The 57,080-nt window shown below is 60.7% G+C and carries 54 protein-coding genes and 1 tRNA gene (1 of these 55 running past the window's edge); 20 read left to right on the top strand and 35 right to left on the bottom strand.

From position 1 onward, the window contains the following. Together BLW69_RS21390 and BLW69_RS21385 are read right to left on the bottom strand one after the other, a co-directional pair. Positions 1-171 carry the 5' end (the start) of a thermonuclease family protein gene (locus BLW69_RS21390; RefSeq protein WP_092665147.1) on the bottom strand. The gene continues 273 nt to the left of window position 1, outside the view, so only the first 171 of its 444 coding nucleotides appear in the window; its start codon is at positions 169-171; the stop codon falls past the left edge of the window. 63 nt (positions 172-234) lie between these two features. Continuing rightward, the gene (locus BLW69_RS21385; protein ID WP_092665144.1) at positions 235-453 is read right to left on the bottom strand and encodes a DUF1674 domain-containing protein; all 219 of its coding nucleotides are present in this window, start codon (positions 451-453) and stop codon (positions 235-237) included. A 112-nt stretch (positions 454-565) separates the two neighbouring features. On the opposite strand from BLW69_RS21385, the gene htpX reads away from it, so the two are divergent. The 4 genes from htpX to purH all read left to right on the top strand — a co-directional run bounded on the left by htpX (position 566) and on the right by purH (position 6,449). Continuing rightward, the gene (htpX, locus tag BLW69_RS21380) at positions 566-1,555 is read left to right on the top strand and encodes a zinc metalloprotease HtpX (RefSeq protein WP_062463049.1); all 990 of its coding nucleotides are present in this window, start codon (positions 566-568) and stop codon (positions 1,553-1,555) included. Next, the gene (locus BLW69_RS21375) at positions 1,546-2,961 is read left to right on the top strand and encodes an RsmB/NOP family class I SAM-dependent RNA methyltransferase (protein WP_092665141.1); all 1,416 of its coding nucleotides are present in this window, start codon (positions 1,546-1,548) and stop codon (positions 2,959-2,961) included. Before htpX ends, BLW69_RS21375 begins: the two co-directional genes overlap by 10 nt. Before the next feature lie 101 nt (positions 2,962-3,062). After that, a complete protein-coding gene (locus BLW69_RS21370) occupies positions 3,063-4,736 on the top strand; it encodes a heparinase II/III family protein (protein WP_092665139.1) in 1,674 nt (557 codons plus the stop codon). Positions 4,737-4,832: 96 nt separating this feature from the next. Beyond that, on the top strand, positions 4,833-6,449 hold the full coding sequence (gene purH, locus BLW69_RS21365) for a bifunctional phosphoribosylaminoimidazolecarboxamide formyltransferase/IMP cyclohydrolase (protein WP_092665136.1): 1,617 nt from the start codon (positions 4,833-4,835) through the stop codon (positions 6,447-6,449). A gap of 17 nt (positions 6,450-6,466) precedes the next feature. On the opposite strand, the gene BLW69_RS21360 is transcribed toward purH, so the two are convergent. Together BLW69_RS21360 and BLW69_RS21355 are read right to left on the bottom strand one after the other, a co-directional pair. Continuing rightward, the gene (locus BLW69_RS21360; protein WP_092665133.1) at positions 6,467-7,855 is read right to left on the bottom strand and encodes an MFS transporter; all 1,389 of its coding nucleotides are present in this window, start codon (positions 7,853-7,855) and stop codon (positions 6,467-6,469) included. Positions 7,856-7,880: 25 nt separating this feature from the next. After that, a complete protein-coding gene (locus BLW69_RS21355) occupies positions 7,881-12,644 on the bottom strand; it encodes an NAD-glutamate dehydrogenase (protein ID WP_092665130.1) in 4,764 nt (1,587 codons plus the stop codon). Between the two features lie 173 nt (positions 12,645-12,817). On the opposite strand from BLW69_RS21355, the gene pdxY reads away from it, so the two are divergent. Together pdxY and BLW69_RS21345 are read left to right on the top strand one after the other, a co-directional pair. Then, positions 12,818-13,693, top strand: coding sequence for a pyridoxal kinase PdxY (gene pdxY, locus BLW69_RS21350; protein WP_092665260.1), 876 nt, complete (start codon positions 12,818-12,820; stop codon positions 13,691-13,693). A gap of 68 nt (positions 13,694-13,761) precedes the next feature. After that, positions 13,762-14,436, top strand: coding sequence for a carbonic anhydrase (locus BLW69_RS21345; RefSeq protein ID WP_062462828.1), 675 nt, complete (start codon positions 13,762-13,764; stop codon positions 14,434-14,436). 21 nt (positions 14,437-14,457) lie between these two features. Here the strand turns inward: BLW69_RS21345 and BLW69_RS21340 are convergent, their stop codons facing one another. From BLW69_RS21340 to BLW69_RS23205, 3 genes are all read right to left on the bottom strand, one after another. Further along, a complete protein-coding gene (locus BLW69_RS21340) occupies positions 14,458-15,270 on the bottom strand; it encodes a lytic murein transglycosylase (RefSeq protein ID WP_062462825.1) in 813 nt (270 codons plus the stop codon). A 202-nt stretch (positions 15,271-15,472) separates the two neighbouring features. Continuing rightward, positions 15,473-16,507 carry an aspartate-semialdehyde dehydrogenase gene (locus tag BLW69_RS21335; RefSeq protein ID WP_062577062.1) on the bottom strand — a complete coding sequence of 345 codons (1,035 nt, stop codon included), beginning with the start codon at positions 16,505-16,507 and terminating at the stop codon, positions 15,473-15,475. A 114-nt stretch (positions 16,508-16,621) separates the two neighbouring features. Continuing rightward, a complete protein-coding gene (locus BLW69_RS23205; protein WP_274604908.1) occupies positions 16,622-16,747 on the bottom strand; it encodes a hypothetical protein in 126 nt (41 codons plus the stop codon). 157 nt (positions 16,748-16,904) lie between these two features. Between BLW69_RS23205 and BLW69_RS21325 the strand changes: the two genes are divergently transcribed. The 5 genes from BLW69_RS21325 (at position 16,905) to BLW69_RS21305 (ending at position 23,117) form a co-directional block, all read left to right on the top strand. Next, positions 16,905-18,668, top strand: a complete 1,764-nt coding sequence (locus tag BLW69_RS21325; protein ID WP_092665127.1) for an alkaline phosphatase — start codon at positions 16,905-16,907, stop codon at positions 18,666-18,668. A gap of 174 nt (positions 18,669-18,842) precedes the next feature. Further along, on the top strand, positions 18,843-19,280 hold the full coding sequence (locus BLW69_RS21320) for a hypothetical protein (RefSeq protein ID WP_244508928.1): 438 nt from the start codon (positions 18,843-18,845) through the stop codon (positions 19,278-19,280). A 4-nt stretch (positions 19,281-19,284) separates the two neighbouring features. Beyond that, positions 19,285-19,974, top strand: a complete 690-nt coding sequence (locus BLW69_RS21315; RefSeq protein WP_092665124.1) for an ABC transporter ATP-binding protein — start codon at positions 19,285-19,287, stop codon at positions 19,972-19,974. Continuing rightward, a complete protein-coding gene (locus tag BLW69_RS21310) occupies positions 19,971-21,239 on the top strand; it encodes an FtsX-like permease family protein (protein WP_092665121.1) in 1,269 nt (422 codons plus the stop codon). Before BLW69_RS21315 ends, BLW69_RS21310 begins: the two co-directional genes overlap by 4 nt. 162 nt (positions 21,240-21,401) lie before the next feature. Next, positions 21,402-23,117, top strand: a complete 1,716-nt coding sequence (locus BLW69_RS21305) for an MFS transporter (protein ID WP_062462807.1) — start codon at positions 21,402-21,404, stop codon at positions 23,115-23,117. 79 nt (positions 23,118-23,196) lie between these two features. Here the strand turns inward: BLW69_RS21305 and leuB are convergent, their stop codons facing one another. From leuB to BLW69_RS21285, 4 genes are all read right to left on the bottom strand, one after another. Further along, complete coding sequence (leuB, locus tag BLW69_RS21300; RefSeq protein ID WP_092665118.1) at positions 23,197-24,306, bottom strand: 3-isopropylmalate dehydrogenase; 1,110 nt, start codon at positions 24,304-24,306, stop codon at positions 23,197-23,199. A gap of 45 nt (positions 24,307-24,351) precedes the next feature. Further along, complete coding sequence (locus BLW69_RS21295; RefSeq protein ID WP_092665115.1) at positions 24,352-24,741, bottom strand: RidA family protein; 390 nt, start codon at positions 24,739-24,741, stop codon at positions 24,352-24,354. Between the two features lie 10 nt (positions 24,742-24,751). Next, positions 24,752-25,357, bottom strand: a complete 606-nt coding sequence (gene leuD, locus BLW69_RS21290) for a 3-isopropylmalate dehydratase small subunit (protein ID WP_092665112.1) — start codon at positions 25,355-25,357, stop codon at positions 24,752-24,754. A 126-nt stretch (positions 25,358-25,483) separates the two neighbouring features. After that, entirely contained in the window at positions 25,484-25,726 is a 243-nt protein-coding gene (locus tag BLW69_RS21285) for a hypothetical protein (RefSeq protein WP_062462792.1), read from the bottom strand. A 143-nt stretch (positions 25,727-25,869) separates the two neighbouring features. Between BLW69_RS21285 and BLW69_RS21280 the strand changes: the two genes are divergently transcribed. Together BLW69_RS21280 and BLW69_RS21275 are read left to right on the top strand one after the other, a co-directional pair. Further along, positions 25,870-26,745 carry an HpcH/HpaI aldolase/citrate lyase family protein gene (locus BLW69_RS21280; protein WP_092665109.1) on the top strand — a complete coding sequence of 292 codons (876 nt, stop codon included), beginning with the start codon at positions 25,870-25,872 and terminating at the stop codon, positions 26,743-26,745. Beyond that, the gene (locus BLW69_RS21275; protein WP_062462785.1) at positions 26,742-26,948 is read left to right on the top strand and encodes a DUF1737 domain-containing protein; all 207 of its coding nucleotides are present in this window, start codon (positions 26,742-26,744) and stop codon (positions 26,946-26,948) included. The genes BLW69_RS21280 and BLW69_RS21275 overlap by 4 nt, the downstream gene beginning before the upstream one ends. Positions 26,949-26,982: 34 nt before the next feature. Here the strand turns inward: BLW69_RS21275 and BLW69_RS21270 are convergent, their stop codons facing one another. Then, entirely contained in the window at positions 26,983-27,420 is a 438-nt protein-coding gene (locus BLW69_RS21270) for a metallopeptidase family protein (RefSeq protein WP_062462782.1), read from the bottom strand. A gap of 476 nt (positions 27,421-27,896) precedes the next feature. On the opposite strand from BLW69_RS21270, the gene BLW69_RS21265 reads away from it, so the two are divergent. The 3 genes from BLW69_RS21265 (at position 27,897) to bfr (ending at position 29,222) form a co-directional block, all read left to right on the top strand. Further along, positions 27,897-28,364 carry a DNA polymerase Y subunit UmuC family protein gene (locus tag BLW69_RS21265; protein WP_139283918.1) on the top strand — a complete coding sequence of 156 codons (468 nt, stop codon included), beginning with the start codon at positions 27,897-27,899 and terminating at the stop codon, positions 28,362-28,364. A gap of 95 nt (positions 28,365-28,459) precedes the next feature. Next, the gene (locus BLW69_RS23050; protein WP_062462776.1) at positions 28,460-28,771 is read left to right on the top strand and encodes a (2Fe-2S)-binding protein; all 312 of its coding nucleotides are present in this window, start codon (positions 28,460-28,462) and stop codon (positions 28,769-28,771) included. Then, a complete protein-coding gene (gene bfr / locus BLW69_RS21255) occupies positions 28,737-29,222 on the top strand; it encodes a bacterioferritin (RefSeq protein ID WP_062462773.1) in 486 nt (161 codons plus the stop codon). Before BLW69_RS23050 ends, bfr begins: the two co-directional genes overlap by 35 nt. Positions 29,223-29,315: 93 nt before the next feature. On the opposite strand, the gene BLW69_RS21250 is transcribed toward bfr, so the two are convergent. From BLW69_RS21250 to rplU, 14 genes are all read right to left on the bottom strand, one after another. After that, positions 29,316-29,849, bottom strand: coding sequence for an RNA pyrophosphohydrolase (locus BLW69_RS21250; RefSeq protein WP_092665103.1), 534 nt, complete (start codon positions 29,847-29,849; stop codon positions 29,316-29,318). Positions 29,850-29,864: 15 nt separating this feature from the next. Beyond that, complete coding sequence (locus BLW69_RS21245) at positions 29,865-31,064, bottom strand: divergent polysaccharide deacetylase family protein (RefSeq protein ID WP_244508922.1); 1,200 nt, start codon at positions 31,062-31,064, stop codon at positions 29,865-29,867. Positions 31,065-31,145: 81 nt separating this feature from the next. Then, positions 31,146-32,477, bottom strand: a complete 1,332-nt coding sequence (locus BLW69_RS21240) for a S41 family peptidase (protein WP_092665100.1) — start codon at positions 32,475-32,477, stop codon at positions 31,146-31,148. Then, a complete protein-coding gene (locus tag BLW69_RS21235; protein WP_244508926.1) occupies positions 32,467-33,846 on the bottom strand; it encodes a murein hydrolase activator EnvC family protein in 1,380 nt (459 codons plus the stop codon). The genes BLW69_RS21240 and BLW69_RS21235 overlap by 11 nt, the downstream gene beginning before the upstream one ends. Positions 33,847-33,997: 151 nt before the next feature. Then, positions 33,998-34,480: a 23S rRNA (pseudouridine(1915)-N(3))-methyltransferase RlmH gene (gene rlmH, locus BLW69_RS21230; RefSeq protein WP_062463039.1), complete on the bottom strand. Its 483-nt coding sequence runs from the start codon at positions 34,478-34,480 to the stop codon at positions 33,998-34,000. A gap of 114 nt (positions 34,481-34,594) precedes the next feature. Further along, positions 34,595-35,011: a ribosome silencing factor gene (gene rsfS / locus BLW69_RS21225; RefSeq protein WP_062577032.1), complete on the bottom strand. Its 417-nt coding sequence runs from the start codon at positions 35,009-35,011 to the stop codon at positions 34,595-34,597. A gap of 120 nt (positions 35,012-35,131) precedes the next feature. Beyond that, positions 35,132-35,791, bottom strand: coding sequence for a nicotinate-nucleotide adenylyltransferase (locus BLW69_RS21220; RefSeq protein WP_092665094.1), 660 nt, complete (start codon positions 35,789-35,791; stop codon positions 35,132-35,134). After that, positions 35,766-37,046 (bottom strand): glutamate-5-semialdehyde dehydrogenase, encoded by a 1,281-nt coding sequence (locus BLW69_RS21215; RefSeq protein WP_092665091.1) that lies wholly within the window; start codon positions 37,044-37,046, stop codon positions 35,766-35,768. Before BLW69_RS21215 ends, BLW69_RS21220 begins: the two co-directional genes overlap by 26 nt. After that, positions 37,036-38,253: a glutamate 5-kinase gene (gene proB, locus BLW69_RS21210; protein WP_092665088.1), complete on the bottom strand. Its 1,218-nt coding sequence runs from the start codon at positions 38,251-38,253 to the stop codon at positions 37,036-37,038. The genes BLW69_RS21215 and proB overlap by 11 nt, the downstream gene beginning before the upstream one ends. Then, positions 38,250-39,311, bottom strand: a complete 1,062-nt coding sequence (gene obgE / locus BLW69_RS21205; protein ID WP_062577023.1) for a GTPase ObgE — start codon at positions 39,309-39,311, stop codon at positions 38,250-38,252. Before obgE ends, proB begins: the two co-directional genes overlap by 4 nt. Before the next feature lie 165 nt (positions 39,312-39,476). Then, positions 39,477-40,082, bottom strand: coding sequence for a GNAT family N-acetyltransferase (locus BLW69_RS21200; RefSeq protein WP_162759451.1), 606 nt, complete (start codon positions 40,080-40,082; stop codon positions 39,477-39,479). Then, on the bottom strand, positions 40,079-40,726 hold the full coding sequence (locus BLW69_RS21195; RefSeq protein WP_062462738.1) for a GNAT family N-acetyltransferase: 648 nt from the start codon (positions 40,724-40,726) through the stop codon (positions 40,079-40,081). The genes BLW69_RS21200 and BLW69_RS21195 overlap by 4 nt, the downstream gene beginning before the upstream one ends. A 130-nt stretch (positions 40,727-40,856) precedes the next feature. Further along, positions 40,857-41,126, bottom strand: a complete 270-nt coding sequence (gene rpmA, locus BLW69_RS21190) for a 50S ribosomal protein L27 (RefSeq protein ID WP_062462735.1) — start codon at positions 41,124-41,126, stop codon at positions 40,857-40,859. 32 nt (positions 41,127-41,158) lie between these two features. After that, the gene (gene rplU / locus BLW69_RS21185) at positions 41,159-41,470 is read right to left on the bottom strand and encodes a 50S ribosomal protein L21 (protein WP_092665082.1); all 312 of its coding nucleotides are present in this window, start codon (positions 41,468-41,470) and stop codon (positions 41,159-41,161) included. Between the two features lie 304 nt (positions 41,471-41,774). Between rplU and BLW69_RS21180 the strand changes: the two genes are divergently transcribed. Then, positions 41,775-41,864: transfer RNA gene (locus BLW69_RS21180), tRNA-Ser, on the top strand. 122 nt (positions 41,865-41,986) lie between these two features. Here the strand turns inward: BLW69_RS21180 and rtcR are convergent. Then, positions 41,987-43,594, bottom strand: coding sequence for an RNA repair transcriptional activator RtcR (rtcR, locus tag BLW69_RS21175; RefSeq protein ID WP_092665079.1), 1,608 nt, complete (start codon positions 43,592-43,594; stop codon positions 41,987-41,989). A 208-nt stretch (positions 43,595-43,802) separates the two neighbouring features. On the opposite strand from rtcR, the gene BLW69_RS21170 reads away from it, so the two are divergent. Further along, on the top strand, positions 43,803-45,359 hold the full coding sequence (locus BLW69_RS21170; protein WP_092665076.1) for an RNA-binding protein: 1,557 nt from the start codon (positions 43,803-43,805) through the stop codon (positions 45,357-45,359). A 1,032-nt stretch (positions 45,360-46,391) separates the two neighbouring features. Beyond that, a complete protein-coding gene (locus tag BLW69_RS21165; protein ID WP_092665073.1) occupies positions 46,392-47,795 on the top strand; it encodes an RtcB family protein in 1,404 nt (467 codons plus the stop codon). Between the two features lie 75 nt (positions 47,796-47,870). On the opposite strand, the gene BLW69_RS21160 is transcribed toward BLW69_RS21165, so the two are convergent. From BLW69_RS21160 to BLW69_RS21125, 8 genes are read right to left on the bottom strand one after another with little or no spacing between them, the layout of a single operon-like run. Beyond that, positions 47,871-48,548, bottom strand: coding sequence for an RraA family protein (locus BLW69_RS21160; protein WP_092665070.1), 678 nt, complete (start codon positions 48,546-48,548; stop codon positions 47,871-47,873). Positions 48,549-48,555: 7 nt separating this feature from the next. Further along, positions 48,556-49,572 carry a hydroxyacid dehydrogenase gene (locus tag BLW69_RS21155; RefSeq protein WP_244508920.1) on the bottom strand — a complete coding sequence of 339 codons (1,017 nt, stop codon included), beginning with the start codon at positions 49,570-49,572 and terminating at the stop codon, positions 48,556-48,558. Beyond that, on the bottom strand, positions 49,572-50,417 hold the full coding sequence (locus BLW69_RS21150) for an HpcH/HpaI aldolase/citrate lyase family protein (RefSeq protein ID WP_092665067.1): 846 nt from the start codon (positions 50,415-50,417) through the stop codon (positions 49,572-49,574). The genes BLW69_RS21155 and BLW69_RS21150 overlap by 1 nt, the downstream gene beginning before the upstream one ends. Next, complete coding sequence (locus BLW69_RS21145) at positions 50,414-51,619, bottom strand: CaiB/BaiF CoA transferase family protein (protein WP_092665064.1); 1,206 nt, start codon at positions 51,617-51,619, stop codon at positions 50,414-50,416. Before BLW69_RS21145 ends, BLW69_RS21150 begins: the two co-directional genes overlap by 4 nt. Positions 51,620-51,626: 7 nt before the next feature. Next, positions 51,627-52,703 (bottom strand): ABC transporter ATP-binding protein, encoded by a 1,077-nt coding sequence (locus BLW69_RS21140; RefSeq protein WP_092665061.1) that lies wholly within the window; start codon positions 52,701-52,703, stop codon positions 51,627-51,629. Beyond that, positions 52,696-54,414 carry an ABC transporter permease gene (locus BLW69_RS21135; RefSeq protein ID WP_092665058.1) on the bottom strand — a complete coding sequence of 573 codons (1,719 nt, stop codon included), beginning with the start codon at positions 54,412-54,414 and terminating at the stop codon, positions 52,696-52,698. The genes BLW69_RS21140 and BLW69_RS21135 overlap by 8 nt, the downstream gene beginning before the upstream one ends. A gap of 59 nt (positions 54,415-54,473) precedes the next feature. Then, positions 54,474-55,571: an ABC transporter substrate-binding protein gene (locus BLW69_RS21130; RefSeq protein WP_092665055.1), complete on the bottom strand. Its 1,098-nt coding sequence runs from the start codon at positions 55,569-55,571 to the stop codon at positions 54,474-54,476. Between the two features lie 3 nt (positions 55,572-55,574). Then, entirely contained in the window at positions 55,575-56,327 is a 753-nt protein-coding gene (locus BLW69_RS21125) for an IclR family transcriptional regulator (protein ID WP_092665052.1), read from the bottom strand. A gap of 277 nt (positions 56,328-56,604) precedes the next feature. Here BLW69_RS21125 and BLW69_RS21120 point away from each other — a divergent pair. Further along, a partial coding sequence (locus BLW69_RS21120; RefSeq protein ID WP_139283917.1) for a DUF3829 domain-containing protein occupies positions 56,605-57,080 on the top strand: 476 nt, incomplete at its 3' end.

Here is a 57,080-nt window from a genome sequence, read left to right as displayed (position 1 = left end):
ATAGACCTCCACCGTCTGCTGTGGCCAGGGACGGGCCGCGACCAGGATCGTGTCGCCATCGATGACGCGCAGGATCTCGGCAGCAACCGGTCCGGAGATTTCCTCGCGCGCTACAGCCTCAGCCGCATGGGCTCCGAGGAAAACAGCAATGAGCACGAGATATCTGACCATGAAAGGAATAAATTCCGATCATTGGCTGAAGTCAATAGGAATATTTGCTTACGGCTTCGCCGCTTAGAAATCGATCGCGCGGCCGTTGATTTCCCAGTCGCCGAAGCGGGCGGGATCGGCGCCACCGCGGCCGCCGAATTCTTCCGGCGTGGTCGTCTTTGCCGCTGCCTGTCGGCGCTCCTCGGCTTCCTTCAGCGCGCGCTGGGCAGCGGGCGAGAGCGGTTTGCTTGGCGCTGCGGTCTCGATCTGCGTTTCGCTATTGTCGTTGTCGGGCGTCTGCATTTCATTCACCGGATGGTTTATTGAAAGTCTGAGCGAATTCACCACATTATAGGGCGTTCTGAAGATTTCGAAAACCCTCACACGGGTTGAATTGGCAACGGGAGATATGACGATGAATGTGATGCGCACCGCCATGCTTCTGGCCTTCATGACGGCCTTGTTCATGGGCATCGGCTTCCTCATCGGCGGCAAGGGCGGGATGATGATCGCGCTTGTGATCGCGGCCGGCATGAACCTGTTTTCCTACTGGAACTCCGACAAGATGGTGCTGTCGGCCTATCATGCGCAGGAAGTGAATGCGCAGTCGGCGCCGGAATTTTACCTGATGGTGCAATCTCTCGCGGCCAATGCCGGTCTGCCGATGCCGAAGGTCTATATTTACGACAACCCGCAGCCGAATGCGTTTGCGACCGGCCGCAATCCTGAAAATGCAGCCGTTGCCGCCTCCACCGGTCTGTTGCAAAGCCTGACGCATGACGAAGTGGCAGGCGTCATGGCGCATGAGCTGGCGCATGTGCAAAACCGCGACACGCTGATCATGACGATCACCGCGACGCTCGCCGGTGCGATTTCCATGCTCGGCAACTTTGCGTTTCTGTTCGGCGGAAATCGCGGAAACAACAGCAATCCGTTCGGTTTTATCGGCGTGATTGTTGCCATGGTCGTTGCGCCCTTTGCGGCAATGCTGGTGCAGATGGCGATCAGCAGGACGCGCGAATATTCGGCCGACCGTCGCGGCGCCGAGATCTGCGGCAAGCCGCTGGCGCTGGCTTCCGCACTCTCCAAGATCGCCGGCACGGCGCGGCAGGTTCCGAATTACGAGGCGGAGCGCAACCCGGCGACGGCGCATATGTTCATTATCAACCCGCTTTCGGGCGAGCGGATGGATAACCTGTTCTCGACCCATCCGAATACGGACAACCGGATCGCAGCACTTCAGCAGATGGCTGGTGAGTTCCGGGGGGACATCGGCGGCGGTGGCTCGACGGGGCAGTCTTCGGCTGCTAGACCGCAGCGAAGCGCGCGCTCCGTTCCGAATTCCGGCTCCGACAGCCGGTGGGGCCGCAGTTCGAACGAACCGCCCAAGGGTCCATGGTCTTGAACGACAAGAAAAACAACAAGCCTTCCAGATCAACTGGCGCGCGGGAAAACCCGACATCCCATGCGCCAGGCTCTCGCCCAGACGCCGGACCGGCAAAGCCGGGGCTCGAAGTCCGCGTGACAGCGGCCAAGCTTTTGTCGGCGGCCATCGACAAGAAGATTTCGCTCGATGGCATGCTCGACCTGTCCCACGGCAACCCGGCCTACAAGGCATTGGGCGATGCTGACCGGGCCCTGACGCGCGCCATCCTGACCACCGCCCTTCGCCATCTGACCCGGCTCGAAGCGGCGATTTCGTCCATGATCGATACGCCGCTGCCGCACGGGGCAAAATCCCTGCATCATGTTCTGGTGGTTGCGGCCGCGCAGATCCTCCATCTCGACGTCCCCTCGCATGCGGCGGTCGACTTGGCCGTCGAGCAGGCCAATCGCGATCCGCGCAACCGTCGCTTTGCCAAGCTGGTGAATGCCGTTCTGCGCCGCATGGTGCGCGAAAAGGAAGAGATCCTCGCGGCCACCGCTTCGGTGTCGCCGGTACCGGATTGGTTCCGCAAGCGTCTGGTTGCCGCCTACGGCGAGACCGAGGCCGACAAGATTGCCGAAGCGCAGCTGACGCCGGCCGCCATCGATCTGACGGTAAAGAGCGATGCCAAGGGCTGGGCCGAAAAGCTCGGCGGCAAGCTGTTGCCAACAGGCAGCATCCGCCTGCAGGCTTTCCAGGGATCCGTGACCGGTCTCGAGGGTTTCGAGGACGGTGAATGGTGGGTGCAGGACGTTGCCGCATCCATTCCGGCACAGTTGTTCGGTGACCTCACGGGCAAGCGTATCGCGGATCTCTGTGCGGCGCCCGGCGGCAAGACGGCGCAGCTGGTTGTGGCCGGCGCGCACGTGATTGCCGTCGAGCAATCCGCCAACCGGCTGGCGCGGCTGAAGGAAAACCTGGCACGGCTCGGTCTCGAAGCGGAGCTTTCGAGCGGCGATCTGTTCGAATTCAAGCCGGACGAGTTGCTCGATGGCGTGCTGCTCGATGCACCCTGCTCGTCCACCGGCACCACCCGCCGCCATCCCGATGTGCTCTGGACCAAGGGTCCCGAGGATATCGGCAAGCTTGCCGTGCTGCAGGAACGCATGCTGCGGCACGCGGTGACGCTGGTAAAACCGGGCGGACTCATTGTGTTTTCGAACTGCTCGCTCGATCCGCTAGAGGGCGAAAAGCTGGTGGCCAAGGTTCTGGCGGATACGCCGACACTGGAACGGCAGCCGGTCAGCCCGAGCGATTGGCCGGGTCTGGAATCCGCGATTTCAGATCTCGGTGAATTCCGGACCACGCCGGCCATGCTGCCGGGGGATGAGACCTTTGCCGGTGGCATGGATGGCTTCTTCGCGAGCGTGCTCCGCGTCAGGTAAGTCTTTATTCACTATAACCTTACATAGTTTCGGTTGATCCATAATCGATTCCGGGCGCTCGGGGAGAGCACCCGGCCCTGCGGAGAATATCTCAAGTGACGATGCGGCTTGCCGATCGCCGAAGGATTCTTGCCTTCGGCATGCGGGAGATCTGGCGACGCATGTGTCGCCGGTCCGCCGGCATGCGCCTTGCTCTGACACCGCTGCCGGTGCCGGACAGGTTGATCGTGGCGCCCACCGACCTGCGATCGATCGATCCGTTCATTGCCGAAGAGATTCTCGAAGGGCGCTATCCGCTGGCCGGTCGCGTTCTCGAAACCTTCGGTCATTCGCCGTTTCAGGTCGAGCTTCCGTCCAAGGCCTTTGCCGAGCGGCTGCATTCGTTTGCCTGGCTGCGGCATGTTCGTGCCAACAAGACAGAAGAAGCCTGCGACCACGCCCGTGACGTGGTGGCGGACTGGATCACGCTGCATGGCCGTCGCCAGAGGGGCATCGGCTGGGAACCGAACGTGGTGGCCGAGCGCGTGGTCGCATGGCTGTCCCACTCGACCGTCCTATTGCAGGGCGCGGAGGCCGGCTTCTACCGCCGCTTCATGAAGAGCCTGGCGTTTCAGGTTCGCTACCTGCGCAAGATCGCCGGCTGCATTCCCGCCGACGAGACCCGGCTTCGCATCCGCATCGCGCTCGCCATGGCGTCGGTTTCCATGCCCACACGGGCGGCCTTCATCCGTCGCGAAGGTGCGCGGCTCGACCGTGAACTGGAATTCCAGATTCTGGCCGATGGCGGCCATCTCTCGCGCAATCCGCGCTCGATGCTCGATGCGCTGCTCGACCTTCTGCCGCTGCGGCAGACCTATATCAATCTCGGCCATGATCTGCCGCAAAAGCTGATCCCGACGATCGACCGGATCTATCCGGCGCTACGCTTCTTCCGGCACCAGGATGGTGATCTGGCGCTGTTCAACGGTGCGACGGCGACACCGGCAAGCGAGCTGATGTCGGTGCTGCGGTATGACGAAAGCGGTGGCAAGCCGTTCAAGGCGCTGCCGCATATGAACTATCACCGGCTGACAGCCGAAGACACGACGCTGATCGTCGATACGGGCTGGTCGGAGCCGGAATTCTCGCGCACGGCGCATGCGGGTTGCCTCGCCTTCGAGCTCTCGTCGGGCCGCAACAGGTTTATCGTCAACTCGGGCTCACCTAAATTTTCCGGGCGCGGCCACCGCAAGATGGCGCGCTCGACAGCGGCACATTCGACGCTGACGCTGTCGGAGACGTCATCGAGCCGGATCGCCAAGTCGAAGCTTGCCGGCCCCATCCTGCTTCCCGGCGTTTCGGATGTCACCATCGACCGACGTGACGATGCGCATGGCAACGACTGGCTGCGGGCGACCCATGACGGGTATCTCAAGGAGTTCGGCTATCTCTACCATCGCGAGATCGGCCTCAACACGACCGGCAACAAGATCAAGGGCCATGACCGGCTGTTCGTGCCGGATGGCGAGGAGCCGGGAGACGAGAGACTGGTGGCTGTGGTTCGCTTTCACATCCACCCGGCCATTCGGCTGGTGCGGCGCGACCCGGAAAGCGTCGTGATGCAGGCGAGTGATGGCGAGAAATGGCTGTTTTCGGCGCCGGGTCTCGAGGTCATGATCGACGAGGACATCTTCTTTGCAGATGTTTCCGGCCCTCGCCCGAGCCAGCAGCTGGCGATCGAATTTACCCTGCCAGAGGTCACCGAAATCCGCTGGATGCTGCGGCGCGCCGATTAGCCCTGGTTGGAATAGGGTTTCCCTGAAGGGGTAGCTGTGCTAACCGGCGGCCAATCCCTTTTCGCCCTTTTGGGCACCCTCTTTCAGGAGAGACCGATGGCCGTCGCATCCAAGAAAATCCCAGCGCCCGACCGCGTCAAGATCCGCACAGCGCTTCTTTCCGTGTCCGACAAGGCCGGCATCATCGAGCTCGCGAAAGCGCTGACCGAGCAGGGTGTGAAGCTCTTGTCCACCGGTGGCACGCACAAGGCGATCGCCGCCGCGGGTCTTGCCGTCACCGACGTCTCCGAAGTCACGGGCTTTCCTGAGATCATGGACGGTCGCGTCAAGACGCTGCATCCGACCGTGCATGGTGGCCTTCTCGCCATCCGCGACGACGAGGAGCATGTCGCGGCGATGCAGAAACACGGCATCGAGAGCATCGATCTTTCGGTCATCAATCTCTATCCATTCGAGGAAGTGCGCGCGGCAGGCGGCGACTATCCGACGACGGTCGAGAATATCGATATCGGCGGCCCGGCGATGATCCGTGCGTCCGCCAAGAACCATGCCTATGTCACGATCGTCACCGATCCCTCCGACTACCCTGCCCTGATAGAAGCGCTGCAGGCCAATGGCGGCGAGACGGACTATGCATTCCGCCAGAAGCTTGCCGCCAAGGCCTATGCCCGCACCGCAGCCTATGACACGGCGATCTCCAACTGGTTCGCCGAAGCGCTCGAGATCGAAACGCCGAGCTACCGGACGATCGGCGGCGTGCTGAAGGAAGCCATGCGCTACGGCGAGAACCCGCACCAGAGCGCCGGCTTCTACGTGACCGGCGAGAACCGCCCGGGCGTTGCCACCGCGACGCTGCTGCAGGGCAAGCAGCTCTCCTACAACAACATCAACGACACCGATGGCGCCTTCGAGCTGATCGGCGAATTTGCGGCCGACCAGGGACCGGCTTGTGCCATCATCAAGCACGCCAACCCCTGCGGCGTCGCAACCGGCTCGACGCTGAAGGACGCCTATCTGCGGGCGCTGGCCTGCGACAGCACATCAGCTTTCGGCGGCATCATCGCGCTCAACCAGCTGCTCGATGCCGAGACGGCGGAAGAGATCGTCAAGCTGTTTACCGAAGTGATCATCGCGCCCGAGGTTTCCGACGAGGCAAAGGCGATCATCGCGTCCAAGAAGAACCTGCGCCTGCTGGTGACCGGCGGCCTGCCGGACCCGCGTTCGCGCGGCATTACGGCAAAGACCGTTGCCGGCGGCCTTCTGGTGCAGAGCCGCGACAGCGGTGTCATCGAGGATGTCGATCTGAAGGTCGTGACCAAGCGCGCACCGACGCCGACCGAGCTTGAAGACATGAAGTTTGCCTACAAGGTGGCAAAGCACGTCAAGTCCAACGCCATCGTCTATGCCAAGGACGGCCAGACGGCAGGTATCGGCGCCGGCCAGATGAGCCGGATCGATTCCGCCCGTATCGCCGGGCTCAAGGCTGAAGATGCGGCGAAGGCCATGGGCTGGGCCGAGCCGATGACGAAGGGGTCAGCGGTCGCATCTGAAGCCTTCTTCCCGTTTGCCGACGGTCTGCTTTCGGCGATCGCTGCCGGCGCAACTGCGGTCATCCAGCCCGGCGGCTCGATGCGCGATGCAGAAGTGATTGCGGCCGCCGACGAGCATGGTGTGGCGATGGTGTTTACCGGCATGCGTCACTTCCGGCACTAATCTAGGTTGAGAACCTTCTATCCGGCCGATCTGTCGGCCGGATAGGGCACGGTCAGAAGCAGGATCAGGCCGGTGCCGAGAAAGACTGTCAGCGTCGCCATGCCGAGATGGGCAGAGCCCGTTGCATAGGTAACGATGGAAAACGACAGCGTGGCGAGAAAGCTCGTGGCGCGTCCAGACAGCGCATAAATGCCGAAATAGCGGCCGGCCTCCGACACATCGATGCTGCGGGCAAGGTATGAACGCGACGAGGCCTGGACGGGGCCGAAGGCGGCACCGATCAGAAGCCCGAACAGGATATAGGCCTTTTCCGCCGCGGTGCCGAACATACCGCCTGAATCCTCCATGGAAAGCGGCATCAGGCCGAAGAAGACCTCGCCCGGGCTGGTGGAAACGATGCCGACGGTTGCGATCAGCAGCAGGACAAGACTTGTGACCACCACCGTCTTTGATCCGAGCACCCGGTCGAGATGCCCGGCCGCAATGCAGCCAAAGATCGCCACGACATTCAGGATGATGCCGTAGATGCCGATCTCGATGGTCGCCCAGCCGAACATGGCCGCCGCAAACGTGCCGCCGAGAATGATGAGGCCGTTGACGCCATCCTGGTAGAGCATGCGGGCAATCAGGAAGCGGACGATGTCGGGGCGATGCTTAAGTTCACGCAGCGTGCCTGCAAGTTCGCGGAAGCCGGAGCCGACGGCCTTTGCGAGAGGCAGGCCTTTCGGGGCGTCCGGCGTGAAGAAGAACATCGGCAGGATGAATAGAAGATACCAGATCGCCGCGATCGGGCCGGTGATGCGCGCGTCCTCGCCGAGCGCCGGATCAAGCCCGAAGAGCGGCGGAATGCCGAGGAGCGTCAGACCCGTTTCCGGATTGGCGGCAAGCAGCGCGACGACCGCGATCAGCACGGTCATGCCGCCGAGATAACCCAGACCCCAGGCGATGTTCGAAACCTTGCCGATATCGGCCTTGGATACGAGGCGCGGCATCATGGAATCGTTGAAGACGATGGAAAACTCCGCCGCGATCGAGGCAAGGATGATGCAGGTAACCGGCAGGGTGAGCGGCGAGCCCGGAGCGGCCTGCCACAGCAGGACGAGGCTTGCGACCTTGATCAGTGCAAAGCTTGCGATCCATGGTTTTCTGGCACCCGACTGATCGGCGATCGAGCCCAGGATCGGAGACAGGATGGCGATGACGACGGAGGATGCCGTCGCCATGTTGCTCCAGGTGGTCTGGGCGGAGATCGGGTCGTCGGTGAGGCGCGCGACGAAATACGGGCCGAAGATGAAGGTGATGACAACCGTGAAGAACGGCTGTGCCGCCCAGTCGAACAGCATCCAGCCCCAGATGCCGCGCCGGCCTGGTTTAGCCGGCGCCTCGTCAAGTCCTGTCTCGGCCATCTTCTTTTCCCCGAAGCCCCTGCCCTCAAGCCGACCGTGCGTGTGCCAGATCTCCCAGCAGACCGGCGGCGACGGAAATCTTCGAGAGCGTCAGATCGCCGCTTTCGCTGAGGCTCATCAGTTCGGCGCCGATGCGGTTGACGCGCAGTCGATCGCCAGCGATCCAGGCTTCCACCGGCTTCTTGTCCTTGCGGTGCTCGGTCAAGACGGCAATGACGATGTCACGGCGGGCCGATGCGAGCTGTTGCAGGCTGCGCGACAGTGCCAGGCTTTCGTAATGGTCGCTTGTGCCAATCCGCTCGCCGGCCACGATCAGCCGGTTGACGCGGAACGTCTCGGTGACGGCGAAATAGCTCTCGATGGCGCGCGCCATGCTTTCGCCGGTCCGGTCGGCAATCCGCATGATCTCCGGCACGATGACGAGGGCCGATAGCAGGCGTATCTCTTTCACGAGACCGGACGGCGCACCCTCCGCCTCAAGTTCTGCGGCAAGCGGGCCGGTTTCGGCGATGATATCGTCGGTCACGGTGGCGCGCAGCCCCTTGATTGCGGCCCTGAGCCTGGCGATGGCCTCGGTCAGCTCCGTCGTGCCGATCTGCGTCTGGAGTGCGAGATAGGTACCGATGCCGATGATGCGGGTAACCTGGGCATAGAGATCATTCTGAACCCGGCCCGAGATCTTGCCATCCAGCTGGTCGATTTCGGCCCAGATATTCTCCAGGTCGAAGCCATCGCGAACGAGGAAGAGTGCCTTCACGACATTGGCCGCGGTGGCCCCCGTCATGTCGCTCATCATGTGGATAAAGCCCGGCCCGCCGCGGTTGATGGCTTCGTTTGCAAGCGCCGTCGCGACGATTTCGCGGTGCAGGCGGTGGCCGGCAATATCGGCGGCATAAGCCTTCTGCATCTTCGCCGGGAAATAGGCTTTCAGCACGGATGCGAAATACGGGTCGTCTGGGATAGTGCTGTCGATCAGGGCGTCGAACAGGACGATCTTCGAGTAGGAGACGAGCACGCCGATCTCCGGTCGTGTCAGCGGCCGGCCGCTGGCATAGCGCTCGGCAAGTTCGGCATCGTCGGGCAGAGTCTCGACCTTGCGGTTCAGCCGCCCTTCGCTTTCGAGGACCGACATCAGGCGGGCGAGCTGCTCGCGATTGGCGGCACCCTTGCGCTCGACGAGCGAAATCGCCAGTGGTTGCAGGTAGTTGTTGCGCAAGACGAGATGACCCACGTCTTCCGTCATGGAGGCGAGCAGCGTGTTGCGCTTGGCGCGGGTCAGCCTGCCGTCCTGCATGGCCGGGTTGAGCGCGATCTTGATATTGACCTCGACGTCGGACGAATTGACGCCTGCGGAATTGTCGATCGCGTCGGAATTGCAGCGCCCGCCGGCCAGCGAATAGGCAATGCGGCCCTTCTGGGTCACGCCGAGATTGGCGCCCTCGCCGATGACGCTGGCACCGACTTCGCCGGCCGTGATGCGGATCGGGTCATTGGCGCGGTCGCCCACTTCGGTGTCGGTTTCGGATGCGGCCTTGATATAGGTGCCGATGCCGCCGAACCAGAGAAGGTCGACCTTGCTTTTCAGGATCGCCGTCAGGATCTCGAAGGGCGAAGCCGTCAACTTGTCGAGGCCGATTGCCGCCGCCGCCTGCTTGGTCAGCTTCACGGATTTTTCCGTGCGCGAAATGATCATCGCGCCTTCCGACATCGTCGAGCGGTCGTAATCCTGCCAGCTGGAGCGGGCAAGGGCGAACATGCGGCTGCGCTCTGCGAAGGATTTTTCGATATCCGGATCCGGATCGATAAAGATGTCGCGGTGGTCGAAGGCGGCGATCAGGCGGATCTTTTCCGACAGAAGCATGCCGTTGCCGAACACGTCGCCCGACATGTCGCCGACGCCGGCGACGGAGAACGGCGTCGTCTGGATGTCGATGTCCTTTTCGCGGAAATGCCGCTTGACCGCTTCCCAGGCGCCGCGGGCGGTGATCCCCATCTTCTTGTGGTCGTAACCGGCCGATCCACCCGATGCGAAGGCGTCATCCAGCCAGAAGCCGGCTTCCTGCGCCAGTCCGTTGGCGGTGTCGGAGAAGGTTGCCGTTCCCTTATCGGCAGCGACGACAAAGTAAGGATCGTCCTCATCGATGCGCAGCGTGTTTTCGGGCGGGACCACCTCTCCGTCGATGATGTTGTCGGTGACGGAGAGAAGCGTGCGGATATAGGTCTTGTAGGCTTCCTTGCCGGCGTTGAAGAAGGCGTCGCGCGCGGCGGCGGCGGGAAGCATCTTCGGGAAGAAGCCGCCCTTGGCGCCGACGGGAACGATGACGGCGTTCTTCACCTGCTGCGCCTTCACGAGGCCCAGCACTTCAGTGCGATAATCCTCGCCGCGGTCCGACCAGCGGATGCCGCCTCGTGCGACCTTGCCGAAGCGCAGGTGAACACCTTCGACTTCGGTGCCGTAGACGAAGATCTCGCGGTACGGGCGCGGTTCCGGCAGGCCGTCGAGCATGTCAGGATCAAGCTTGAACGCCAGCATCGGCTTTGCGCCGCCGTTCTCGTCCACCTGGAAATAGTTGGTGCGAAGCGTTGCGTCGATCGCGTTGACGAAGCGGCGAAGCGTGCGGTCCTCGTCGAGGTTCGGTACGTTGCCGAGCGCTTGCTCGATCGTCTCGTGCAGCTCGGTCAGCTTCCTGACACGGGCCTTTTCGGCAATTTTCGGATCGAACCCGTCGCGGAACAGGCGGAAGACGAAGGCGGAGATTTCCGGATACTTGTTGAGCGTATCGGCGATGTAGGTCTGCGAGTAGACGATGCCGGCCTGGCGCAGATAGCGCGCATAGGCGCGCAGCACGGTCACTTCGCGGGCGGAAAGGCCGGCGAGCAGAACGAGGCGGTTGAAGCCGTCATTGTCGATCAGTCCCTCGAACGCCCTGAGGAATGCGTCTTCGAGCCGCTGTCCCTCACGCGCTAGATCGATCTCGCGGGCACCGTCGAGCTGCAGTTCCATGTCGTGCAGGACGATGAGGTCCGCCTGCGGGCCGGCGTGGATTTCGAATGTCTGCTCGCTGACCACGTGAAAGCCGAGATTTTCGAGAAGCGGCACGCGGCGCGACAGGGAAAGATGCTGGTCGCGGTGGAAGATCTTTAGCGAAACGGTGTTCGCATCGTCACCGGGGCGCCGGTAGAAGTCGATGCGGATGGTCTCGCCGGCAGCGCAGGCGGCAATATCGGGCAGGTCGGCAAAGGTTTCTTCCGGAGAGAACGCTTCCTGGAAAGCGCGGGTGACGGAAAGGCGGGGGCCGTCTTCCGCAAGCAATGCGAACCTGTCTTCCCACGGCGTCGCGATAAGGCGCACGGCCTCCTCAAGCTTTGCCTGCGCGACGCGCGGCGTCTTGCCGCCGCTGCGGCCGATAATCATGTGGACGCGGGCAACGCGGGCTTCCGGAAAGGCCGGGTAATAGGCCGAAACGTGGCCGTCGAAGATTTCGCAGAGATACGCGCCGACCTTTTCGCGGACGATCGAGTTATAATCCTCGCGCGGCACATAGACGATAACAGAGACGAAACGGTCGAAATGGTCGATACGCGGCAGCACGCGCACGCGCGGGCGCTCGCTCAGCTCCATGATCTGTTCGCAGAAGCTTGAGAGCACGTCGAGATCGATCTGGAAAAGGTCGTCGCGCGGGTAGGATTCCAGCGTGTTTTCGAGCATGCGGCCCGAATGGCTTTCCGGATCGAACCCGAAATTCTTTTCAATACGGGCGATCTTTGCGCGCAGCAGCGGCACGTCGCGGACGGACTGCGTGTAGGCCGTGGACGTGAACAGGCCGACGATGCGCAGTTCTCCGACCACATTGCCCTTTTCATCGAAGCGCTTCACCCCGACGTAATCCATATAGGCGCGACGGTGCACGACGGATTTGACGTTGGCCTTGGCGACGATGAGGAAATCCGGGCCGTCGAGGAATTCGAGGATTTCTGGCGTCGTCGTGACCTGATCCTTGCCCTGTCGCAGCACGAGCACATCCGGATCGGACAGGATGCCGAGGCCCCTGCCCTTGCCGCGCTCCACCTTGGCATCGGCGCCCTTGCCCGAATAGGTGTATTCGCGCATGCCGAGGAAGGTGAAATTGTCGTTCCTGAGCCAGTCGAGAAAAGCATACGCCTCGTCGGCATCGGCCTTCTTGCCTTTTTTCGCGTTGACGAGTTGGGCCTGGGCGTCTTTGAGAACGCCGAGCATCGCGGACCAGCCGGTGATGGCCTGGTGCACCTGGTTAAGAACATAGCGGATTCGCTCGACCAGCCCGTCGGCTTGCTCGTCGTTGAGCTGGGGCACATGGATCTGGATCAGGCTGACGTGATGGGCCGGGTCGCCGGGTCGCTCGCTCGAGTGAAGCGTCGGCTGCTTGCCCGGTTCGATGACGAGGATCGGATGGACGGCCATCGTGAGGTCGCGATAGGCCGTCGTCACTTCACCCATGACCGAATCGAATAGAAACGGCATGTTGCGATCAATCACCGTAATGATCGAAACCGGCATTCCATCGGGCTCGACACCATCAAGGGTTTCGATTGTGATGTCGGCCTTGATTCGCGTCCAGGCTTTCAGCCGTCTTGCGGCATGTCCCGCGCACAGGGCAAGCATTTCTGGCGTGTAGTTTTCGAGATCGTCACTGCTGGCGCGGCTGAAGATCAGGAAGGGATCGAGATTGTCCTCCATGCCGGAAGCGGCCGCAATCTTGCCCGCCTTCTCGATCTGCTTGTCCCGCTTCGGGTTTTGCCGGCCTGCCATCTGTCTCTCCCTAAATTTTTTCTCAACGTGCGATAAAACGCAGCCAATGTCATTATGCTTTGCCGCGGTGTCTCACCGGTGCTTGCGGCTGGAATTTGTCATAGGCGTGTCACGTCTTGTTGACATGCCGACACAGAGATCCGATCAACGGTTCGATAACGTCGAAAGCAAGCATCATGCAGGGTAATTCAGGCGCGGTCATCGTCATTTCCAGCCATGTGATCCGTGGCTCGGTCGGTAACCGGGCCGCCGTCTTCGCGCTCGAGACCCTGGGATATCCCGTCTGGGCCATGCCGACCGTCGTGCTGCCCTGGCATCCCGGGCACGGTCCTTCGACGCGCCTGACGTTTCCCGAATCGGATTTCGACAAGGCTATAGACGATCTCATCCGGGCGCCATGGCTCGGCGAAGTGAAGGCGGTGCTGACCGGGTATTTCGGAAATGCCGCGCAGCCGCGCGCCGTGGCACGACTGATCGAGGCGCTGCGGAGAAACAACCCGGACCTTATCTATGTCTGCGATCCCGTGATGGGCGATCTCGGCGGGCTCTATATCCCGCAGCCGACAGCCGAAGCGATCCGCGACGAGCTTCTGCCGCTTGCCACCATCGCCACGCCGAACCGATACGAGCTTGCCTGGCTCTCGGGTGCACCGCTCGATGACAACAATGCGATCATGGAGGCAGCGATCGCGCTTGGGCCGCCGCGGATGCTGGTGACCTCGGCGGTGCCGATGATGACAGGCAGTACAGGCAATCTCTATCTCACCGGCAATCATGCGCTGCTGGCTGAACACCGGCTGATCGACCACGCCCCGAACGGGCTCGGAGACCTGCTCTCGGCGGTTTTTCTCGCCCGCGTCATGTCCGGCATGGATGAAGAGAAAGCCCTGCAAACAACGACTGCCAGCGTGTTCGAAGTGCTGGCGCGTTCGGTAAAGCGCGGGGCCAACGAGCTGACGCTGGAAATGGATGCCGCCAGCCTCTCGACGCCGATGGCGATGGTCCAGATGCGCCGGCTCGTGCATCCCCTTAAGAGGCGCAAGCCGTAAGCTCAAAGAGCATGCGCATCCACACAATGGCCGTTGATTCTCGTCTGGCTGCACGATAATCGTGAGCCATGAGCGAATTTCCAGAAAAACTGCTTTCGGGCTACCGTAACTTCATGAGTGGTCGCTACAGCGACGAGCGGGAGCGCTACCGCGCGCTCGCCGATACCGGCCAGAAGCCGCATACGCTCCTGGTTGCTTGTTGCGACAGTCGCGCGGCGCCCGAGACGATCTTCGACTGCGGTCCGGGAGAACTCTTCGTGGTCCGCAACGTCGCCAACATGGTACCGCGCTACGAGCCCGACAGCCAGTTTCACGGGACATCGGCTGCGGTCGAATACGCGGTGCAGGTGCTCGAGATCCGCAATATCGTCGTCATGGGCCACGGCCGCTGCGGCGGTATCCAGGCAGCGCTCGACGCTTCCATGAAGCCGCTGTCGGAGGGGGATTTCATCGGCAAGTGGATGGGTTTGGTCAGGCCTGCGGCCACGCAGATCCAGAGCAACGACCTGATGACCCAGAGCGAGCGTCAGACAGCGCTCGAACGGGTGTCGATCCGCAATTCGATCGCCAATCTGCAGACCTTCCCCTTCGTCCGCAATCTCACGGAAAAGGGAGAACTCGACATTCACGGCGCCTGGTTCGATATCTCGACCGGCGAGTTGTGGGTGATGAACGAGAAGGGCGATTTCACCCGGCCAGACATCAGTGTACCGGCGATCGAGGCCGAGCAGAGCCCGGCCTGATCATTTCAACGGTGTAACGGCTCAGCCGCCGTCGATCTGGGCGCCCATGTATGCGATCGCCTGCTGGTAGACGGTTGCCGCGTTCCAGCCCTGGATGGCGACGAAATTCGGCTCGCCCTGCTGGTAACCGGCGCCTGTACGCCAGCCATGACCCTTGAGGAAGTTGGCGGTCGATGCCAGGGCATCGGCGCGCGAACGGACCATGTCGATATGGCCGTCACCGTCGCCATCGGCGCCGTAGCGGATGACGTTGAGCGGCAGGAACTGGGTCTGGCCGATTTCGCCATGCGCCGCACCCTTTGCAGTGGTGCTGAGATCACCGCGGGCAACGAGCTGCAGGGCAGCGTAAAGCTGTTCGGTAAAGTATGCCGAGCGGCGGCAGTCATAGGAAAGCGTTGCGACGGCTGACAGCGTATGCTGGTCGCCCATGTAATTGCCGAAACCGGTTTCCATGCCCCAGATCGCCAGGATCGGACCGGCCGGAACGCCGTAGCGGCGCTCAATCGACGCAAACAGCGCTGCGTTGGATTTCTTCATGGACTTGCCGCGCGAGATGATCGTTGCGCCACCGCGCTTCTTCATGAACTCGTCGAAGGAAAGCTTGAAGCTTTTCTGGCCGCGGTCGGCGCGAATGGTCGGGCGGTTGTAGACGACGTTGGCAAAGGCGCGGTCGAGAACTGCAGGGCTGATACCCTTGGACGGTGCCTGCTGTTTGAAATCGGCGACCCAGCGGTCGAAACCGGCTCCATCATTGCCGCAGGCGGCGGCAAAGGCCGGGGCTGCGGTTGCAAGCGTTGCTGCTGCGATCAATCCTGCCAGAATAGTCTTCATCATGCGGTCAAACCCGTCGAAAGTCCGGATTGCTTGGCCGAAAGCTTCCGGAAGAATTGCGCTATATTCGGCCTTATGACCCCAGTGGCGGATAATCGCAATTCATCTTCCCATGAATAGTTCGTGAAGAGAGACGAATCGAAAAAACCCCGTCATTTCTGACGGGGCTTTCTAAGCGGATTTGCTTAATAAAGTACGTTACTTATCAAGCAGCAACCTTGCGTGGCTTGATGAGACCGCGATTGACCAGAAGTTCGGCGATCTGGATCGCGTTCAGCGCGGCACCCTTGCGCAGGTTGTCGGAGACGACCCAGATGTTGAGTCCGTTTTCGACGGTTGCGTCTTCGCGGATACGCGAAATGTAGGTCGCATCTTCACCGGCGCATTCGAGAGGCGTGATGTAGCCACCGTCTTCGTGCTTGTCGATCACGAGGCAACCCGGCGCTTCGCGCAGGATATCGCGGGCCTGATCGGCCGTGATCTCGTTTTCGAACTCGATGTTGACGGATTCGGAGTGGCCGATGAAGACCGGAACGCGAACGGCCGTGCAGGTGACACGGATCTTCGGGTCGAGCATCTTCTTGGTCTCGGCCAGAACCTTCCACTCTTCCTTCGTGTAGCCGTCTTCCATGAAGCTATCGATATGCGGGATGACGTTGAAGGCAATACGCTTGGTGAACTTCTTCGATTCGACCGGATCAGCCACGAACACGGCGCGCGTCTGGGTGAAGAGTTCGTCCATGCCTTCCTTGCCGGCACCGGACACCGACTGGTAGGTGGAAACGACGACGCGCTTGATCTTGGCAAAGTCATGCAGCGGCTTCAGCGCGACGACGAGCTGGGCCGTCGAGCAGTTCGGATTGGCAATGATGTTCTTCTTGGAGAAACCGACGATGGCGTCGGGGTTCACTTCCGGAACGATCAGCGGCACTTCCGAATCGTAGCGCCAGGCGGACGAGTTGTCGATGACGACGCAGCCCTGCGCACCGATCTTCGGCGACCACTTCTTGGAGGCATCGCCGCCGGCGGACATCAGGCAGATGTCGGTATCGGAGAAATCGTAGTTCTCGAGGTTGGACACCTTGAGCGTCTTGTCACCGAAGGAGACTTCCGTGCCCTGGCTGCGGGCGGAGGCGAGTGCGACGACTTCATCAGCCGGAAAACCACGTTCCGCCAGAATGTTCAGCATTTCCCTGCCGACATTGCCGGTTGCACCGGCGACTGCGATCTTGAAACCCATTTCTTTGCTCTCTTTCTGTCTCTCCTCGGTTTTCTGAGGGGGAAGCCCGTGTCGCGCGCGACGCGGTGTTCCTTGTCCCCGGCCGTACCGGGGAGAGAGCGGTGGCCAGAGACGTCAGACGATAATTTTCGTCGTCGTTTTGGCCGTGGTTTTGTCGGAAACCGAAAGGGCAACATCCAGCCGCCCGGCAGATACTGCCAGGTCATAGCACGCAGCAAAGCGAAAGTCGCGGCGAAGCATGGACACTCCTTTTCCAAGGCTGCTCATAAAAGGTTTTACCGGAGAGTCAAGGTTCATGCGATTGGACATCGGTACGCTTATCACGGTTCTGTCACGGCACTGTCATCCCAGAGGGCTATTCCGAGCCTCTATCCGACAAACCGACGGGGGTCTTTTCATGCGTATGCTTCTTGCTGCCTTTGCAGCCACCACAATCCTTTCCGGCGGCGTGCAAGCCGCCCACGCCGCAAACGTCTTTCCGCTCGATCGTGCAACGATCCTGACCGGCTCGCCGTTCGATTTCAAGGTCGAGTTCAGCTCGGTCGTGAAGCCTGAGGACGTCAAGATCACCGTCAACGGCCAGGACTACAAGTCTCTGTTCGGCAAGGATGTCGAGTTCGTCGCAGAAGAGAAGAACAAGGACAAGGTTCTCGGTTCCGCCGTCGTGCTGCGCGCACTGACGATCGCGAATGCCGGCGACTACAAGGTTGAGGTTTCCGCGGGTCCTGAGACCAAGAGCGTGACCTGGAACGTCTATGGCACCACGGCGCAGCCAAAGGCCAAGAACGTGATCTTCCTGATCGGCGACGGTCTTTCCGTGGCGCATCGCACCGCTGCCCGCATCATGGCCAAGGGCATGACCGAGGGCAAGGCAAACGGACGTCTCGCAATGGACGACATCCCGCCGGCAGCCTTTATCGGCACGTCTGCGACGGACGCCGTTGCCACCGACAGCGCCAACACGATGTCGGCATATATGACCGGCCACAAGACAGCCGTGAACGCAATCGGCGTCTATGCCGACCGCACGCCTGACTCGCTGGACGATCCGAAGGTTGAAACATATGCGGAGGCGGTCCGCCGCCAGACGAAGAAGTCGATCGGCATCGTCACGACCGCAGAAGTTCAGGACGCAACACCCGCAGCCGTCGTCGCCCATACCCGCAAGCGCGGCGACAAGGCGGAAATCAACGGCATGCTCTTCGACGTCAAGCCGGACGTCCTACTCGGCGGCGGTTCCGCCTACTTCCTGCCCCAGGCGACGCCTGGATCCAAGCGCAAGGACGACAAGGACTACATCGCCCTGTTCAAGGACGCCGGCTACATGCTTGCGACCAGCAAGGCTGAACTGGCAACGGCATCCGGCACCAATACCGGCAAGATCCTCGGCCTGTTCCACACCGGCAACATGGACACGACGCTTGACCGCGAATTCCTGAAAAAGGGCACGACCGCGAAGTTCCCGGACCAGCCGGGCCTCGTCGACATGACCAAGGTTGCGCTCGACACGCTGTCGAAGAACCCGGACGGCTTCTTCCTGATGGTCGAAGCTGCCAATATCGACAAGATGTCCCATCCGCTGGACTGGGACCGTGCCGTCGTCGATACGATCGAATTCGACAAGGCGATCGCCGCAGCCCGCGAATTTGCCGACAAGAACCCCGACACGCTGATCATCGTCACCGGCGATCATACCCACGGTGTTTCGATCATCGGCACTGTCAACGATGAAAAGCCGGGCGACGACATGCGCGAAAAGGTCGGGACCTATGCCGAGGCAGGTTTCCCGAACTATATGGACGAGAACAAGGATGGTTATCCTGACAAGGTCGATGTTACCAAGCGCCTGTTCCTGAACGCCAATAACGGCCCTGATCATTACGAGACATTCCGTCCTAAGCTCGATAATCCCTTCGTTCCCGCCATCCAGAACGAGAAGAAGGAATATGTCGCCAACGAAGCCTACAAGGATGTCCCGGGTGCTGTTCTCGTGACCGGCATCATTCCGAAGAGCGCCGACAGCGGCGTCCATGCGGTTGACGACGTGGTGCTTCAGGCTGCCGGCCCCGGTTCGGAAGGCTTCCGCGGTTACATGGAGCAGAGCGACGTCTACAAGGTTCTCGCGGAAACTTTCGCGCTGGGCGCCAAGCAGACCAACTAATCAGACCTATCTGGCCTGAACGACAAGAATGAAAGAGGGGGCATGTCCTGTGGCATGCCCCCTGTCCAATGAGATATCGCGGGACCTGAAGATATGCCTCACCTGCTGGATGATGACCGTGATCAACGAGGGAAAGTGGTCATGGGAGCGCTCGAGATGGTCGATCGTCGCCAGATGCTCAAGACCTCGCTCGGCATCATTGCCGGCCTGCCGCTGCTGATATCAGGAGCAATAGCCCGAGCGGAAAACGGGCTTTCCTTCGACGAGCTCTATGGCAAGGTCAGCGTTCTCGGGCTGGAATTTTCCGACAAGGTCAAGCGGCTGAACGGCCAGGAGATCGCCATGCGCGGTTTCATGGCGCCACCGCTGAAGGCGGAAGCCTCGTTCTTTGTTCTGACCGAAGTGCCGATGTCGATCTGCCCGTTCTGCTCCACCGATGCGGACTGGCCGGACAATATCGTCGTTGTCTATCTCGATGAGAAGCAGACATTCACCCAGCCAAGCCAGACGATCGAGGTGCGCGGCACGCTCGAGATGGGCTCGTGGACCGATCCGGACACCGGCTTCGTGAGCCTGCTGCGGATCCGACAGGCGGAATACGGTACGGTCTGAAGACATGATGCCTCTGAAGGTGCAATCTCTCGCCGTCTCGTTTCCCGGTCTGGCGACACCGGTTCTTTCCATCGATGCTCTTGAGATCGCCGCCGGCAGCCGCGTTGCGCTGACGGGCGGGTCGGGATCGGGCAAGAGCACGCTTCTCAATATCATTGCGGGGCTGGAGCGTGTCGGTAGCGGCCATGTGGTCTGGGGCGGGCAGGATATCGCCAGACTGTCGGAAGGCCGGCGAGACCGCTGGCGGGCCGAAAATGTGGGCCTCGTGATGCAGGATTTCCATCTGTTTGCGGGCCTCTCCGCGCTGGATAACGTGCTCCTGCCGGCACGGCTTTCGCGGGTCTCGACCCCGAATCTGGTGAAAAGAGCGCATGAGATGATCGAGACCGTGGGGTTGAAGCGACCCGGTCAGTCCGTCGAGACCATGTCGCGCGGCGAGATGCAGCGGGTGGCGATCGCCCGGGCGCTGCTGCGCAAGCCGGGTATCATCATTGCCGACGAGCCGACGGCAAGCCTCGATGTGGAAAACGGCGAGGCGGTGGGGGATCTGCTTTTGTCAGTCGCGGCCGGTGCCGGCAGCACGCTCGTTGTGGCGACGCACGACCAACGCATGATCGAACGCCTCGACCGGCGCATCGTGCTCAGGGGCGGGTGCATCGTCGGCGATGAGGTTGTCGGGGAGGTGCCGGCATGATCCGTTTTATCATCGCCGACCTGCGGCGTCTCTGGCTGGGCTGCGCCGTCGTGGTGCTTCTGGTTGCCCTTGCGACGGCGCTCGGCGTTGCCGTGACCCTGCAGGAACGGTCGCTGCGGCTCGGCAGTGCGCGTGCCGCCGACAAGTTCGATCTGGTGATCGGCGCCTCCGGCAGCGAAACGCAGCTGATCCTCTCCTCGATCTTTCTCCAGCCCGCGCCGCTGCCGCTGGTCGATGGAGAGCTACTTACGAAACTTGCCGCCGATCCGCGTGTCGCCTGGGCAGCTCCCGTCGGTTTCGGCGATTCCTTTGCCGGCTATCCGATCGTGGGAACGACGACGACGCTTGTGACCAGCACGACGCCGGGCTTTGGCGAGGGACGCATGTTTGCCGCGGAAGGCGAAGCGGTTCTCGGCGCTTCAGTCACTCTTACGGTCGGCGCCGTCGTCAAGCCGATGCATGGAACAGCCGAAACCGGTGGTCCAGCCCATACGGAGATCGCATACAAGGTCGTCGGCAAGCTCAAACCGACCGGCACGCCATGGGACCGCGCCATTCTCGTGCCGATCCAGGCCGTATGGCACGTTCATGGTTTAGGCGCTGAGCATGAGCACGAGGACGCAAGCACGGAGCCTGCGGCAGCTGTCGCCTCTACCACCCATGACGAAGACCATCATCACGGCGGCATCGATCCGGATGCGCCGCTCGTCGAGGATTTCGGTGTTGATACCCCCGGCCTTCCAGCGATTCTGGTCAAACCGAAGTCGATTGCCGACGCTTATCGCCTGCGTCAGGCCTATCGCGGCAATGGCACGGTGGCGGTCTTTCCCGGCGAGGTGCTGACCGGCCTTTATGCGACGCTTGGCGATGCGAAAATGGTGTTGAGTGCGGTCGCTGCGGGATCGCAGGCTCTTGTCGCGGCGGCACTGGTGCTGGTGACGGTGATCCATGTGGGGCAACGGCGCCGGCAGATCGGCGCGCTGCGCGCGTTCGGGGCACCGCGCGGCGCCGTCTTCCTGATCGTGTGGCTGGAGCTTCTTCTCCTGGTTGCGCTCGGCATCGGGCTCGGCTTCGTCTTCGGGCTACTGGCAGCGCAGTTCGGCGCCCATCTGTTTACCGCGAAAAGCGGGGTCATCCTGCCGGTCAGGTTCACGAGAGACGACGTACGTCTGGCACTTTTTCTGCTGGGCTTTGCAGCGGTCCTTTCGGCCGTGCCGGCACTTCTTGCCTATCGGCAGTCGCCCGCCCAGGCGCTTCGCTCCTGACCACTCCGGGCTACGTCATTAGACGAAAGTCATAAGCCGAAAGCATGTCTCATCCGGCGTGCCAAATTCTGTCACTCTGCAACGATTGCGCTAACCTGTCTGGCCGAGGAGGAGAATGGCCGGACAGGAAGGCACGGAGTTCATCTTGTTGGGAGGACGACAATGGCACACGTCGCAACGGCAGCCCGGACGAAGGCTAGCCCCATGACGCGCGAGGAAAAGAAGGTCATCTTCGCCTCGTCGCTGGGTACCATTTTCGAATGGTATGATTTCTATCTCTACGGAACGCTTGCCGTCATCATCGGCCGGCAGTTCTTTTCGGCGTTTCCGCCCGCCACGCAGGCCATCTTTGCACTGCTGGCCTTTGCTGCAGGCTTTCTCGTCCGCCCCTTCGGCGCACTGGTCTTCGGACGGCTCGGCGATCTTGTCGGACGCAAATATACCTTCCTCGTCACGATCGTGATCATGGGCCTATCGACATTCTTTGTCGGTCTTCTGCCGAGCTACGAGCAGATTGGTGCAACGGCACCCATCCTTCTCATCGCGCTGCGCATGCTGCAGGGTCTGGCGCTTGGTGGCGAATACGGTGGTGCTGCTGTCTATGTGGCCGAGCACGCGCCCCCCGGTCGCCGCGGATTTTACACGGCCTGGATTCAGACGACGGCGACGCTTGGCCTGTTGCTGTCGCTCGCCGTCATCGTGACGCTGCGCGTCAACATGGGTGAAGAAGCCTTCGCCACCAGCTATCCGGTCATATTCGGTCTGCTGGGCGGCTGGCGCATTCCGTTCCTCGGATCGGCACTGCTGCTTGCCGTCTCCATCTACATCCGCTTGCAGATGAACGAGTCCCCCGTCTTCCAGAAGATGAAGGAAGAAGGCACCCGTTCGAAGGCACCTCTGACGGAAGCCTTCGGCACCTGGAAGAACGGCAAGATCGTGCTGATAGCACTGTTCGGCCTTGTCGTCGGCCAGGCCGTCGTCTGGTATACCGGCCAGTTCTACGCGCTGTTCTTCCTGCAGAGCATCCTGAAAGTCGACCTTCTGACGGCGAACGTACTGATCGCCTGGTCGCTTCTTCTCGGCACACCATTCTTCCTCGTCTTCGGTGCGCTGTCTGACCGCGTGGGCCGCAAATGGGTCATTCTGGCAGGCTGCGCGCTCGCAGCGGTCACGTACTTCCCGCTGTTCCACGCATTGACCAATACCGCCAATCCGACCTACGCGGCAGCGATCAAAAACGTCCAGATCCAGGTTTCGGCGGATCCGGCGACATGCGGATCCCTGTTCGACCCGGTTGGTATCAGAACCTTCACGCAGCCCTGCGACGTCGCGAGACGCACGCTGTCGCAGCAGGCGTTTACCTACACGCTGGTGCCAGCAGCCGCCGGTGCGCCAACCACGGTCAGCGTGGCGGGCACGGACGTTCCCGTTGCCAATGTGACGCTGCCGGACGGCAAGACCGAAACCTTCGCCCAGCGTCTCGGCCCGGCCAGCGTGGCAGCCGGCTACCCTGCCGCCAACGATGCTGCCAAGGTGCGTGTGGATGGCTTCTTCGCGGTGTTCGGCAATGCCCAGGCTTTGACGGTCATCGCCATTCTCTGGGTCATGGTCGTCTATGTGACGATCGTCTACGGCCCGATCGCCGCGGCGCTGGTGGAGTTTTTCCCGACACGCATCCGCTATACCGCCATGTCGCTGCCGTATCACATCGGCAATGGCTGGTTCGGCGGGCTCCTGCCGGCCACCTCCTTCGCGATCGTTGCCTCGACCGGGGATATCTATGCCGGGCTCTGGTACCCGGTCGGCTTTGCCGTTCTCACGATCATCATCGGCGCGGTCTTCGTGAAGGACCGGCGCAATATCGATCTTAACGACTGATCAGTCATCAAAAAGAAGGGCCCGGCGGAGACGTCGGGCCCTTCGTCGTTTCAGGGAAGTGGTCCCCTCGCGGGATGCCTCAGGCCGAAAGACCGGCAAATTCCTTGAGGATGGCGTCGCCCATGTCGCCGGTGCCGACCTGGCGGCAGCCGTCAGCCATGATGTCGCCGGTGCGGATGCCCTGGTCGAGTACCGTGGCGATCGCCTTTTCCAGGTTGTCGGCTTCGGTGATCATGTTGAACGAATAACGCAGGCACATGGCAAACGACGCGATCATGGCGATCGGGTTGGCAATGCCCTTGCCGGCAATATCCGGTGCCGAACCATGGACCGGCTCATAAAGCGCCTTGCGCTTGCCGGTCTTGCCATCGGGGGCGCCGAGGGAAGCGGACGGCAGCATGCCGAGCGAACCCGTCAGCATGGCCGCAACGTCGGACAGCATGTCGCCGAACAGGTTGTCGGTGACGATGACGTCAAACTGTTTCGGGGCGCGAACCAGCTGCATGCCGCCGGCATCGGCCAGCATGTGGTCCAGCTTCACATCGGAATATTTCGCCTTGTGGATCTCGGTGACGACCTGATTCCACAGCACGCCGGATTTCATCACGTTGCGCTTTTCCATCGAGCACACGGCATTCTTGCGGGTGCGCGCCAGTTCGAAAGCAACGCCTGCGATGCGTTCGATCTCGTAGGTGTCGTAGATCTGGGTATCGATGCCGCGCTTCTGGCCGTTGCCGAGATCGATGATTTCCTTCGGCTCACCGAAATAGACGCCGCCGGTCAGTTCGCGGATGATCAGGATGTCGAGCCCGTCCACCAGTTCGGGTTTCAGCGAAGAGGCGGCGGCAAGCGCCGGATAGCAGATGGCCGGGCGCAGATTTGCGAAAAGCTCCATATCCTTGCGCAGACGCAGCAGGCCGGCTTCCGGGCGCACCTCATAGGGCACACTATCCCATTTCGGACCGCCGACGGCGCCGAACAGGACGGCATCGGCCGCCATCGCTTTTTCCATATCCGCGTCGGAAATGGCGGCGCCATGCGCATCATAGGCGCAGCCGCCGACCAGACCTTCGTCGGTGACGAAATCGGCACTCATGGCGTCGTTCATATGGGCGATGATCTTGCGCACTTCGCCCATGGCCTCTGGACCGATGCCATCACCGGGAAGCAGGAAAAGGTGTTTTGCCATTGTGCAGATGTCCTTGATTGTTCAGGCGGCGGTTGGGCAGCTGTTTCAGGAAGCGCCGGCACCGATGCGTGCGGTCACTTCGATCTCGATTTTCATTTCAGGGGTGGTGAGGCCGCAGACGATCATGGTCGCTGCCGGACGGATGCTGGCAAATGCCGATCCGACGACCTCGACCACGGCATCGTAGTCGGCCATGTCGACGAGATAATAGCGCACGCGGACCACGTCCTTCAGGCTGCTGCCGGCTTCGCCAAGCGCTTTTGCGATAGTGGCGAGCGCGTTGCGGGTCTGGTCAGCGACATCGTCAGGCATCACCATCAGGGCATAGTCATAGCCCGTCGTGCCAGAGACATAGACCATGTCACGGTCAACAACTGCGCGGGAATAGCCGATCCGCGCTTCGAAGGGTGATCCGGAGGAGATATGCGTGACCATCTGATAACCCTCAGAGCCAGGGGCGGTCCGTGCTGTTCTTGTCCTCGAAACTCGAGATCACGGCGTCGCTCTTCAGCGTCGATGCAATATCGTCGAGACCTTCGAGAAGGATCTGGCGGCGGCCGGGGTCGATGTCGAAATGCAGCGAGCCGCCATCCGGGCCGGTGATCTTCTGTGCTTCGAGATCGATCGAAATGACGGCATTGGAGCCACGATCCGCATCATCGAGCAGCTTTTCGAGATCTTCCGGAGATACGATGATCGGCAGGATGCCGTTCTTGAAACAGTTATTGTAGAAAATATCGGCAAAGCTGGTCGAGATCACGCAACGGATGCCGAAATCGAGAAGTGCCCAAGGCGCGTGCTCACGCGACGAGCCGCAGCCGAAATTGTCGCCGGCCACCAGGATCTTTGAGTGGCGATAGGCAGGCTTGTTCAGGATGAAATCCGGGTTTTCTGACCCATCCTGATTGTAGCGGGATTCCGCAAACAATCCCTTGCCGAGACCGGTTCGCTTGATCGTCTTCAGGTAGTCCTTGGGAATGATCATGTCGGTGTCGATGTTGACGACCGGAAGCGGCGCTGCGACGCCGGTGAGCTGCGTGAACTTGTCCATGATCTGCCTCCAAGGGAGTTGTCGTGAAGGCCAAATAAAGCAATTTGCCGCCGATTTGAAGGGCATTATGCCTTCAACCGGTACTCCGCTGCGCCAGAGCGCGCAGGCGGAGCGAACATGATGACGCTAGAGGTCGATGATGGTACCGCGGCCGTCGTTCCACACACGGATATCGCGGCTGGCCGGCTTTGGTCCGAACGATTTCGCTCGCACGGGTACAGGGTTCAACCTGGTCGAGATCGCCCTACCAATTGAAAGAAGGACGAGAATGCCGGCAAATGCGACGGTCAGAGACGCTGTAAACAGCGCCGCCATGGCAAGCACCGCAATAGCTGAGGCGACGACGAAAAATGCACGAATGTTTTGCATGGATCATACCTTTCAACGTCTGAAATGTGGGACCGGCCGGCCCCGCTTACAAGTGGTTTCACGACCTCCTGTCTTGCCGAGGGCCAAAAAGCTTGTCACAACCACGTTATGACTTTTCCCAATGATTACATGGTCCCGAAGCGATGGCCGCTCTGATCCGGCGCTCGCTCCTGAGCGTTCCCGCGAGCAACACCCGTGCGCTTTCGAAAATCCCGCAGCTCGACTGCGACGGCGTGATTTTCGATCTGGAGGATTCCGTGGCATTCGCGCAGAAAGCGGAAGCGCGGGATAACCTCCGCAGAAGCTTTGCCGAGCTGAATTCCGATGGTCTCGAGACGGCTATCCGGATCAATCCGCTCACAAGCGAATTCGGTCCTGCGGATCTCGAGCTCATCGTCGAACTTCTGCCGGATGCGGTGGTCATTCCCAAGGTTGAGCATGCGGACGACGTCCGGGTGATCGCCGAGCGCCTTTCTCAGGCGGGCGTGCCGGAGAGGGTCTCTATCTGGGCGATGATCGAAACGCCGCTCGGCGTCCTCAACGCCGCCGAAATCTCGAGCGTGGGCGGACGGATCAAATGCCTCGTCGTGGGGCTCAACGATCTTCGCAAGGCAACGGGTGTTTTGCCGCAACCGGGGCGGGCCAATCTCATACCCTGGTTGATGCAGGTCGTACTGGCGGGCAGGGCCTATGGTGTCGATGTGATCGACAGCGTGTTTAACGATTTCAAGGACGAAGTCGCGTTCGAAGCCGAGTGCGCCCAGGGCCGCGCCATGGGATTTTCAGGCAAGATGCTGATCCATCCGGCGCAGATCGACGCGGCCAACCGTCATTTCGGTCCTGATGATGATGCGCTTGAAGAGGCGCGCGCCATCATCGAGGCCTTCCGCCAGCCGGGAGCCGAAACGCTCAACGTCATCAACCTCGACGGTCGCATGGTCGAGCGTCTGCATCTCGAAGATGCGGAAAAGCTCGTCGCCAGCGCGGCGGTCATCGCCAACAGAAAGAGAAAGCCATGAAAGTATATCGTTTCATCACCGGTCCTGACGATGCCGCCTTTTGTCACCGGGTGACGGCGGCGCTGAACAAGGGCTGGGAACTCTCCGGTTCGCCAAGCTACGCCTTCAACGGCAAGACGGGCGAGATGCATTGCGGCCAGGCCGTGATGAAGACCGTAGAAGGCAAGGAATACAGCCCCGACATGAAGCTCGGCGAGCAGTAAAAAGCTAGGCCGAGGTGTGTCTGCCAGCGCTGGATCAGCGCTGGCTTGCTTCCTCGGCGCTCGCCTCGATGCGCTCCATGTCGTCGTCACTCAGGCCGAAGTGATGTCCGATCTCGTGGATAAGGACGTGGGTGATGATATCGCCCAGCGTTTCCTCATTCTCCGCCCAGTAATCGAGGATAGGCCGGCGATAGAGCCGGATGCGATTGGGCAGTTCGCCGGTTTCGACCGTAAACCGTTCCGAAATGCCACGTCCTTCGAACAGGCCCAGAAGGTCGAACGGCGTTTCCAGCGCCATGTCTTCGAAAACGTCGTCGTCCGGAAATTCTTCGACCTCAATGGTGAGGTTCGTCGTGAGTTTGCGGAATTCGTCCGGAAGGTGGCTGTAGGCTTCTAATGCCAGCGACTCGAACGTGCTGATCGTCGGCGCATGGCGATCCTGCCAATCATCGGTCTGGTCAATGCGGGCCATGGGATCTCCTTCCAACTCAGGCACATATAATACCTGAAGCAGCTATTTCGAGAAAAGAATCATTGCGATAGCTTTTAGAGGAAAGATTCCTGATCGGGAGCTGTTGACTCTTTGCCACGTGTCTGGAATCCATGAGAACATAAAGTGAACATTATCGATGGAGTTGACGCCGTGGCCAAAGGTGCCTGGGCGCGGGAGAGACTTTTGCCCTGCGCAAGCCGATCTCGGAAACGGAAAGCGGTCGGCGAGCTTGCTCGTGATGCTCGCGTCTGGTCTGGATTGGAACCCGCATGACCGCCTGTTTTCGATCCCCTCTGGCGCATCGACAGAGGCGTATTCTGACACTCGTGTTCCCGCGTCTGTCAACCGACAGAATCGCGCGCCGCCGCTGGGGTATGGACTGGCGGTCTTACCGCCATCACGACCATCCACCGATCGTCTTTGCCGGGCGCCACGCTGACAGGATGTGCCTGACAGTGCTCGACGCGGCCGCCGAACGCCTTAACCTGAAGCTGGGGCAGGGCGTTTCAGAAGCGCGAGCGATCTTTCCGGAGCTCGACGTGATGGACGAAGACGATGATGCCGACGCGGCGCTTCTGATGGCGCTCTCCGACTGGTGCGACCGATATACGCCACTGGTGACGCTAGAAGGGCGCAACGGGCTCTCTCTGGATATCACGGGCTGTGCGGATTACGGTGGCGGAGAGCAGGGCTTGCTCGGCAATGCCTCCCACAGACTCCGTCAGATGGGTTTCGACGTCAAAGGGACACTCGCATCTTTTCCGGGCGTGTGGAGCGATTCTGCTTCTGCCGCGGACGGAACCTATGGCGGCGCGTTGTTTCGATCGAGTGACGTCCGAGCCTTTTCAGAGATATCGCAGCGACACAGCAGCCGGTTAGGCATCACTGCCTCCGATCACGGATCGTTGATAAGGGGGTTATGATATGTCAATTACCGGGCTGGATTCTTTCTTGACATCGCTTGTCCTCTTTTGCAAAAAGTCTGTATCGAGGTCAATGTTCTCCAGGTCGATCCAAAATGCTGGTTTGCAGTTGCAATTACATCACCGAAAGGGAGATCAAGGATACGATCATCCAACTCCTCACTGAGGACTGTTGGCAGCTGATCGTTCCCGTCAAGGTCTACCATGCGATGGAAAAACGCGGCCGTTGCTGCGGTTGCTTTCCCAATGTCGTCGATCTGATCATAAAGACCACTGAGGAATATCACGCCCAGCGGCACTCGACGGAAGCTGACGTGATCGTCTATATGTCGCGCTTGAAACAACTCCACGAAGAAAACAGGAGAGCGGACATTGAAAGGCGACTTACAGGTCATCGAGCGGCTTAACGAGGCACTCTTCCTCGAACTTGGCGCTGTGAACCAATACTGGCTGCACTATCGTCTCCTGCATGATTGGGGTTTTACCAAGCTTGCCAAGAAGGAGAGGGCCGAATCCATAGAAGAGATGCAGCATGCCGATCGCCTGATCGACCGCATCATCTTTCTCGAGGGTCATCCGAACCTTCAGACGCTGGCACCGCTTCGCATCGGCCAGAACGTCAAGGAAGTTCTCGAAGCCGATCTGGCTGGCGAATACGATGCCCGCACCGCCTACAAGGCGTCGCGTGATATCTGTCACGCCGCCGGCGACTATGTCTCCATGAAGCTTTTTGAACAGCTGCTGATGGATGAGGAAGGTCATATCGACTTCCTGGAAACGCAGCTCGAACTTCTCTCGAAGATCGGCGAAGAGAGATACGGCCAGCTCAACGCGGAATCAGCCGACTCCGCTGAGTAAAGCTCAAATCATCGACATTCTATCGCTCGAGCCCGGTGGAAGTTGCTTTCACCGGGCTTTGCTTTATCCGACCAGCGCTAATCGGACGTGCAATCAGCCCGCCGGCGAGAGGTGGGCAAATTCCGCGACGACCCGGTCATAGACCGAGCGCTTGAACGGCACGATCAGGCCGGGCAGATCCTGCATCGGCTTCCATTCCCAGGCATCGAATTCAGCCGTATGGCCGCCCGGCGGCGGGTTGATGGCGATCTCGCTTTCATCGCCGTCAAAGCGGAAGGCAAACCAGCGCTGCGTCTGTCCGCGATACTTTCCCTTCAGTCCGATACCGATCAGGTGTTCCGGAAGATCGTAATTGATCCACTCGCCGGCTTCGGCAAGCAGCGTGACGGAACGCATGCCCGTTTCTTCGTAGAGTTCACGATAGGCGGCGGGCAGGGGATCTTCGCCCTTGTCGATCCCGCCCTGCGGCATCTGCCACAGTTGCGGAGACCCGTCGAATTCGCTGTTGCCGGCAGCAATGCGGCGTCCGGCCCAAACGAGGCCCTCGCTGTTGAGCACCATGACCCCGACGCAGGGACGATAGGGAAGATCGTCCGCTTTCACCGGTTTCTTGTGATCCTTGGCCATATCATTCCCCTTGCTTCAAGGTGCCACGCTCTCGCGGGCAAGCGTCGATACACCGACGATTTCTACACCGCGTTGCGAGGCTTCGTCGGCCCATTTGCGGATCGCCGCGATGCTCTCGTCGAAGGCGGAGGCGATGCCGATTGCCGTTCCCTTGCGTTGGGCTATCCGCTCCAGTTCGTCAAGTTTCTTGAGGATCGCGTCGGATTGAAGCTGACCGTCCAGGGTCAGGTCACCGAAGGCGTGCGGCAGTTGCATCGCCTTTGCCAGCACCTCCGTCTTCGACTGGGCCGAGGTGCCGTCATCGAGGAACAGCAGGCCGCGGGAGGCCATGTCGCGCAGGACAGGCTCAAGCGCCTTGACGTCGGAGAGATAGCGGCCGCCCTGGTAGTTCATGATCCCCGTATAGTTGGTGATCTCGCCCATCGCCACATGCAGTCGCTCAAGGTTCTTTGCGGCAGGATCCTTGACGAGAAGCGTGCCTGGTCCGGGGTCGTTGGCCGGATAGTCGTAAGGCTCGAACGGGACCTGGATGAGGATTTCGTGGCCCGCGCGGCGCGCTTCCTGCATCCAGCGCTGCAGGCTGTTGCCGCTTGCAGCAAGGCCTAGCGTTACGCCTGGCGGCAGTTGCTGGATTGCGCGCTGGGTGCCCGTCTGGCTGAGGCCGAGGCCACCGACCACGATCGCGATCCTTGTGCCGCGGGCGCCGGACCAGGGTCGTGCATACTGGTCCATGGGTCGCATTCCATCCTCGCCGAGGATCGGCAGTTTGCCGTATTCCGTGTCTTCCAGAAGAGACGTATTCGGCTCTGCAGCAAATCGCGGGTCCTGGCCAATTCTCTGGGCATTGATAAGGACGGGACCGTTTCCATCCCTTGCGCGCGGCGTGTATTTCGTCACGACCGATCCGTCCGCCATCCGGTTCTGCTCAATGGTCGCGCCGGAATTCGGATTGGACCGGGGCATGCCGTTGGGGTTGGCATTTTCGGGAGAAACTGCATCATCGGCAGGTGTCTTGGGGGCGATCGCCGTGGAGGAGGGGGGCTCGCTCGAGGCGATGCGCTCAAGCTGAGGGTCGTTTCGCATCGCATAGATCGACAAGCCGACGACGGCAATCACGCCGATGCTTCCTAAAACGGCAACGGCCGACAGGCGACGCGCCGTTCGTCGCTTCGGCGGCCGGTTTTGACCGAGCGGTGCATGGAGATCGCTGCCCAAGGGATATGCCCGCGTCTGCGCTGCCGAAATGAATGCGGTCAGGCGGCTGTGATGAAACAGCCGCCTGACCGGTTTGCCTGATTAGTTCTTGACGGCGGCCGCAGCCTTGTCCGGGCTAGCCGGGAAGGACGGGTCTGTCTTTGTCCCATGCAGCAGGTCCATGGCATAGTTCAGCTGCAGGTCGTCCTTGGTTTCCGGCGGCACATAGGCAGCCGAACCGGAACCTTCGTCTGTTTCGGCCGCGCCCTGGATATGGCCCTTGAGGCTGGATTCGCCCTCGGCGCGGACCTTGCCCTGCAGTTCCGGCGGCAGCGGCTGTTCGACCTTGATGTCAGGCGTGATGCCCGTTCCCTGGATCGACTTGCCCGATGGCGTGTAATAGAGCGCCGTCGTCAGGCGCAGCGCACCGGATTCGCCGAGCGGAATGATCGTCTGGACGGAGCCCTTGCCGAACGAGCGGGTGCCGACAACGGTCGCGCGCTTCAGGTCCTGAAGGGCACCGGCGACGATTTCAGACGCCGAAGCCGAGCCGCCGTTGACGAGCACAACCACCGGCTTGCCGTCGGTCAGGTCGCCAGGGCCGGCATTGAAGCGGCGTGTCTCATCCGCATTGCGGCCGCGGGTGGAAACGACTTCGCCGCGTTCCAGGAAGGCATCGGAGACGTTGATTGCCTGGTCCAGCAGACCGCCCGGGTTCAAGCGCAGGTCAAGCACGAAGCCCTTCAGCTTGTCGGCAGGCACGTCGGCCTTGATCTTCTTGATCGCCTTTTCGAGATCGTCATAGGTTTTCTCGGTAAAGGAGATGACGCGGACATAGCCGATGTCACCGGCTTCGACGCGGGATTTCACGGCGCGCACGGCAATGATGTCGCGCATGACGGTGATGTCGAGTGGCTTGTCGGCACCCTGTCGGATGACCGTCAGCTTGATCGGCGTATTGACGGCGCCGCGCATCTTTTCGACGGCGTCCTCAAGCTTCAGGCCGCGAACAGCCTGGCCATCGATTTCAGTAATGAAGTCGCCGGCAAGAATGCCAGCCTTGGATGCCGGCGTGTCGTCGATCGGAGTGATGACCTTGACGAGCTCGTTCTCCATTGTCACTTCGATGCCGAGACCACCGAATTCACCGCGCGTCTGGGTGCGCATGTCTTCGGCATCTTTGGAATTCATGAAGCTCGAATGCGGATCCAGCGAGCTCAGCATGCCATTGATGGCATTTTCGACCAGCTTGTTTTCATCCGGTGGCGTCACATACTGGGCGCGAACCCGCTCGAACACGTCGCCGAAGATCGACAGTTCCTTATAGGTGGAAGCCCCGGCGGCCTGGGCCGGGACACCGGCCGAATAAATGACGCTCATCCCGGTCGCACCCAACAGTGCTCCGACGATGACAAGAGAAGCCCTACGAATCATTTCGCGCCCTTCCAGTTTCTTTGCTGGCCCACCACGGTTTAGAATCAACCGGAGTGCCGTCTTTTCGGAATTCAATGTAAAGCGTCGGACGATCCGTTTCCAGCGCCAACGCGGTCGCACTTGCTACTCTTTTCTCACCCATGGCAGCGATCGGTTCGCCAGCAAAGACAAACTTGCCCTGCCGCGCGTTGACCATGTCCATTCCTGCCAGAACAACATGATAGCCGTCGCCGGCGTTCAGGATGATCATCTGGCCATAGCTCCGGAATGCACCGGCAAACACGACCAGCCCATCGGCCGGTGCCGTCACCACTGCGCCGGGGTTGGAGGCCACGGTCATACCGCGTGCCGGGTGTCCCGTCCCGTCTGCATCGCCGAACGCACGCAATATTTCGCCGGCAACCGGAAGCTCAAGTTTTTGCCTGAGGCTTGAAAACGCGTATGCGGGCGCAATGCGGTTTTTGTCGGGCACACCGCTTTCGGCCAATTGCCGGGCTTTCTCGCGTTCTTCTTCGGACATCTGCCGCCGGCGTTCCTCCTCGGCACGGGCCAGATCCATGCCTTCGCGCACGGATGCGATCTGTCCTTCAAGCCCCTGAATGAGATCCTGAAGCGAGGTGGCGCGGCCGACAAGGTCTTGAGAACGCGCGCGTTCTGCGGCGAGTTGTCTTTCGTTCTCGGCATTCAGCTTGGCGTTTTCAGCCAGCAGCAGGTTCATGCGCCGTTCTTCCTCGACGCCTGCCGTGATGGTTTGCGAGACGGTTTCCTTTTCCTTCGCCGCCTCTGCCTGAAGGCTCGCGAGATTTTGAAGATCCGTGACCAGCCTTTCGGCCTCCGCCCGCATGCCGGGCACCACGGCGCCGAGCAGGATGGCGCTTCTGACAGAACCCAGCGCATCATCGGGGGAAACCAGCAGCGCCGGCGGCGGGCTACGGCCCATGCGCTCCAGAGCACCCAGCACTTCGGCAAGAATGGAGCGACGCCCCCTCAGGGCCACGCGGATCTTGTCTTCCTGCACTTTCAGCGAGGCGAGCTTGTCTTCGCTGACCTGGATTTTCGACTGCAGGTCCTTGCGCCGGGTTGCTGAATCGATCAGCGCCTGGCGCATATCCGCAGACGTCTTCTTGATGCCGGAAATGCTGTGCTCGATCTGGGCAACCTTTTCCGACGAAAGGCTCATGCTTTTGGCCAGCACTTCCAGCTCGCCGCGGGTCTCGTTGCGTCTCTTTTGAAGATCGGCTGTCGGATCCGCCAAGGCTTCGGTCGCGGGCGGGGAGGGTTGGGCCGCAGGCGGTGCCGGTTCCTGTGCTAAGGCAATCCAGTGAAAGGCGGGCAGGCGGAGAGGCGCGAAGGCAAGCGCCGATGCCATCGCTGGCAGCGCAAGGCCCAGGGCTATGGCTCTCCTGATCGTCATTGCGTTCTCGAATCTGCAGCGGACCTGCGAAGGCTAGGCTGATTCGCCGGGGCCAGCCATAAACAACATCGTGTTTCGCAACATCGGCCCGGAAGGTAAACGAAGTCTAAACGCGGTGGTAGGGATGGCCTGAAAGGATGGTGACGGCGCGATACAGCTGTTCGGCAATGAGAATGCGGACCAGCTGATGCGGCCATGTCATAGAGCCGAGATTGAGGACGACATCAGCGCGTGCCCGAAGATCCGGGTCCAGCCCGTCGGCGCCGCCGATCGCGAGCATCATGTCGCGCTTGCCGCCGTCCTTGTACTTGTCGATCAGACCGGCAAAGGCTTCGCTATCGAGCGCCTTGCCGCGTTCATCGAGCAGAACGAGGATGGCACCATCGGGAAGGGCCTTCTCGAGTGCGGCGGCCTCCTCGCGCTTTCGCGTTTCTGCATTGGAAGCACGGCTTTCCGGCACTTCGATCATCCTGGCAAGTTCGAGCCCGATCGCGGGCCCGGCCTTGGAGAAACGGTCGAGGTAACGGGACGCAAGATCCTTCTCCGGTCCGGCTTTGAGCCGTCCCACGGCGAAAAGGCTGATGCGCATGTCCTGATCCGTTGTTTTCAGAGCTCTCGGCTGCCACTGCGCCGGCACGTCGTCAACGCGCCGCCGTTAGCATGCAATCGTCGCATCTTGTCGGCTCAGGAACGTCCCGGCCTGTTAGTGAAGCACTGTGCCTTCCTCGACATCCGGAGCGGCCCACATCTTTTCGATGTTGTAGAACTCGCGGATTTCGGGGCGGAACACATGGATGATGATATCACCAGTGTCAATCAGCACCCAATCACCCGTCTCCATGCCTTCGACACGGGCCCCGCCGAGGCCCTCCGCTTTCAGGTCGGTGATGAGGTGATCGCAGATCGCCATGACATGCCGGCTCGATCGTCCGGAGACGACGACCATGTAGTCTCCGAGAGCGGATTTTCCGGCAATATTGATGGTGACGATATCTTCTGCTTTGGAGTCCTCGAGGCTCGTGAGGACCTGATCGAGGGCATGGGCGGCGGCATCATCGCCACGTTCCAGGCTCTGCGGAATGACGGAGGCCGTCCTTCCCTTGGCGTGTACTGTTGTCAGGGTCGTTCCTTTCGTCCGGTAACAGCAACATCCTCTTCGCGCGAATCCCGTCTGATGACCGGCCGCATACCGAAGGTGGCATCGAATGCTTTATCTTTCAAGTGATCGGAATGTTCCACTTCAGGAATCGGAAGTCTTTCCCGATGCCCGGATTGCGGTCGAACTCAAGGCTGAGCGGGGACCGTGTATAAAGGTCCAGGCGGGCGGGCGGCGCTTCCACAGCGTACCGGCATCCGTCTCGTCGACCCGGGCATGCTGGAAAGTGCGGGCCATCTTTGATGACAGGAAGGAAAGTGTCGCACCCGGCCGGTCTATGACGGCGATCGGGAAGGTGGAGACGATCTCCTGCCACTTCTGCCACAGGTGAAAGGTCCTGAGGCTGTCTGCACCCATGATCCAGATGAAATGGATATGCGGATTGCGCGCCTTGACGAAGGAGAGCGTATCGGCGGTATAGGCGCCGCCGAGCGTTTTCTCGAAAGCGGTGACCTTGATGCGCGGATCCTGGATCAGTCGCTCGCTCATGGCGATGCGATCAGGAAGCGACGCGAGTTCGGACCGGCTTTTCAGCGGATTGCCTGGCGTCACCATCCACCACAGCTGATCGAGACCCAGGCGGCGAAGGGCGATTTCGGCGACCAGAAGGTGGCCTTCATGCGGAGGGTTGAACGAACCGCCGAAAAGGCCGACGGCCATTCGCCGTTCCACATGCGGCATGGCGAGATGGCGTCTTTCGATCCGCTCTACCGTCACGTCAGGGCCGGATCTGGCCGGTGCCATGCACCCTGTATTTGAACGAGGTCAGCTGTTCGACGCCAACAGGGCCGCGCGCATGCATCTTGCCCGTGGAAATGCCGATCTCGCCGCCCATGCCGAATTCACCGCCATCGGCAAACTGGGTAGACGCGTTGTGGAGCAGGATCGCCGAATCGATCTCGTTGAAGAAGCGCGCGACCACGGCCGGATCTTGCGCAATCACCGCTTCGGTGTGGTTGGACGAATAGGTGTTGATGTGGCGGATCGCACCGGAAATGCCATCGACGATCGCCACCGAAATGACGGCATCGAGATATTCCGTGCGCCAGTCTTCCTCGTTCGCAGGCTTGAAGCCCGGGTGAACCTTGAGCACGGCCGCCGAAGCGCGGATTTCGCAGCCGGCTTGCGTCAGCGCCTCCAGCACCGGCATCAGGTGGGTCCCGATGGCAGCGCTGTCGACCAGCAGTGATTCGGCCGCACCGCAGACGCCGGTGCGGCGCATCTTGGCATTGACGACGATCGCCTTTGCCATCTCCAGATCCGCTGAGGCATCGACATAGATGTGGCAGAGGCCTTCCAGATGCGCAAAGACCGGCACGCGGGCTTCGGACTGGACGCGGGCGACCAGGCTCTTGCCGCCGCGGGGCACGATGACGTCGATGGCGCCGGAGAGGCCCGACAACATGGCGCCGACGGCCGCCCGATCCGTCGTCGGCACGAGCTGGATCGCATGTTCGGTTAAACCCGCCTGCTTCAAACCCGCGACCAGGCAGTGATGGATCGCCTGCGATGAATGGATCGAATCCGAGCCGCCGCGCAGGATCACCGCATTGCCGGCCTTAAGGCAGAGCGCGCCGGCATCGGCCGTCACGTTCGGCCGGCTCTCGTAGATGACGCCGATCACGCCGAGCGGTGTGCGGACACGTTCGATATGAAGCCCGTTCGGGCGATCCCAGGCGGCGATCACTTCACCGACCGGATCCTTGATCGCGGCGATTTCCCGAAGAGCCTCCGCTATGCCGGCGATCGACTTTTCGGTGAGCGTCAGACGATCGATGAAGGAGGGAAGGAGCCCCTTGCCCTCGATGTTGCGGAGATCCTTCGCATTGGCGCTCAGGATTGCGGCGCTGTTGGCGAGGACCAGATCGGCCATGGCATTGAGCGCATCGTTCTTCTGCTCGGTCGATGCCGTTGCCAATGCGCCGGCCGCAGCCTTTGCGTTGACGCCGATCGTATCCATGATTGCGGCAACGTCGGTCATCTGGACCTTATCCAACATGAACGGCATCCTCCTTGCGGGTGGTCGTGCGCCTGATCGCGCCTGTCATAACAAGGTCGTCGCGATGGACCATGGCGGCACGGCCGGCATAGCCCAGAATGGCTTCAATTTCCGCCGATTTGCGGCCGGTGATCTGGCGTGCCTCGTCGGCATCGTAGCTGACAAGACCGCGGGCAATCTCGCGGCCTTCCGCGCCGATGATCGCGACCGTATCACCCCGGTGGAAATTGCCCTCGATGCGGCGCACGCCTGCGGGCAGCAGACTTTTGCCAGATCCCAGCGCGCGTTCGGCGCCTTCGTCGACGACAAGTTCGCCGGCTGGCTGCAACTGCCCGGCAATCCAGGTCTTGCGGGCAGTCACCGGTGTGCCGGATGGGGCAAACCAGGAGGATCGCGCGCCCTGTTCGATGGCGCGCAGCGGATGATCGGGCTTGCCGGATGCGATGATCATGGCGCAGCCCGCAGTCGTCGCGATCTTGCCGGCGTCGATCTTGGTGCGCATGCCGCCGCGCGACAGTTCGGAGGCCGCACCGCCTGCCATCGCCTCGATCTCGGGCGTGATGACATTGATGATATCGAGAAACTGCGCGTCCGGATCGAGATGCGGCGGTGCCGTGTAGAGCCCGTCGATATCCGACAGGAGAACCAGAAGGTCGGCGCCGGTCATGGTGGCGACGCGCGCGGCAAGCCGGTCGTTGTCGCCGTAGCGGATTTCGGATGTCGCGACGGTGTCGTTTTCGTTGATGATCGGGACAGCGCCGATCTTCAAAAGCTGGTTGATCGTGGCACGGGCGTTGAGATAGCGGCGACGCTCTTCCGTATCGCCCAGCGTCAGCAGGATCTGTCCCGCGACGATCCCGTCCCGCGACAGGCTTTCCGACCAGGCGCGGGCAAGCGCGATCTGGCCGACGGCTGCCGCTGCCTGGCTTTCCTCCAGTTTGAGGGCGCCGTGGGGAAGGTTCAGCACGGTACGGCCGAGGGCGATCGCGCCGGAGGAGACGACGAGAACATCGATACCCTTCGCCCGAAGCGCGGCGATATCGGCGCAGATCGCGTCGAGCCACGGAGATTTCAGGCCGGTCTTGCGATCGACCAAGAGGGCCGAGCCGATCTTGATGACGATCCGGCGATGGTCGCCGAGCGGCTTGCGACCGCCGGCTTGCCCGGAAGAGACTTGCTTGTGACCGATCTCGTGGCCGGGCGTCATTCGTCGACGTCCTCGTCGAACTCCTGAACAGGAACGGAGCGGTTCGGCAGGGCCGTGTCTTCGCCGACGCTTGCCGCGACGATGACATCGCGGAGCGCGCGCAGAACATCGGTCATGCCCGTGCCGGTGATGGCGGAGATCAGGAAAGGTTTCTGGCCGCAGGCTTTCTCAAGCTCCTTGGCCTTCTTCTTCAGTTCCTTCTCGTCGAGCACATCGATCTGCGACAGCGCAACGATTTCGCGCTTGTCGGTCAGACCGCCACCATAGGCCTGAAGCTCGGTCTTGACCGTCTTGTAGGCCTTGCCGACTTCTTCCTCGATGGAAGACACGAGGTGCAGCAGAACGCGGGTGCGTTCCACATGGCCAAGAAAGCGATCGCCGATGCCAACGCCTTCATGAGCGCCTTCGATCAGGCCCGGAATATCGGCGAGAACAAACTCGCGGCCGTCGATCGTGGCGACACCGAGGTTCGGGTGCAGCGTGGTGAAGGGATAGTTTGCGATCTTCGGGCGGGCGCGGGTAACCGAGGCCAGGAAGGTGGATTTTCCGGCATTCGGAAGGCCGACAAGTCCTGCATCGGCAATCAGCTTCAGCCGCAGCCAGATGGTGGCTTCCTCGCCCTCAAGGCCAGGGTTTGCCCAGTTCGGTGCCTGGTTGGTGGCGTTCTTGAAATGCGTGTTGCCGAAGCCGCCATTGCCGCCCTTGGCAAGCCTGAACCGCTGACCCTCCTTGGTCATGTCGATGATCAGCGTTTCGTTGTCTTCCTCGAAGATCTGCGTGCCGACCGGAACCTTGAGCGTGACACTGTCGCCATTGGCGCCGGTGCGGTTGCGGCCCATGCCGTGGATGCCGACCTTTGCCTTGTAATGCTGCTGGAAACGGAAATCGATCAGCGTGTTGAGGCCGTTGACGGCTTCGACCCACACGTCGCCACCACGGCCGCCATCGCCACCATCAGGTCCACCGAATTCGACGAACTTTTCCCGTCGGAACGAAACTGCGCCCGCGCCGCCGTCACCGGAGCGGATATAGACTTTTGCTTCGTCGAGAAATTTCATCGGTCTGGTAGTCCTGTTCTTGGTCGCTCCCGCTCTCCGGCGGGACGTACTTAAGGTTTTCGATACCGTCCGACAGGCTTTAGGTCAAAGCCTATCGACAGAATGCGCTGAAAACGGCCCCGGCGGACAAGGCATCCGCCGGGGCCGATCGTGATCAAGGCATGATCAGGCCCGATCATGCCGGGGAGCGGGGGCCAGAAGCCGGAAATCCTCCGGGGCAAGCTCCGTCTCGATATGCGGCACCATGACATTGCGGGCGCGGTTGAACACATCGCTTGCGCCTGTGATGCGGAAGCCGAGCTTTGTCTGCACATTGAGCGAACCGAGATTGTCGGCAAACGCGCCCGAATGGACGACAGTGTCCGGCATGCGGCGGAAGAAGCGGTCGAGGACCCCCGACGCTGCCTCGCTCATATAGCCGCGATCCCAATAGAGGCGGTTCAGCCAGTAACCGAGATGCCAGCGGCCGTGCCTGAGTTCCAGGCCGACAACGCCGATATGCACATCGTCGCCGGTGGTGATCGCCAGCTGCCAGTTCGGCAGGATGCCCGAAGTTTGCGGCACCAGCCAGTCGAGCGCATCCTGACGGTCATAAGGCTGCGGAACACGCGACAGCATGCGGCTGACCTTGAAATCGGAAAGCGTTTCGGCAATCGCTGACGCATCCGACAGGCGGTGCGGGCGAAGCGTCAGGCGCTGCGTGACGATTTCAGGGCAGGGGCCAGGCTGAGTGCGGACCGCCTTCGTCTTTTCCAGTACGGCGGCGTTCATCTCAGTTCTCCCCAGCTTCTGAGCGACATCCATGTCTTGCGGTCCAGCCGGAACCATTCGACGGCAACCATTCCGCTCAAGGCCAGGCATTCGATCATGCCTGTGCCCTGGAACTGGAAGCCACATTTCTGGATCACCCGCTTCGACGCGATGTTGGTGACCCGGCAACGGGCATCGATGTGCTCGATATGGCTGCGGGTGCGGAATGCCATGTCGATCAGCGCGTGGGCTGCTTCCGTAGCATAGCCCTTGTTCCAGTGGGGTTCGCCCAGCCAGTAGCCGATTTCGAGGGTTCGTTCGTCGATCTGCGGTTCGAGTGCGCAGCAGCCGAGAAACTGGCCGTTGTCAGCTCGGGTCACGGCATAAACGCATTTGCCAATCTCGCCCGCATTCGTGCGTCGCACGAAATCGGCCGCGTCTTTAGACGTGTAGGGATGCGGCATGCGCGACACCATGGTCGCAATGTTCGCATTGTTGGCGAGATGGGCAAGTGCGTCAATATCGTCTTCGTGCGGTGCGCGCAGAACAAGGCTCTGCGACAGTAAGACGGGGCAATCGCTTCTCAGCCGGTCCGGCCTGAGCCGTTCCTCTGGTCTGGTTTCCGGCGGCCGTAATTGGCCAGCCCTTACTAATTCGCCTTGCATGGTTCAGTCTCCTTTGAGGGATAAAAGAAAAAGGGAAGATGGGTAGCGCCCCATCTCCCCTTTTCTTTGACTGAACCTTCAAACGTTCAACCGGGTCGATGAGACGCCGGTTGCTTAACGCTTGCCGGCTTTATTCTGCGGCTTCGGCTTTCGGCATAACGGACACGTATACGCGGCCATTAGCGCGCGTACGGTAATTCACGTTGCCTGCCGTCAGTGCGAAGATCGTGTGGTCTGTGCCGATGCCGACATTGGCGCCCGGATGCCACTGCGTGCCGCGCTGACGCACGATAATGTTGCCCGGAATGACGACTTCGCCACCGAACTTCTTCACGCCAAGGCGCTTGGACTGAGAATCGCGACCGTTACGCGACGAGCCGCCAGCTTTTTTATGTGCCATTGGTGTTCTCCTTTAACTTTCGAAAACCTGGATTAGCCGAGGATGTCCGTGATGCGGACGACCGTGTGATGCTGGCGATGACCGCGAATACGCTTGGAATTCTGGCGGCGACGCTTCTTGAAGGAAAGAACCTTCTTGCCACGGTTATGCTCTACAACTTCAGCCTTGACCGTCGCACCCGAAACGAAGGGAGCGCCGAACTTGGCATCGGCGCCGACGCCGATGACCAGGATTTCGTTGAATTCTACGATTGCGCCAGCGTCTGCTTCCAGCTTTTCGATGGTGAGCACGTCGTTGGCGGCCACGCGGTACTGTTTACCGCCGGTCTTGATGACTGCGAACATTGGTTATCCTTTCATGTTCGTTCCGGCTCTATCCCCAAAGGGACGGCCGTCTTTTTCTCAGTCGGGCTTTAGCAGGGTTGCGAAAGAAGGATCTTCCAGAACGCATCTGCCGGTGATTTTCTGCGCGCCTTGGCGCGCAACGTCTGATCTGGACATTTTTCCACACTTCGACGCGTCCGGCCTTACGCGAGGCCCTAAAAACTGTCAAGGTGAAAGGATATGAAGACTTGCATTTCACCCCTTGCCAGCCCGATTTTTCGCCGCTATGAGACAGCCGCGCATCAAATGCGCCGACCAGCAAAGCGGAGAGGTGGCTGAGTGGTCGAAAGCACCGCACTCGAAATGCGGCATACGGGCAACCGTATCGTGGGTTCGAATCCCACCCTCTCCGCCATGGTTGGCCTTCGGGTTTGCAGCACTTTCCCAACGGCTTTAAAGAGGCACTGTTTTTGTTTCGAAGATGCGCTCTCATCAAACGCCACACTCACGCCGCAACATGTTCTCACCAATGATCGGCTAGCCTCGTTTTCGCACGTCATCGAACTTCAGGTTGAACCGCGCCAGATATTTTACGAGGCGATCCGCGTCGTTGCTGCTCTTCTTATCCAGTCGCGAGTTGGCGAAAAGGGCCCGGCCGGCGGCGCTCGCAGTTGGGTGTTCCCTGCAGGTGCGGATGACTTCGGAAAGCTGGGTTGCATCGAAGCGATCCAGGCACGCGGCCGCTTCGGAACCCAGGAACTCCTCGATCAGTGTATCGGCCGCGTGACCGTCTGATGACGCGCGCCAAAAGGTGTTCAACCGCCGAACCTCGTCATCGACGACGTCCGTGGTGATCCGACCGTGGGGCGCCAACGTCGCCATGCGGGTGATGGAGGCCGACAGGTCGCGGAAGTTGGCGCTCCAGACGCCATGCGGACCGGTTGCGAAGCTGAGGTAACGCTCGCGTGCTTCCTTGTTAAAGGTGATGTTTTCGCCTTCGCGTTCCAGGTAGCGCTTCAATTCGAAATCAAGATTGGGCTCGATGTCCTCCTTGCGCTCTCGGAGGGCCGGCAACTGGAAGGTCCAGAGATTCAGGCGGGCGTAGAGATCCTCCCGGAACTTGCCCCTCCGCACATCTTCGCCAAGCTCGCGATTCGTGCCGGCTAGAAGCTGGAAATCGGCGGAAACTTCCCGATCGGCGCCAACGGGGAGGAAACGTTTCTCTTCGATTGCGCGCAGGCACATGGCCTGCTCGTCGATGCCCAGTTCGCCGATCTCGTCGAGAAACAATACGCCCTTGTCCGCTGACCTCAGCAATCCGGAACGCTCACCGGCGGCCCCCGTAAATGCACCTTTCACGTGGCCGAAGAGAGTCGACATCGCCTGGTCGCCGCGCAGGGTCGCGCAGTTGACCTCAATGAAAGGGCCGCTCACCTTGCGCTGGCTCTTCTTGAGTTCGTAGATCCTGCGGGCAAGCTGGGATTTGCCCGCCCCCGTCGGACCGGTCAGCAGAACAGGTGCTTTCGAGCGAATGACCACCTTCTCGATCTCGTCGATCATCCGGTTGAAGGCGGCGTTGCGGGTCGAAATCCCTGATTTCAGAAACGAGGCGGCATCTTCACGCTCGGAGGCGAAGCGCTTGGCGATCTCGTCGTAACGCGAGAGGTCTAGGTCGATGATCCTGTGCGTGCCGGCGAAGTCCTGGTCCGGTTCGCGGTCGCGTGGCGGCGAAAGTTGCAGCAATTGGCCGGGAATGATGCGGGCCTCGGTCAACAGGAACCAGCAGATCTGCGCTACGTGCGTGCCGGTAGTAATGTTGACGAGATATTCCTCCGTGTCTGGATCAAACTGGTAGCCGCGGGAAAAATCCCGAAGATTTGTGTAGACCTCTGAAAAATCCCACGGATCACGAAAGTTGATGACATTGCTTCGGACCTCCGTTGCCGGCGATACTGTCGCAATATCAGCGGTGATCCGATTGGCTAGCGCGCTGGCATGATTGTCATGGATGAGTTCCAACCGATCGATAAACAGGCCGGTTTGCTGGCAGAGCCCGACATTGGGTCGCCAGCGGCTCCAGCGGTTGTCCCATTTCCCCATGTCCAGGGTGGTTCCCAGTATGCTGATGGCAACACGCCGCTTCATGACTTATCCGTTTCTATAATGAACGATCATTTGGTATACATTATTGGGTAGCTAAGTGTCCTTAAATTGGATCTTCTTCTAATCGATAATATTTTTTATATCGCAATAACAGGTACCTAGAAGGAATTTATTGGAAATAAAGACGGATTCCGGAAACTGGCACGCGTCTTGAATTGTATCTGGCATGAACCAACGAAAAGGTGCTGTCATGGTCAACAAGGCGATCTTCAAAACCTATCTCGGAAAACTGCTTCCGGGCACGGACACGAAAAACCACGAAGCTGCGCCGGCTTACACACTGACGCCGCGCGAAGCGCTGGCGCAGTATGCCGTGACGGGCACGTTCAACGGAACCTTCTATGCGGATGGTGCCGATCAGTTGGAGGCGGTCAAGGCGCTTGCGCTTCAGGTCGAGCCGGAGTTCCTGGCCAAGGTGGCTATCCATGCTGCCGACAAAGGCCACATGAAGGACATGCCGGTCACCCTGCTGGCCATGTTGTCCGGTCTCCAGAGCGAGGCGTTTGCCCGTGCGTTTCCGCGCGTGATCAGGAGCGGCAAGATGCTGCGTGGTTTCGTCCAGGTGATGCGGTCGGGTGCCACCGGACGCAAGTCGCTCGGCACGCGGCCGAAGAAGCTGGTGCAGGCATGGCTGGAACGGGCAAGCACCGAGCAGATCCTGCGAGCGTTGGTCGGCAACGATCCTTCGCTCGCCGACGTGATCCGCATGGTACACCCGAAGCCGGCGTCGGAAGAACGCAAGGCGCTCTATGCCTGGGCGATCGGCAAGCCGCACGACTATGCGGCATTGCCGGACCTGGTCAAGGCGCTGGAAGCCTTCCGTCGCGACCAGACGGGTCGTGTGCCGGACGTGCCGTTCCAGATGCTGACCTCTCTGCCGCTGACGCGGGAGCATTGGGTCGAGATCGCCGAAAAGGGCGGCTGGCAGATGGTGCGGCAGAACCTCAACACCTTCGCACGCAACGGCGTGTTCGACGTCGAAGGGTTTGCCGAAGCGCTAGCTGCGCGGTTGGCCGATCCGGACGAGGTTCGCAAGGCCAAGGTCTTCCCCTATCAACTGATGATGGCGTGGAAGACGGTCAGTGGCCAGGTTCCTGATGTCGTGCGCAATGCGCTGCAGGCCGCGATGGATGTTGCGATCTCCAACGTGCCGTCGCTTGCCGGCAATGTGGTGCTCTGCCCGGACGTTTCCGGCTCCATGGGCTCGCCTGTGACCGGTTTCCGCAAGGGCGCGACATCAGCGGTTCGCTGCATTGATGTCGCCGGTCTGATGACCGCGGCGTTCCTGCAGCGCAACCCAAAGGCACGGGTGCTGCCGTTCGAGAATGACGTCGTGAGCATCTCGCTCAACCGTCGGGATTCAGTGATGACCAATGCCACGAAGCTGGCCGCAGTCGGCGGCGGCCGAACGAACTGTTCCGCGCCGCTGCGCAAGCTCGCAGACGAGAAGGCGAAGGTCGATCTCGTCGTGTTTATCTCGGACAACCAGTCCTGGGTGGATGTGGACAAGAGCGGCCAGCCGACAGGTGTGATGACGGAGTGGGCTAAGATCAAGAGGATCAACCCGGCTGCAAAGCTGGTCTGCCTCGATATCCAGCCCTATGCGACAACGCAGGCACCGACGCGCGACGACGTACTCAACATCGGCGGCTTCTCGGATGCCGTCTATGAGGTCATCACGTCCTTCGCGGCCAATCCGAAGGGAGCAGACAGCTGGGTGAAAACCATCGAGGCGATCGAACTCTGACGCCAAAAGCAATACCTCCGCGCCGGTGTGAACGGCGCGGAGACCGTGACGAATGCCGGAGAAACTACAGGCTGTCACCCTCCAGGTCGCGGGTTCGAGTCCCGCCGGGTCCTCCAATTTGTGGACCCGTAGCTCAGCGGATAGAGCAGGGCGTTTCTCCACACCTCGTCGTCACGGACGAATGACATGGCGAATGCAAAGGAAACTACACCAGCCGCGGCAGGTTCAAACCCTGCAGGGGAAGTCACGACCTCAAATGGTAGCGGATGTTTCCTCGAATACTGGTCGCCATGATGACTGAGGCAAATGCCCGGAAACGATATTGGTGCTCCGCGAATGGAGTTGCAGGTTCGAAGCCTGCTCCGCCGTCGTCTCCCATCGTGGAGGACCGGCGGGACGTTTCCGGGTGATTGTCATTCTGACGTGAATTGCAGCGGCGAATGCCGGACGAAACTACAGCACCGTTGGATGGTCTGGCAGGTTCGACTCCTCCTTGGCACACGCTCTCTGGCATGAGCGGGACCATCCGGTTTCGTCCACACTTGTCGCCGCTGCGACTACGACCCGGCAAATGCCGGCAGGACTACAGGTAGAGCAGCCGCCCGGTTTCCGGTCGGTGTGTCGGATGTTCAAATCATCCCGCGTTCCCGAAGGGAGTGCGTAGCTCAGAGAATACTGTCCCGCCACCCTTGTTGCCGGCGGAATTGAAGGAACGAAATGCCCGGCGAATGCCGGCAGGACTACATGGAAAGAGCAGCCCGCCGATCTTCGGCGGGAAGGTCGGGTGTTCGATTCATCCCGGTTACCGTGAGGTAACGCGTAGCTCAGACAACTGTCCTGTCAAAACTCGTCGCCGGGGTGACGAGAAGATCCTGGGCGAATGCCGCCGGAGACTACAGGGGCCGCATCGCGCCATGACCATGGAATGCGTGCGGTGAGCGATCTCCTGCAAATGCTTGTCGGCTAGGTGGCGTGACGAAATTGAAGTGAACCAGAAGGACTGCAAACGCAGAGAAGACAATGACAGAGGTAATGAGCGGACAGGACTTGATCGATGCCGGCATGAGCCAGGGCAAGTGGTTTCGAGATGCGCTGGAAGCGGCCAACCGGGTGCTGAGCGATGGCGGCTCTACGACCGATGCGCTGGCGGTTGCCCGCGGTTATCAGCCGGGGCCGACCCTGCCGCTTAAGGCGCAAAATGACGTGCTGATCCATATGAACATCCGTGCCGAAAACGCGTTCGAACAGGACAATATCGAGAAGGTGAGTGCGACGATGCGCGAGCTTTGCCGAACGCCGGTCGTGCGTGCAGCCGCGATCATGCCCGACGCCTGTCCCGCCGGCCCGGTCGGCACGATCCCGGTTGGCGGCGTGGTGGCGTCGGAAGCGATCCACCCCGGCATGCATTCGGCCGATATCTGCTGCTCGATGGCGATCTCGATCTTCCCGGGTATCGAGCCCAAGGCCTTGCTCGATGCCGTCCACGCGGTGACGCATTTCGGTCCGGGCGGACGTCCGCGCGGCGCCCAGATCAAGCCTTCCGAGACGACATTGTCGGCGTTCCACGCAAACCCTTTGCTGAGGGAAATCCTCAGTGTGGGCATCGATCAATTCGCCACGCAGGGCGACGGCAATCATTTCGCCTATGTCGGCCAGATGAAATCAACCGGCGAGACGGCGCTCGTTACCCATCACGGGTCGCGCGCTCCTGGCGCACGACTGTATGATCGCGGCATGAAGATCGCCAACCGGTTCAGGGAAGTGCTTTCGCCCGAAACGCATCGGGAGAATGCCTGGATTCCGGCCGAGAGCGAAGAGGGGGAAATGTACTGGTCGGCATTACAGACGATCCGCCAGTGGACGAAGGAAAACCACTACGCCATCCATGACATGACGGCAGAAAAGCTGGCGGCGAAGGTGAGCGACCGTTTTTGGAACGAGCATAACTTCGTATTCCGCAAGTCCGACGGTTTGTTCTACCATGGTAAGGGTGCCACGCCAGCTTTCGACAACTGGGCGGACGACGCGACCGATCTGACGATCATCCCGCTCAACATGGCCGAACCGATCCTGATCGTGCGCGGCTCGAATGCGCCCCATGGCCTCGGCTTCTCGCCGCATGGCGCCGGCCGCAATTTCTCGCGTACGGCGCATATACGTCGCCTCGGCGAGGAATTCGGCGCCGATAACCGGGGTCTCAGCCCGAATAACATCGCGGCTGTCATGGAGAGGGAGACGTCGGGCCTCGACGCCCGCTTCTTCTCCGGCACGCCCGATATTTCGGAGCTGCCGAGCGCCTACAAGAACGCCGCCAATGTCCGGTCGCAGATCGAACATTACGGCCTTGCCGAAATTGTCGACGAGGTCATCCCATACGGGAGCATCATGGCCGGCGACTGGCAGAAGGACGCGCCATGGCGCAAGAAGCGCCGATAGTTGGAAAGTGAGGGCGGGATTTTCCGGCGGCCGACCGGCACGGACCGGCGCGCTTGTCTCCATGGCTCCGTCACATCACTCGATATACTCGCAGCCGGCTTCCTTCAGTACCTTGTCAACCCAGTCGCGGTTGACTGTACCAGCTTCGGTCTCGGCCATCTGCTTGGTTTCGGCGTCGTGCTTCTTGATCGTGGCCGTCAAAATATCATGCGCATCGACCTTCGGCACGCTGACGACGCCGTCGAGATCGCCAAGGATTAGGTCGCCCGGTTCTATGACGGTGCCGTTGATCGCAATCGGAAGACCGATTTCTCCAGGGCCGGTGCGATAGGGGCCTCGATGGGTCACGCCGACGGCGAAAGTTGGAATGTTCCGTTCCAAAAAGGCTTCGGCGTCGCGGATGGCGCCGTTCAGCACGAAGCCGGCCACGCCGCGCCGGATGGCATGGGCAAGCATCAGCTCGCCCATCAACGAATTGGCCAAATCCGCGGCAGCATCAACGACGATTACGTCGCCTGGCTGAGCCATGTCGATTGCCTTGTGCAGCATCAGGTTGTCACCCGGCCGGGTCCGGACGGTCAGCGCCGGACCTGCAAGGTTGCCCGACTTATGCATCGGCCGCAATCCTGTGCCGAGCGCACAGATGCGCGACATAGAATCGCTCACATTGGCAACGGGAAGGCTTCGGAAGGACTGGACAAGCGCCGGCTCGACGCGGTCCCAGTTTAGTTTGATGCGAAATCCGTACGTCATGAATACCTCAAGCAGAAAGTTCGGTTGGGCGTGCAATCGAGCGTTCGTCCGGCGCATTGCCGTCGAGAACGCTGATAATGTGATGCGCGGCGATGATCGCCATCGCATCGGCGGAGCCATATGTGACACCGCCGATGTGTGGCGTTGCGATCAGCGTGTTGAAGGTCCAGAGCGGGTTGTCGGCCGCCGGCGGCTCGGTGGCGAAACTGTCGAGAGCGGCGCCTGCGACAGTCCCAGCGGCAAGAGCCTCTGCAAGTGCCGCTTCGTTGACAATGCCGCCGCGTGCCGTGTTCACCAGAACCGCGGAATTCTTCATCATTGCGAGCCTCCTCGCGTCGATCAGATCGCGTGTTGCCGCGGTCAGCGGGCAGTGAATGCTGAGAATGTCCAGCGCCGGCAGCATGGCGTCGATATCGTCTGAAGTTGCGAAACCATCGGCTTCTGCTGCGTCCGGCGCGAAAGGGTCATAGACCACGACTTCCATGCCAAGAGATTCGGCCATGCGTGCCGTCTCGCGACCGATCCCGCCGTAACCGACAAGACCTATCGTGGCGCCTAGGAAATCCTTGCCGATAAATGTCGGCTTCGGCCATTCACCGCTTTTCACGGCGCGATCGAGCGGCAGTATTTCCTTGATCAGACTGAGCACCAGCGCGATCGTGTGCTCGGCGACGGCACGCGAATTCGAGCCCATCGCCCGAAGCACGGGGATGCCAAGCTTGGCGGCGGCGATGATATCGACATTGTCGACACCGACGCCATGCTTGGCGATGACCTTGAGATTGGGAGAAGCGGAAATCACCGCTTCGTCGATGCGGCCTTGGCGCACCATCAGTCCGTCAATCTTGAGATCGGCGGCGCGCTTGGCCACCACATCGGACGGATCGTAGGGTGGCGAGAAGAACACGTCGATATCATGCGCATTCAACAGTCTGATCGCCTTTTCAGCGATCTGGTTGTGGCTCACAAGGATGCGTCGGCCACGCATGCCGTGCTCGACCCCTTGGATGATGTCATGGATCATCAGCTAGCGCGTCCTTTCTGCGATTTGCGAATTAGATTTTCGGCGCGCGTGACGATCGGCGCGTCGATAAACTTGCCGTCCAGCATGAAGGCGCCTCGTCCAGCGGTCGCCTCTCTCTCGTTAGCGGCAACGACTTTCAGCGCCCAGGCGACCTCCTGCGGACTTGGCGCGAAACCTTCGTTGAGGATAGGAACGACGGAAGGGTGAATGCAGCTTGCCCCGTCAAAACCGAAGTCACGCGCCTCCAGTACGGCGGCGCGAAGGGCCTCCTTGTCGGCGAAATCCGCGATGGTTCTGAGAAGCCCGAGAGACAGCACGCCGGCCTCCTTGGCCGCGTAATGGATCATGAGCTTGGGATAACGCAGCACCTCCGGCGTCGGCTTCGCATCCATGGCGGTCGCAAGATCCTCGCCGCCGCAGGCAAGGGCCATGACGCGCGGCCCCTTGGCAATGGACCGAACCTCGAACAGGCCCTGCATGTCCTCTATCAGCGGCACGAAGGCGATCGGCGAGCGATCCTTTTCGTGGTTTTCGAGGCTCTTCGCCAAACGGACGAGAACATCGGGGCTGCAGACCTTCGGGACGTAAAGTCCGTCGGCACCGGCTTGCGTCGCGGCGATCGCGTCCTCGATCAGCCGCTCGGAGTGGTTGACGCGCACGAACACCCGGCCGCCGGCCTTCTTGATCGCCGGTACCCATCTCGCCAATCCATCTCGGGCTTCGGTCTTGGCTGCCTCGGGTAAGGCATCTTCAAGATCGACGATAACGGCATCGGCCCCGCGCTGACCGGCCTTTTCCAGAAAACGGGGCGCGTTGCCCGGTACGTAGAGGAGTGACGAGATCATGCCTTGTCCTCCAGGTCAGCCAAGGTCATGCCGATCTCGGCAAGGATTTCTTCGGTCTGTTCTCCGATGCCCGGTGCCGGATGACGAAAGCCCCCTGGAGTCGTCGAGAAGCGCGGAAAAATGTTGTGTTGCGGAATGCTGCCGAGATCGGCATCTTCCACATCCACGACGATTTCTCGCTCGGCAAAATGCGGGTCTGTGCTGATATCGGCAATGTCATAGACCGGACCAACGGTTGCGCCAGCGGCACGCATGGCTTTCAACGCATCGTCGCGGGTGCGGGTGACGAACCACGCGCCGAGTGCTTCATCCACCAGCTCACGATGGCGGACACGTTCGACATTGGTCGAAAACCGCGGATCGTCCTTCATCTCCGGGCGGCCGACAATGTCGAAAATCCGCATCGCGATGACCTGGGTCGATCCCGAAAGCGCCACATATTTGCCGTCGCTGCACAGATAGACGTTGCGCGGTGAGACCGTATTGGAGCCTGAGCCGGAGCGCTGCTTGACCTTGCCAGTGACGCTATAGATCGATGCTTCCGGCCCAAGCGAGGCGAAGATCGGCTCCAGCAGGGAAAGATCGATCACCTGACCCTCGGCGTCACCGCGTTCGCGGGCAAACAGCGCCATCATTACGGCATTGGCACCCGTCAGTCCTGAGATCATGTCCGCCAGCGCCAGAGGTGGCAGTACCGGTTCGCGATCCGGAAAACCGGTGCGCGAGGCAAAGCCGCTCATCGCCTCGACCAACGTGCCGAAGCCGGGCAGCTTGGCATAGGGGCCGGTCTGGCCAAAGCCCGAGATCCGCACGATGATAAGCCCCGGGTTGATTTCCAGGAGGCTTTGCGGCGAAAGCCCCATTTCCTCCAGCGTGCCCGGCCGAAAGTTTTCGATGAAAACATCCGCCGTTTCCAGCAGCTTCTTCAGGGTTCTCAGCGCCTGCGGCTGCCGCAGGTTGAGCGCGATCGAGCGCTTGTTTCGGCCATAGGTTTTCCAGTGAAGCGAATGGCCATGGTCGCGCCATTCGCGCAGCGCATCACCCTGTGGCGGCTCCACCTTGACGACGTCGGCGCCGAAATCGCCGAGCTGCAGCGACAGCATGTTTCCGGCAACCACGCGGCTGAGGTCAATGACCCGGATACCGTGCAGCGGGCCCTTTTGTTCCGGCTGAAACCGGACGGTTGTTTTCGTCTCTGCCATGAAAACCTCAATTCGCGCCGGGCTTGTCGGGGAAGACGGCGCAATGTTCCTGAGGAATGCGCACGAGGATCGAATCCTGCTTCAGCTCTGAAGGCGTCTGAACCCGGAACTCGATCGGGCCCGACCGGACCGCATATTGCCAGACCGAGCCGAGATAGGTCCGCTGATCGATCGACACCCGCATCGTGTTCGGGCCGGCCTCGCTCGTGAGCTCGATCTTTTCAGGGCGGATGGCAACGACGACGGAACCGTCCTTGCCTGCGGCACCGGGGGGCGTGACGAGCTCGCTGCCATCGGCCAAGCGGATGCGGGCTTTGTCGGCACCGTTCTCGACCATCGTTCCGTCGAAAAAGTTAGACGAGCCAATAAAGTCCGCGACAAAGCTGTCGGCTGGTCGCTCGTAGATTTCGCGCGGCGTGCCGAGCTGGCGCATCCGTCCCATGCTCATCACCGCAATCCGGTCGGAAACGGCCAGTGCCTCTGCCTGGTCGTGGGTGACGTAGATGGTGGTGACCTTCAATCGTTCCTGCAGCTCTCGGAGCCAGACGCGGGCACGCTCGCGCAGTTTGGCATCGAGGTTGGAAAGCGGCTCGTCGAGGAGCAGAAGCGGCGGGCGGTAGACGAGGGCTCGAGCAAGTGCGACGCGCTGCTGCTGGCCACCGGAAAGTTCGAACGGAAAGCGGTCCGCATAGGGAAGCATTTCCACGAGGCCGAGCGATTCCCGGATGCGCTCGTCACGCTCGGCTCTTCCAATCTTTCGGAGCGTCAGAGGAAAAGCGAGGTTCTCGGCAACGGTCTTGTGTGGCCACAGTGCGTAGGACTGGAATACCAGACCGATATTGCGCTTCTCCGGCGGTACCGTGTTTTTGGCGTTGCCATCGAACAGGATTCGGTCGCCGATGCGGATCGTTCCCGACGTAGCATGGTTGAGACCGGCGACCGCGAACAGCGAGGTCGACTTGCCGCAGCCGGACGGCCCGAGCAACGTCAGAAACTCTCCGGATTGAACATGGATGTTGAGGTTATCGACAGCCGTGACGGCGCCGTACTTGATGGTCAGGTTCTGAAGGACGAGATCAGCCATAGATTTTGGCTCCCATGACGCGGCGAGCGATGATCACGAACGCGGCGGTAATGACGACTTGTATGGTTGCGAGGGCGGAGACCGGGCCGTTGTCACCTTGAGCGACAAGCTGCAGCATGGTGGTGCCGATGATTTCGGACCCCGGTTGATAGAGGAAGGCCGCCGTCACGTATTCCTTGAAGAAGTGGATGAACAGCAACGCATAGCAGCTGAACAGCGCGGGCTTGAGGATCGGCACAATGATGCGTGTCACGGTCGTCCACCAGTCGGCGCCGGAAATGCGCGCACCGCGGTCGAGTTCCTCACCGACCTGAGCAAGCGCCGGCGCGATGGCACCAAAGCCGACCGGAATATAGCGGATCATGAAAGCAAGGATCAGCACCGCGATCGTGCCGCGGATGACGTCTGCTCCGGGCAGCCAGATAACTGCGTAGAAGAACCCGAGACCCGCGATGATGCCGGGAAGCGCGCGCGGGAAGAGCGCGATATATTCTAGCGCCCGGCTATGCTTGAAATCAGACCGGCGGGCGACCAACGCGATGACCAGAATGAAGAATGTGCCGATCGCAGCACCGATCGTCGCGACCAGAACGGAATTGACGATCGAGCGCACGTAGGTGGCCGAGCCAAGAACCTGCTCGAAATTGGCGGTCGTCAACACCTTCCAGACTGGTATGAGCGGTGTGAGGAAGCTCACCGCCGAGCGTAGAAAAATGCCTCCGAAGATTGAAATGATCGTCAGGAATGCGAATGCGAAGACGAACAGGAACGCCGGCCAGCGCCAGGCACCGAGATCGAGCGTCGAGGGACGGCTTGCCTTGCCGCGCACGGTGACGAAGCGGCCAGCGCCTTTCATCAGAAAGCCCTGTAACCAGACAAGCAAGGCAACGACGACCAGTAGGATGACGGCAGCCGCGCCCACAATTCCGTATTCTGGCCGTACCGCAGCGTTGATGCCGGCGTTATAGAGAAAGGTCGTGACCGTCTGAATTCCAGACGGACCGCCGAACAGCAGCGGGATGGCCAACATCTCGATGCCAACGACGAAGTTCAGCACGGCCGAATAGATGATCGCGGGACGGATCATTGGGATGGTGACCGAAAACAGGGCTCGGAAGGGACCAGCTCCGGTCGAGCGCGCCGCATCTTCGAGCAGCGGGTCGGCCTTTGTGACGGCGGCAAGACACATGAGATAGGTGAGCGGCGCCTGGCTGAGACCTGCGACGATACCCATGCCAGTGACACTGTAGAGATTCCAAGGCGCACCGCCGAGATAGGTTTTCGCCGCCAGCGTCATGAAGCCTGACGGTCCGTACATGGTGAACCAGCCGAAGGCGATGACGAGGTTCGAGACGAACAGCGGCCAGATAAAGATCTCGCCCAGCCACTTGCGACCCGGCAGGTTGGTACGACCGACGAGCACCGCCATGACAGCACCGAAGACCTGCGCGACGACCATCGTCAACGCACCGAAATAAAGGGTGTTGAAGAAGACGCCGGCTATGCCCGGTTCGCTAAACAGGCGGCTGAAATTGCCGACCGTCATGACAGCCGTATCGTCGTAGAGCGGCTTGTCGAGGAAGGCCTGGAAGACAATCGGGGTGATCGGACCGAATACGAGGATCGTCGTCAGCGCCGCAACGCCCCAGTAGATCGCACGCGATCGGTCTATCCCCCGTCCGGCCGTGCCGGGGTGGCTGATATCCGTCATCGATATTTCCTGTCAGGGTTGATGGAAGGGCCGACGACCAGTCGGCCCTTTGGCTCGGCTTACTTGCCGGCGATCGCAGCGTTCCACTTTGCGACGAAGGGACCGGCTTCCGTAATCAAGCGCTGGTCGAAACCGGCCGTGATCACATTATCCTTGCCGACGATTTCGCTTATCTTCTGAAACGTGTAGCGAACCTCGTCCTCTGGAACGTCCTCGCGATAAGGCACAAGACCGCCCTTGCCGACCTGAGTCTGGCCATCCTGGCTCAGCGCATAATCGACGAAGAGTTTTGCTGAGTTCGGATTAGCCGCGCCCTTCGGAATACCCATGCCGCGCAGCATCATGATCGTGCCGTCGTCTGGAAAGGCAAAGCCGAGGATTTCGCCACCCGGCTGTTCGAGGCGCGGGAAGATGGTGATGCCGGAAACGGCAATGCCCATGAGATATTCGCCGGTGGCGATCTTCTCGTTCATCGGACCGCCCGAGGTTTCGCCGCGGATCATCGGACCGATCTTGCGAAGTCCGGCCCAGCCGGCTTCACCTTTCTTGTCCATATAGGCCCACCATGCAGTAAGGCCGAAGCTGTTGCGGGCCGCATCGTAGGTGGTAATCTTTTCCTTGAACGTATCCGGATCGGCAACGGCGTCTTCAACCAGTGAGGCGAAACCTTTCGGGCGCTGATCTTCCGGCAGAAGAGCGGCATTGTACGTGATGACCAGCGGATCGGTGGAAAGCACATTCACGCCGGGATAGGGGTGGGCGAATTCCGGGAGCTTGGCGATCTCGGGGCTCTTGTAATCCTCCATCAGGCCGTCTTTGCCGTAGGATGCCCAGCGGTCGTTGGCGCCAGAGACCAGCACGTCGGCGGTGCGGGCGCTCGAGCCTTTTTCGGCTTCCCAGCGCGAATGGACAGTGCCTGACCCCAGATCGACAGTCTCGATCTTCACCCAAGGATACTTTGCGTTAAAGCCCTTGATGAGCGGCTGCCAGTTGTTGTCGGCCATGTTGGAATAGATCATCAGGCCCTTTTCGGAGCGCGAGCCTTCGATGATCTTCGAGTAATCAGCGGGATAACCGGCTGGGGCATCCTGAGCCTGCGCGAAACCGGCAATGCCGGCCAAAAGCCCGGCCACGGCCGAAAATGTTACAAATTTCATTCCTTACCTCCCTTTGGATAAACGACGACTGCGGCGCGCCAACTCCTCGGTAATCGCGACTGCAGTTTCCCTGACCACGTGACTGATGCGGTCGGAATTTTGAATGAAGCGCCCTTGCGGGCCAGATATATTGAAAGCAGCGATGGCTTTGCCATTTGCAGCAATGATCGGCGCTGCAGCACCGGCAGCACCTTCAACGACACCCATCTCATTGACGTAAAAACCTGATGCGCGCGCACTGGCGATGGCTTCTTGAAGTTTCGACTGCTCATCCTCGGACAGGGACGACGCTTCCGCATAGGCTTCCACATCCGCATCGCTGCCCGATGCCAAGAGAACGACGCCGCTCGCAACCTTGTGTGCTGGACGCGTCGGCACGATGTCGCGATCGTAAAGGATCTCTCGCTTGGGTAGCACTTTGTTGAGATAGCGGATCGATGGACCTTCCAGCACGGCGATGAACCCGCTCTCCCCCGTCTCTTGGACGGCATTCAAGAGATAAGGTGACACAAGCGCAATCAGCGCCCCGTAGTTTGGACCGTCTGCAGAGATCTCACCCGGGAGCCTGATGAGTTGGTACTCACCGCTGCCCAGTCGGTGTATGTAGCCGCGCTCGGCCAGCGATTGCAGCATGAGAAGCGCGCTCGACTTGGGCATGGCAAGTGCAGCCGCGATCTCTGAAAGGCTCGCGCCCTCCGGTGAAGCCGCAAACCACTCGATCATATCCAAAACACGCTCGACACCACGACCGCTCACGATAACCTCTGTCTTCAAAAGTTCAGTATAATGAACAGATACAGAATAGTGAAAATTGGCGAGGTAGTCAACACGCGACCATTTTGCTGCGTCTCTCCGTCTCGTGCTGCGGCATGCTGAGAGGCTTGAGTATCAGAGCCGGATACAGCAGCGGCGTGAAGGCTGGCGGCTCATTGACCAAAGCCGCAGTCCTTCGAATGGACGCGATCCAAGCCTGGCCTTGATCTGGCGATCCAGCGCGACAAATAGCTGTCTGATCGATGGGGAAATGCATCCGATGAAGACGCTCGCAAAGGCGGTTACCGCCTCGGTTCTGGTCCTGATCCTTCAGGGTTCGGTCCCATATCTTTTGGGGACATCCCCCGTACAGGCCCAGTCGCCACCCGATGCCACCGTATCTGACGCGGCGATGGGCAAGATGAACACGTACGTCGAGTTTCTCAACCAAACCCTGCGCGCGTCCGAGTCGCTACAGCGTTACGACAGTTGGGTCGACATGAAGAAGGGCCCGACCGGCAAGGAGCGCATCATCTATGGCATGTACTCTCTATACGACGTGAGAGAGTTGGCGGGCAAAGCCTTGGCTTCCGCTCAGGAAGAGCCAAAGCTGCCGGAGCTTGACGCTGCCATGACAGCCTATGTCGAGACCTACCAGCAACTGGCTCCCGTCATCGAGCGGGCGAACAAGTATTACGAGCGCCAGGACTATAAGTCGGACAAGATGGCAGACGGTAAGGCGTTCCATAAGGACAT

Source organism: Rhizobium sp. NFR12 (assembly GCF_900108545.1).
Lineage (GTDB): Bacteria > Pseudomonadota > Alphaproteobacteria > Rhizobiales > Rhizobiaceae > Neorhizobium > Neorhizobium soli.
The sequence above is the reverse complement of the archived record's forward strand: the minus strand, read 5'-3'. Positions and strand labels throughout refer to the sequence as shown.

Coding starts and splice junctions, on each gene's coding strand:
- BLW69_RS21385 (WP_092665144.1), bottom strand. CDS start 453: ATGCAGACGCCCGACAACGACAATAGCGAAACGCAGATCGAGACCGCA.
- htpX (WP_062463049.1), top strand. CDS start 566: ATGAATGTGATGCGCACCGCCATGCTTCTGGCCTTCATGACGGCCTTG.
- BLW69_RS21375 (WP_092665141.1), top strand. CDS start 1,546: ATGGTCTTGAACGACAAGAAAAACAACAAGCCTTCCAGATCAACTGGC.
- BLW69_RS21370 (WP_092665139.1), top strand. CDS start 3,063: ATGCGGCTTGCCGATCGCCGAAGGATTCTTGCCTTCGGCATGCGGGAG.
- purH (WP_092665136.1), top strand. CDS start 4,833: ATGGCCGTCGCATCCAAGAAAATCCCAGCGCCCGACCGCGTCAAGATC.
- BLW69_RS21360 (WP_092665133.1), bottom strand. CDS start 7,855: ATGGCCGAGACAGGACTTGACGAGGCGCCGGCTAAACCAGGCCGGCGC.
- BLW69_RS21355 (WP_092665130.1), bottom strand. CDS start 12,644: ATGGCAGGCCGGCAAAACCCGAAGCGGGACAAGCAGATCGAGAAGGCG.
- BLW69_RS21345 (WP_062462828.1), top strand. CDS start 13,762: ATGAGCGAATTTCCAGAAAAACTGCTTTCGGGCTACCGTAACTTCATG.
- BLW69_RS21340 (WP_062462825.1), bottom strand. CDS start 15,270: ATGATGAAGACTATTCTGGCAGGATTGATCGCAGCAGCAACGCTTGCA.
- BLW69_RS21335 (WP_062577062.1), bottom strand. CDS start 16,507: ATGGGTTTCAAGATCGCAGTCGCCGGTGCAACCGGCAATGTCGGCAGG.
- BLW69_RS23205 (WP_274604908.1), bottom strand. CDS start 16,747: ATGCTTCGCCGCGACTTTCGCTTTGCTGCGTGCTATGACCTGGCAGTA.
- BLW69_RS21325 (WP_092665127.1), top strand. CDS start 16,905: ATGCGTATGCTTCTTGCTGCCTTTGCAGCCACCACAATCCTTTCCGGC.
- BLW69_RS21320 (WP_244508928.1), top strand. CDS start 18,843: ATGCTCAAGACCTCGCTCGGCATCATTGCCGGCCTGCCGCTGCTGATA.
- BLW69_RS21315 (WP_092665124.1), top strand. CDS start 19,285: ATGATGCCTCTGAAGGTGCAATCTCTCGCCGTCTCGTTTCCCGGTCTG.
- BLW69_RS21310 (WP_092665121.1), top strand. CDS start 19,971: ATGATCCGTTTTATCATCGCCGACCTGCGGCGTCTCTGGCTGGGCTGC.
- BLW69_RS21305 (WP_062462807.1), top strand. CDS start 21,402: ATGGCACACGTCGCAACGGCAGCCCGGACGAAGGCTAGCCCCATGACG.
- leuB (WP_092665118.1), bottom strand. CDS start 24,306: ATGGCAAAACACCTTTTCCTGCTTCCCGGTGATGGCATCGGTCCAGAG.
- BLW69_RS21295 (WP_092665115.1), bottom strand. CDS start 24,741: ATGGTCACGCATATCTCCTCCGGATCACCCTTCGAAGCGCGGATCGGC.
- leuD (WP_092665112.1), bottom strand. CDS start 25,357: ATGGACAAGTTCACGCAGCTCACCGGCGTCGCAGCGCCGCTTCCGGTC.
- BLW69_RS21285 (WP_062462792.1), bottom strand. CDS start 25,726: ATGCAAAACATTCGTGCATTTTTCGTCGTCGCCTCAGCTATTGCGGTG.
- BLW69_RS21280 (WP_092665109.1), top strand. CDS start 25,870: ATGGCCGCTCTGATCCGGCGCTCGCTCCTGAGCGTTCCCGCGAGCAAC.
- BLW69_RS21275 (WP_062462785.1), top strand. CDS start 26,742: ATGAAAGTATATCGTTTCATCACCGGTCCTGACGATGCCGCCTTTTGT.
- BLW69_RS21270 (WP_062462782.1), bottom strand. CDS start 27,420: ATGGCCCGCATTGACCAGACCGATGATTGGCAGGATCGCCATGCGCCG.
- BLW69_RS23050 (WP_062462776.1), top strand. CDS start 28,460: ATGCTGGTTTGCAGTTGCAATTACATCACCGAAAGGGAGATCAAGGAT.
- BLW69_RS21250 (WP_092665103.1), bottom strand. CDS start 29,849: ATGGCCAAGGATCACAAGAAACCGGTGAAAGCGGACGATCTTCCCTAT.
- BLW69_RS21240 (WP_092665100.1), bottom strand. CDS start 32,477: ATGATTCGTAGGGCTTCTCTTGTCATCGTCGGAGCACTGTTGGGTGCG.
- BLW69_RS21235 (WP_244508926.1), bottom strand. CDS start 33,846: ATGGCATCGGCGCTTGCCTTCGCGCCTCTCCGCCTGCCCGCCTTTCAC.
- rlmH (WP_062463039.1), bottom strand. CDS start 34,480: ATGCGCATCAGCCTTTTCGCCGTGGGACGGCTCAAAGCCGGACCGGAG.
- BLW69_RS21220 (WP_092665094.1), bottom strand. CDS start 35,791: ATGGCACCGGCCAGATCCGGCCCTGACGTGACGGTAGAGCGGATCGAA.
- BLW69_RS21215 (WP_092665091.1), bottom strand. CDS start 37,046: ATGTTGGATAAGGTCCAGATGACCGACGTTGCCGCAATCATGGATACG.
- proB (WP_092665088.1), bottom strand. CDS start 38,253: ATGACGCCCGGCCACGAGATCGGTCACAAGCAAGTCTCTTCCGGGCAA.
- obgE (WP_062577023.1), bottom strand. CDS start 39,311: ATGAAATTTCTCGACGAAGCAAAAGTCTATATCCGCTCCGGTGACGGC.
- BLW69_RS21200 (WP_162759451.1), bottom strand. CDS start 40,082: ATGAACGCCGCCGTACTGGAAAAGACGAAGGCGGTCCGCACTCAGCCT.
- BLW69_RS21195 (WP_062462738.1), bottom strand. CDS start 40,726: ATGCAAGGCGAATTAGTAAGGGCTGGCCAATTACGGCCGCCGGAAACC.
- rpmA (WP_062462735.1), bottom strand. CDS start 41,126: ATGGCACATAAAAAAGCTGGCGGCTCGTCGCGTAACGGTCGCGATTCT.
- rplU (WP_092665082.1), bottom strand. CDS start 41,470: ATGTTCGCAGTCATCAAGACCGGCGGTAAACAGTACCGCGTGGCCGCC.
- rtcR (WP_092665079.1), bottom strand. CDS start 43,594: ATGAAGCGGCGTGTTGCCATCAGCATACTGGGAACCACCCTGGACATG.
- BLW69_RS21170 (WP_092665076.1), top strand. CDS start 43,803: ATGGTCAACAAGGCGATCTTCAAAACCTATCTCGGAAAACTGCTTCCG.
- BLW69_RS21165 (WP_092665073.1), top strand. CDS start 46,392: ATGAGCGGACAGGACTTGATCGATGCCGGCATGAGCCAGGGCAAGTGG.
- BLW69_RS21160 (WP_092665070.1), bottom strand. CDS start 48,548: ATGACGTACGGATTTCGCATCAAACTAAACTGGGACCGCGTCGAGCCG.
- BLW69_RS21155 (WP_244508920.1), bottom strand. CDS start 49,572: ATGATCCATGACATCATCCAAGGGGTCGAGCACGGCATGCGTGGCCGA.
- BLW69_RS21150 (WP_092665067.1), bottom strand. CDS start 50,417: ATGATCTCGTCACTCCTCTACGTACCGGGCAACGCGCCCCGTTTTCTG.
- BLW69_RS21145 (WP_092665064.1), bottom strand. CDS start 51,619: ATGGCAGAGACGAAAACAACCGTCCGGTTTCAGCCGGAACAAAAGGGC.
- BLW69_RS21140 (WP_092665061.1), bottom strand. CDS start 52,703: ATGGCTGATCTCGTCCTTCAGAACCTGACCATCAAGTACGGCGCCGTC.
- BLW69_RS21135 (WP_092665058.1), bottom strand. CDS start 54,414: ATGACGGATATCAGCCACCCCGGCACGGCCGGACGGGGGATAGACCGA.
- BLW69_RS21130 (WP_092665055.1), bottom strand. CDS start 55,571: ATGAAATTTGTAACATTTTCGGCCGTGGCCGGGCTTTTGGCCGGCATT.